Here is a 57,671-nt window from a genome sequence, read left to right on the forward strand (position 1 = left end):
CCAGGGTTCCGCTCAGGCGACCGCCTTGAAACAAGGGCAGGTACAGGCTCGGGCCATAGGACCAGTCGCGGGCGCCCCAGCTGTCCAGCTGGCTACCTTCCAGCGCCTCGACACCGAAGCGGGCGCCGAGGGTCACTCGGGGGTAAAAGTCAGCCTGGGCTACCCCGACCGCTGCGGTGGAGCGGTGCAGGGCCGCCTCGCTGCGTAGGATGTCGGGGCGCCGCCGCGCCAGCTCTGACGGCAGGCCCAATGGAGCGTCGTCCTCGGTTCGAGGCAGCGGCCGCGCAGCGATAAGCTCCTTGTGCAAGGCCCGAGGCGCCAGGCCAAGCAGCGCGCTCAAGGCATTGATCAGGCGGGCCTGCTCGGCCTCGAGCACGGGCAGGCGAGCGCTTACCGTGGCCACTTGGGCGGCGGCATTGGCCACATCTAGCTGAGTGGTTACCCCATTGTCGAAGCGCGCCTGGGTCAATTGCTGGCTTTGCCGCGCGATTTCCAGATTTTTCCGGGTTACCGCCAGTTGCGCCTGTACCCCGCGCAGTTGCAGATAGTCGCTGGCAGTCTCGGCAGCGAGGCTGAGCAGCATGCCATCGCGCTCGGCGCGGCTGATCTGCACTTGGGCATCGGCAGCCTCTACCTCACGGCGTACGCGACCCCACAGATCCAGTTCCCAACTGGCGTCCGCGGCCAGGCTCCACATTTCGAACGGCGCCTTGCCTTCACGCCCGGAAGGGTCACTCAGGCCTTTGCCACTGTTGCGCTCGCGGGCATAACTTCCAGTGGCCGCCAGGGATGGAAGCTGATCAGCTCTGCTGATAGCCAGTAGCAGACGGCTCTGTTCTAGGCGATTGGCGGCGATCCGGGCATCCAGGTTGGCGCCGGCGGCGCGTTCTACCAGGCTCGCCAGTTGCGGATCGCCCAGACGCTGCCACCATTGGCTGTCCAGCGTACCCTGGCGGGTACCGGCTTCCCATTGCTCGGGCAACTCGGGTTGCGGCGGATGAAAGTCTGGCCCGACGCTGCAGCCCGCCAGCATGGCGGCCAATAGCAGGAAAGCCGGGATGTGCCGGTTCATTGGCCACCTCCGCTGACATCCACGTCCACCACCGCCGACATGCCCACCCGCAGATGCTGCAGAGCGTCCTGGTTATCATTGAAACGAATCTTGACAGGGATACGCTGCACCACCTTGGTGAAATTGCCAGTGGCATTGTCCGGAACGATAGCGGAGAAGCTCAGCCCGGTAGCCGGTGCCAGGCTTTCCAGATGGCCACGGAAGGGCACATCCGGATGGCTGTCTACCCGGATGCTCACAGGCTGGTTGGCGGTCATGCGGGCCAGCTGGGTTTCCCGGAAGTTGGCGATGACGTAGAGATCATCCACGGGTACCACAGCCATTAGCGGCGTACCCAGCGCCACGTAGGCGCCGACCCGGGCCGAACGCTGGCCGATCATGCCGTCCTGAGGCGCGACTATGCGTGTCCAGGAGAGGTTCAGGTCGGCCTGACGCAGCTCGGCACGGGCGCTGTCCAGGGTCGCCTGGGCCATTTCCCGCTGCGCCTTGAGCACGTCCAGGCTACGCGCAGCCGCGACCTGAGCGGCTGCGTCGCGCTCCCGGGCGGCCTGGGCCCCAAGCAGCTCAGCCTCCGAGCGCTGACGCTCCTGTTGGGTGCCCGCGCCGCTGTTGGACAGGTTCAGGTAACGCTGGGCATTGGCCTGGGCGTATTTCAGGGACGCCTCGGTCGCACGCAGGGTAGCGCCAGCTTGAGTAATGATAGCGGCCTGGCGCTGGATGCCCGCTTCCAGGTTTTTCAACTCGGCCAGCGCCCCGGCGACCTTGGCCTGGGCCGCGGCCTGGGCGGCGAGGAACTCGCTGTCGTCTAGCCGAGCCAGGAGCTGGCCTGCCTTGACTTTCTGGTTGTCCTGCACGGCCACTTCGACGATCTGCCCAGCCAGGCGCGGCGCCACCAGCACCGAGTCGGCACGGATGTAGGCGTCGTCGGTGCGTTCCAGGTCACCGGTGGCAGTCAGGCGCCAGCCAGCGTAGGCGACACAGGCTACGATGGCCAGAAAAGCGAGGAGCAGGGCGGTTCTATGTTTCATGGCGTTACCGGGGGTTGCGGTGGATAGGCGCGCACGGGCAGCAGCCATAGGATCAGCGCCAGCCCAAGGGCAATGGCGACCAGGGCGAGCCAGGCATCGGCGAAGGTTAAGGTGAAAGCTTGCTGGCGTACGCGTTCAGCCAATCCGGCCAGGTCCGCCTGGGGTAGCTGGGGCGCGCGCAGGGCCACCTGGTCGAGCAGGTGATTGGAATGCATGTGCTCGCGGTGGGTGACGAAGTTCTCCAGGGCCACGCCGGCCAGCACCGAGGCCAGCCCGCGCAGGCTGTTCACCATGGCGGAAGCGAAGGGCCCCTCCAGGGGGTGGATCACGCCGGTGGCCAGCATCAGCAGGGGCACGACCACCATGGGTTGGCCGAAGGTATGCAGCAACTGTAGGGCGTAGAAATCGTCGCGGATCCAGACACTGGTGACCTGTGAGGCCAACACGGTTGCGATGGCCAGCAGGGCCAGACCCAGGGCGATGACGTAGCGGGCATCGACCCAGTTGCGATTGATGACGAAGGCTACCAGCGGGGCGACCAGCAGTTGGGGCAGCGCGATGGTCATTGCCAGGGGCATGGTCTGCAGCGGTCGATAACCCTGGACCGTGGCCAGGTAGGCTGAAGGGAGGGCGCTACCGGCCAGGCCGAGGAACATGAACAGCATCAGCGTGGCGATGCCGAACGCGAAATTGCGCCGGGCGAGCAACTGCAGCTTGAACAAAGGCAAAGGGTGAAACCACTCGTTGAGCACGAACAGCGGCAAGCACAGCGCGGCGCTCAGCAGCAGGCCGGCCACTAGCGGAGAGGCGAACCAGTCCAGCCGTTCGCCCTGGGTCAGGCCAATGACCAGCGAACCCAAGCCCGCGACGCCCAACAGGGCGCCACGCCAGTCGAACTGGCGCAAGCGCTCCAGGCGCAGCGGGTCTTGTGGCAGCCCATAGGCGATGAGCGCGCCACCGACCAGACAGGACGGGATGATCTGCCACATCAATAATCGCCAGTCAGCGTTCTCGCTCCACAGCGCCGCCAGGGGCAGCGCCAGGTTTGGCCCGAAGGTGGCGGTCAGCGCATAGGCGGAGAGGCCATACAGTTTGATGTGCCAAGGGAGAAAACGCAGGGCCGCGGTCATCAGCAAGGGTGGCAACGCGCCGCCCGCCACACCCTGGAGCACCCGCAGCAGTAACAGGCTGGACAGGTCCGGGGCCAGCGGCACAAGCATCCCCAGCAAGCCGAAAGCCAAGGTGGCTGCCACGGCGAAGCGGCGCAGGGAGAATGTTACCGCGAACCAGGGCGCCAGGAGCATGGCGCACACCTCGGCGGCGGCATACAGCGACGTGAACCAGCTTCCTTCATCATGACCGAAGCCGTAGGCTCCGAGCAGGTCCGCCAGGGCGATATCGGTGACACGGTCATTGATGCCCGAGGTCAGGGCGGCGATCAGGACGCCCACCAGGCCCAGGGCGAGTCGCCCGCCAAAGGGGGCGGCGGCCGGGGCGGGCTGGAGGGTGGGGCTTGCAGTCACGGAACATCCTTTACAAATGAAACCGGCTTTGCAAAGAAACCGGCAGGTAGGATCGAATTTCGGTACAGTGTACCGGTGAGCAATACAGGGAGCAAATAGCGATGAGTCTTTCCGACGCAGAGCGCGGCGGTATTCAGGTGATTTCCCGGGCAGCGGCCATTCTGCGCTGCCTGGAAGCCGAGCCTCAGGGCCTGAGCCTTGGCGCCATCGCCAAGCGAATCGAGCTGCCTCGCTCGACGGTGCAGCGACTGGTCGACGCTTTGGCGATGGAACAGCTGGTGGAAACCGGCGCCGGCGCGGGGGTTCGCCTGGGCCCGGCGTTGATGCGCCTGGCCACGCGCAGCCATTTCGACCTGACGGCCCGGGCCCGCCCGCACCTTGAGGCCCTGTCTCAGCGCACCGGGGAGACGGCCGTGCTGGCCCATGCCAGTGGCCTGGAACTCATGATCCTGCACTGTGTGGTCTCGAGTCAGGAGCTGCGGGTGGCACCTGGGGTCAACAGCCTGTTGAGCATTTATGCCACCTCCTGCGGCAAGGTCATCCTGGCGCAGATGCCCGAGCGCAGCGTGCGCGAGTTGCTGGAAGGCAAGATGCGTCAGCTCACCCCCAATACCCGGACCCTGGAACAGTTGCTCGAAGAACTCAAGGACGTCCGCGCTCAGGGTTTTTCCTGTGACTATGAGGAGCACATGCCTGGGGTAGGGGCCATGGCGGTAGCACTTGCCACGGCCCAAGGGGTGTATGGACTGAGCCTGGTGGGCCCCGCGGCCCGCATCCGCGCTCAGGAAGCGGCACACAAGGTGGCCTTGCTCGCCTGCCAGGCTGCGATCACGCAAGGGTTGTAGAAACCCGCGAAGCGGGTGGCAGTTTCTTCGCGCAGATGGCACAGGCGCCGCCGAATGCGCCTCGGCTCGGCCAAGTGCAGGCATGGCGAAGCTGGGCGCCCGCCAGGGAAGGCGGGCGAGCGGCGCCAGGCCTGTCGATGAGTCCTACCCCAAGCTACTGCGACAAATCACCACTCATTCCGCCCTTTTCACCAGCGACAGCTAAGCTGACCCGGACAATTCCTGTGCAGGGGGTCGCCATGACTACCGCGAAGAAAATGGGCGTGGTGCAGCTTACGCTCTTGACGGCCGTGAACATGCTGGGCTCGGGCATCGTCATGTTGCCTTCCAAGCTGGCCGAAGTGGGCGCTATATCGATTCTGTCCTGGCTGGTAACGGCCACCGGGTCGCTGGCCCTGGCCTATGCCTTCGCCCGCTGCGGCATGCTCAGCCGCAAGACCGGTGGCATGGGTGGCTATGCCGAATATGCGTTCGGCAAAAGCGGCAATTACCTGACCAACTACACCTATGGCCTGTCGCTGCTGATCGCCAATGTGGCGATCGCGATCACGGCGGTGGGGTATATCCAGGTATTGCTGGACGTCGAGCTCAGCGCTCTGGAAATCACCGGCAGCACCATCGGGCTGCTCTGGCTGACCACCTTCGCCAATTTCGGCGGACCGAAGATCACCGGTCGCATCGGCGCGGTGACCGTATGGGGGGTCATCGCGCCGGTGGTGGTCATCTCGACCCTAGGCTGGTTCTGGTTCAGCCGTGAGGTGTACAGCGCGGGCTGGAATCCCCACGCGCTGTCCTGGTACGAGGCCGCCGGCGCTTCGGTGTCGATCACGCTCTGGGCCTTTCTAGGCCTGGAGTCGGCCTGCGCCAACACCGAGGCGGTGGAGAATCCGGAACGCAATGTCCCCATCGCCGTGCTCGGCGGTACCCTGGGGGCCGCAGTGATCTACATCGTATCCACCAACGTGATCGCCGGCATCGTGGACAACCCGGCACTGGCGGCCTCGACCGCGCCCTTCGGCCTGGCGTTCGCCAAGATGTTTTCTCCCATGGTGGGCGATGTGGTGATGGCCGCCATGGTGATCGCTTGCATCGGCTCGCTGCTGGGTTGGCAGTTCACCATCGCCCAAGTGTTCAAGAGCTCGGCGGACACCGGCTACTTCCTGCCCATATTCGCCAAGGTGAACAAGGCCGGCACGCCCATCGTCAGCATGCTGATCCTGCTGGCCGCGCAAACCGGCCTGGCGCTATTGACCATCAGCCCGGACCTTTCCAAACAGTTCGATGTGCTGGTGAACCTGGCGGTGGTCACCAACCTGGTGCCTTATGTGTTGTCCATGGCCGCGCTGATGACCTTGCAGCAAGTATGCAAGGTACCTGCGCGCAAGGCGTTGGTCACCAATGTCATCGCCTGGCTGGCGACAGCCTACAGTTACCTGGCCCTTTATAGCGCCGGCGAGCAGGCCTTGATGATGGGCGGGCTGGCGACACTCTTGGGCTACACCCTGTTCGGTTTCGTCAATAACCGGCTGATGCGCCTTGAAGCGGCGGGCCAAGTCGCGGTCCCGGTACAGCGTACCAGCGCGCAACACGAACCCACGCGGGTGGCGGCCGCTCCCGTGCCTGGGGCCGCCTCGGCGGAGCAAGGCGCGCCGACGCTCCCGACCCATCCTGTCGCCAGAACCTAAGGAGCTTCGCCATGTACGAAAGCAAACACAAATTGGGGATGCTGGCCCTGCTGGTAAGCAGCGCGCCGGACAAGCGCACCGTGTTCGGTCGCGCCTTGAATCAACTGATCGCGGGGGTGGAGGAGCGCAGTATCAGTGTCCTGCTGTCGGAGGTATTGGAGGACGCCCAGGCGATCATCCGCACCGACCCCGCCATCCAGTGCCTGCTGCTCAACTGGGGCATCGACGACAGCGAAGGCAACCAACGCTGTATCGAGCTACTCAAGGACCTGAGGGAGCGCAATACCCGCGTGCCGGTTTTCCTGATCAGCGATCGCAGCACCGCGACCAACATTCCGCTGATCGTGATGCAGCACGCCGACGATTTCATCTGGTTGCCCGAAGACACCAGTGCCTTCCTCAGCGGGCGCATACTGGCGGCCATCGAGCGCTATCGGCAAGCCGTGCTGCCGCCGATGTTCAGCGCATTGCTGCGCTTCTCCCGTGAATACGAATACTCCTGGCATACCCCAGGCCATGCCGGCGGCACGGCGTTCCTCAAGAGCACGGCCGGGCGCGCTTTCTACGAATATTTCGGGGAAAACCTGCTGCGCTCGGACCTGTCGATTTCCGTCGGCGAGCTCGGCTCGCTGCTGGACCACAGCGGGCCGATCGGGCAGGGGGAGCGTTACGCGGCCAAGGTGTTCGGGGCCCACCGGACCTATTACGTGACCAACGGGTCGTCCATGTCCAACCGGGTAATCCTCATGGCCAGCGTGACCCGGGATCAGGTCGCTTTGTGCGATCGTAACTGCCACAAGTCGGCCGAGCATGCCATGACCCTGTCGGGGGCGATCCCCACCTACCTCCTGCCCACCCGCAACCGCTACGGCATCATAGGGCCCATTCCCGCCGCGGCGCTGACGCCGGAGGCGGTCGAGGCCTCCATCGCCAACAACCCGCTGGTATGCGAGGGGCTGGACCCGACCCCCGTGCACGCGATCATCACCAATTCAACCTACGACGGGCTGTGCTACAACGTTGCCCGGGTCGAGGACCTGCTCGGTCGCAGCGTAGACCGACTGCATTTCGACGAAGCCTGGTACGGCTACGCGCGCTTCAACCCGCTGTACCGAGAGCGCTTCGCCATGCATGGCGAGCCGGGCCCGGCGGACGAGAGCCGGCCCACGGTATTCGCTACCCAGTCCACCCACAAATTGCTCGCCGCGTTGTCCCAGGCATCGATGATCCATGTCCGCGACGGTCGCAACGCCATCAGTCATGGGCGCTTCAACGAATCCTTCATGATGCATGCGTCCACCTCGCCCAACTATGCGGTGCTGGCCTCCTGTGATGTGAGCGCGGCCATGATGGAGGCGCCAAGCGGGCAGATCCTCACCAACGAGTCCATCGAGGAGGCGATCGCGTTCCGTCAGGTGATCAGCCGGATGCACGCTGATTTCACCAGCCGAGGGGAGTGGTTCTTCAGTTGCTGGCAGCCCGAGCAGGTAGAGGTGGAGGGCGGCCCGGTGCCCTTCTACGCGGCCGAGCCGGCCCAGCTCAAGAGCGACCCTCGACATTGGGTGTTGCGACCCAACGAGGCCTGGCACGGCTTCGGAGATCTTGAAGATGGCTATTGCATGCTGGACCCGATCAAGGTCTCAGTGCTGACCCCGGGCATGAGCGAGGCGGGGACCCTGGAAGCGTTCGGTATACCGGCCTATGTCCTGACCGCCTACCTGGGCCAGCAGGGCATAGTGGTGGAAAAAACCACGGACTTTACCTTGCTGTTCCTGTTCTCCATCGGTATCACGAAGGGCAAATGGGGCACGCTGGTCAACGCTCTGCTCGACTTCAAGAAGGATTTCGACCAGAACATGGCCCTGGAGAGCTGCCTGCCGGAATTCGTCCAGAGCGCTAAGCGCTACCGCAGCATGGGTTTGCGGGATTTGTGCGAGGAGATCTTCGCGGCCATGACCGGCTTCGGCACCACCGCCGCCATGGCCAGGGCCTTCAGCCAGCTGCCCCGGGCCGAGCATAGCCCCGTGGAAGCCTACGAGAAGCTTGTGCGCAATGAAGTCGAGTCGCTGACGCTGGAAGAGGCAGCAGGCCGTACGGCGGCCACCGGGATCGTGCCCTATCCGCCTGGCATTCCTCTGATCATGCCAGGGGAGAATCTGGGAGCGCTGGACGGGCCTTTCCTTGAATACCTGATGGCCCTGCAAGCCTTCGACCGAGCGTTTCCCGCGTTCGCTCACGACACCCATGGCATCGAAGTCCAGGAGGGGGTCTACCGCTTGCTGTGCCTCAAGTGAGCGTCAGGCTTAGAGTCCGCCGCCCCCGCCGGGGCGGCGGAGGGCCGATCAGAGCCCGTTGCGCACCAGCTCCCTGGCAATCAGCATGCGCTGGATCTCGCTGGAGCCCTCGTAGATCTGTGTGATGCGGGCATCGCGGTAGTATTTCTCTACCGGGTAGTCTTCCAGGTAACCGTAGCCGCCGTGTACCTGTATGGCCTTGGAGCAGACCCACTCGGCCATCTCGGAGGCGAACAGCTTGGCCTGGGAGGCTTCGGATAGACAGGGCAACCCGGCGCTGCGCAGGCGGGCGGCATGCAGCACCAGCAGCCGCGCGGCGTTGACCCGGGTGTGCATGTCCGCCAGCAGGTTGGCCACGCTCTGGTGCTCGGCGATAGGCTGGCCGAATTGCACCCGTTCACGGGCGTAATCCAGCGCGGCTTCCAAGGCAGCCCGGGCTACGCCCACTGCCTGGGCGGCGATGCCGATTCTTCCGCCTTCCAGGTTCGACAAAGCGATGCTCAGCCCCTTGCCTTGCTCGCCCAGCAGGTTCGCCGCCGGCACCCGGCAATCGCTCAAGGTAATGGCGCAAGTATCGGAGGCGCGGATACCCAGCTTGTGTTCGCTGCGATCCACCACGAAACCGGGCGTGGAGGTTGGCACCAGGAAGGCGGAAAGGCCTTTCTTGCCCAACTGCGGGTCGGTGACGGCGAAGACGATGGCCAGTTCGGCCCTGCGCCCGTTGGTGACGAACTGCTTGGCACCGTTGAGTACCCACTCGTCACCCTGGCGTTCGGCGCGAGTGCGCAGGTTATGGGCTTCGGAACCGGCATGGGGCTCGGTCAGGCAGAAACAGCCGATGGCCTGGCCGCTGGCCAGGCGAGGCAGCCAGGCATCCTGCTGGGCCGCCGTGCCGAACTTGAGGATCGGGCCGCAACCTACCGAATTGTGCACGCTCATCATGGCGCCCACGGCGGCGTCGGCGGCGGAGATCTCTTCGACGGCCAGCGCGTAGGCGACGTAGTCCAGGTAGCTGCCGCCCCATTGTTCAGGCACCACCATGCCGAGCAGGCCCAGCTCGCCCATCTGGGCCACCACGCTGTCGTCGATCCAGCCGGCCTTTTCCCAGGCCTGGGCATGAGGCGCGATCTGCCCCAGGGCAAACTGCCGCGCCATGTCCCGGAACATTACCTGCTCTTCGCTCAGCTCGAGGTCTTGCATCGTCCACTCCTTTGAAGACCTCAGCGCCGGAGGCGACGAGGCTAGAGGCCTTCGAACAGTTCTTGTAATTGTCGTGGGCCGGGGGCGGGTTTCCACCGCGGCCGTTTGTCCTTGTCTACCAGCATGGCGCGTACCCCTTCGAGCAGGTCGCCACGCTCGAACCACTGGTTGGCCAGGTGCAGCTCCATCTGGAAGCAGCGCTCCAGATTCAACTGCCGACCGAACAGGATGATCTCGCGGGTGACCGCCATCGCCAAGGGCGAACGCGAAGCCATTTCATCGGCGGTGCGCAAGGCCCAGTCGCGGCTGTCGGCCACGTTCACCTGACGTAGCTGCTCAATAGTGCTGGATACCTCCGGTTGGTTGAAGAAGTGGTCGATGGCCGGCCGCAGTCGGTCCAGGGGTGGCTCGGGCAGCACCTGGGCACCCAGCTTGGCAAGGATGTTCTGAATGTCCTTGAGGGGCATGGGTGACCAGTCGGTGCGGTCCAGTCGCTCCTCGAACTGGGCCAGGCGGTCGTGTTCCACGTACCAGTCCGCCAAGCCGCAATACAGGGCGTCGGCAGCCTGCAGCCGCGCGCCGGTGATCCCCAGGTAGAGTCCGATAGCGCCAGGCAGCCGGGAAAGAAAATAAGTCGCGCCCACATCCGGGAAGAACCCGATGGCCGTTTCAGGCATGCCCAGCCAACTGCGCTCGGTGACCACGCGCAGCTCCGCCGCTTGCGCCAGGCCCATGCCACCGCCAAGGGTGAAGCCGTCCATCAAGGCCACCACCGGCTTGCGGTAAAGGTGCAACAGCAGGTCAAGCTGGTACTGCTCCCTGAAGAAGTTCTTGTGCACGGTGTCGTGGCGTTTGTAGCTATCACAAAGGGCCCGGACATCGCCGCCGGCGCAGAAGCCTTTTTCACCCGCTCCGCGTAATACCACCGCAAGCACTTCGGGGTCGTCAGCCCACTCGGTCAGGCACCGGTGCAGCTCGCGCACCATGCTCAAGGTCAATGCGTTGACCCCGGCGGGACGGTTCAGCGTGAGGTAACCCACGCGGTTGCGTACCTGGCTCAATATCAGGTCATTGAACAGTTCGGCTTCCTGGCCGCGTGCGGAAATAGCCTGTGCAGACATTCGCATAGTCCCTGCTTATTGTTGATGCGGGCCCGCAAAGCACGCCATGGCTGGGATGAGGGCATCCTGACAGCCACGACCCTGGGCTTCAACGGGCATCCATGCAGCCTTGGCCTGCGTTTTTGCCAAGGCTGGGCCAAACAGTTGGTCAACCTTATCAGACAGGATCCAACTGCCTTGGTTCGGCTTGTCTTCATGCCCAGCATAGGCGGCATGCGACGGCTACGCTTTTTCCGCTGGCGCTTCGCTGGGTGGGTCGCCAATGGCGGGGGCCTGGCCAGGCAGTCCAGGGCTGGGCGTGGGGTCTTGGGACGGCGTTTCCGGCAGTGCCGGATCGTCGATGTTCGGGTCCGGGATATCCATTGGTTCAGGCACTGGCAAAGACATGGCGACGCTCCTATGGCATGGGTAAGGTACATAGAAGACCCTGGCATCGCTCAAAGGCTCCAATCGGTTCAACGGCGTTGCCTACGACACCTGCGCGCCGTCCGGGGCCGGCAGGAGCGTCCAGGGGGCCTCCTTCACAACTTGAACTTTCATTTGGCGCCAGCCTCCGAATTCAAAGGTCGCGGTCAGCGAGTGTCAGCAGCCGCGTCTAGACTGCACATCCTCCACACGGCGCCCACCGGGGCGCCCCCCAAGGTAGGGAGCGAAGCTCGATGACGGTGGAACAAACCTTTGAAACAGGACCAGGCGCCCTCCAGGCCGAACATGCGGAACATCGTTTGAATGTCGCCGAGGCACTTCTGCTACCTCGCATCGCGATCGAAGACGTGTCGCCGATACTCGACGGCGGCGCCTGGGCGATCAAGTCTCTGCCAGGGCGTACGCTGACTGTCGATGCCAAGGTGTTCACCGATGGCCACGATAAACTGGCAGTGCTGTTGCGCTGGCATCGGGTCGGCAGTGAAGACTGGCAGAGCCAGGACATGCGCGAGCTTGGCAACGACAGCTGGCAAGCGGAGGTTACCTTCGACGAGGTCGGTCGGCATGCGTTCGTCATCGAGGCCTGGCGAGACGAATACGCCAGCTATCGCTATGAGCTGGAAAAAAAATACGCGGCCGGGGTGAACATCGATCTGGAACTGGAAGAGGGCCGTTTGCACCTGGCCCACGCCGTGGGCCGCAGCGAGGGTGAGCTGCGCCAGCGCTTGCAGCAGGTACATGACCAACTGGCCGGGCTGGATCGCGACGCCCGGGTGCGGCTGCTGCTTGAACCCGCTACCGCCCGCGACATGCGCGAGGCGGACAACCGCCCGTTCCTCAGTCGCAGCCCGGAATACCCTGTAGAGGTGGAGCGCAAGCTGGCCGAATTCGCCAGCTGGTACGAGCTGTTCCCCAGGTCGATCACCGATGACCCGAAACGCCATGGCACCTTCAATGATGTGCACAGTCGGCTGCCGATGATCCGCGACATGGGCTTCGACGTTCTCTATTTCACGCCCATTCACCCTATTGGCCGGGCCCACCGCAAGGGCCGCAACAATTCACTGGAAGCCGGCCCAGACGACGTCGGCAGCCCCTATGCCATCGGCAGCCCGGACGGTGGCCATGACGCCCTCCACCCGCAACTGGGCACCCGTGAGGATTTCCGCCGTCTGGTGAAGGCCGCCGCGGACCACGGCCTGGAGATCGCCCTGGACTTCGCCGTCCAGTGCTCCCAGGACCACCCCTGGCTCAAGCAGCATCCGGGCTGGTTCTCCTGGCGCCCGGACGGCACCATCCGCTACGCGGAAAACCCGCCGAAGAAATACCAGGACATCGTCAATGTGGACTTCTATGCCGCCGAGGCCGTGCCATCGCTTTGGCTGGAGCTGTGCGAGGTTGTCTGGGGCTGGGTCCAGGAAGGCGTGAAGATCTTCCGGGTGGACAACCCCCATACCAAGCCCTTGCCGTTCTGGCAGTGGCTGATCGAGGAAATACGCAGTCGAGACCCGGACGTGATGTTCCTCGCCGAGGCCTTTACCAAGCCGGCCATGATGGCCCGCCTGGGCAAGGTAGGCTACAGCCAGAGCTATACTTATTTCACCTGGCGCAATACCAAGGCCGAGCTGGCGAAGTATTTCACCGAATTGAACCAGCCGCCGTGGTCCCTCTGCTACCGGCCGAACTTTTTCGTCAACACGCCGGACATCAACCCATTCTTCCTGCATGAAAGCGGCCGTCCCGGCTTCCTGATTCGCGCTGCCCTGGCCACCATGGGGTCCGGCCTGTGGGGCATGTACTCAGGCTTCGAGCTCTGCGAATCGGCGCCCATCCCTGGCAAGGAAGAATACCTGGACTCCGAAAAGTACGAGATTCGGGTGCGGGACTTCACCCAGCCAGGGAACATCATCGCCGAGATTGCCCAGCTCAACCGCATCCGGCGCCAGAACCCGGCCTTGCAAACCCATCTGGGCGTACAGTTCTACAACGCCTGGAACGACAACATCCTGTACTTCGGCAAGCGCACCCCCGACAAGAGCAATTTCATCCTGGTCGCTGTGAACCTGGACCCGCATAACGCCCAGGAAGCGCATTTCGAACTGCCGTTGTGGGAGCTGGGGCTGGATGACAATGCAGCGGTCATGGGCGAAGACCTGATGACCGGGCACCACTGGACCTGGTACGGGAAAAACCAATTCACTCGCCTGGAGCCGCATATGCCGTTCGGGATCTGGCGCTTGAAAAAAGCAAACTGACGGACGCATTCAATGGCCAAGAGATCGCGCGAAGCCTTTCTGAACGACCCGCTCTGGTACAAGGACGCGGTGATTTACCAGGTGCACGTCAAGTCGTTCCATGATTCCAACAACGATGGCATCGGAGATTTTCCAGGGCTGATCGCCAAGCTCGACTACATTGCCGAGCTTGGGGTGAACACCATCTGGCTATTGCCGTTCTACCCGTCGCCTCGGCGGGATGACGGCTACGATATTTCCGAATACAAGGCGGTGCACCCGGACTACGGCACCCTGGCCGACGTGCGCCGCTTCATCGCCGAGGCACACAAGCGCAACCTGCGGATCATCACCGAACTGGTCATCAACCATACGTCTGACCAGCACCCCTGGTTCCAGCGAGCCCGCCGGGCCAAGAAAGGCTCGCGCGCCCGTGATTTCTATGTGTGGTCCGATGACGACAAGAAATACGACGGCACGCGGATCATCTTCCTGGACACCGAGAAGTCCAACTGGACCTGGGACCCGGTCGCCGGGCAATACTTCTGGCACCGGTTCTATTCCCATCAGCCCGACCTCAACTTCGACAACCCCCAGGTCATGAAGGCGGTGCTTGGGGTGATGCGCTTCTGGCTGGACCTGGGCATCGATGGTCTGCGGCTGGATGCCATCCCCTATCTCATCGAGCGCGACGGCACCAACAACGAGAACCTGGCCGAAACCCATCAGGTGCTCAAGGCCATCCGCGCCGAGATCGACGCCAACTATCCTGACCGCATGTTGTTGGCCGAGGCCAACCAGTGGCCAGAAGATACCCAGATGTATTTTGGCGAGCGCAAGGGCGACCATGGCGATGAATGCCACATGGCCTTTCACTTCCCCCTGATGCCGCGCATGTACATGGCCTTGGCCCAGGAGGATCGCTTTCCGATCACCGACATCCTACGGCAGACGCCGGAGATCCCGCCCAATTGCCAGTGGGCGATCTTCCTGCGCAACCATGATGAACTGACCCTGGAAATGGTCACCGACCGCGAGCGGGACTACCTCTGGAACCACTACGCCGCGGATCGCCGGGCACGTATCAATCTGGGCATCCGGCGTCGTCTTGCGCCTTTGCTCGAGCGCGACCGGCGCCGTATCGAACTGTTGACCAGCCTCCTGCTGTCCATGCCAGGAACGCCAACGCTTTACTACGGCGACGAAATCGGCATGGGTGACAACATCTATCTCGGCGACCGTGACGGCGTGCGTACACCCATGCAATGGTCGGTGGACCGCAACGGCGGTTTCTCTCGAGCCAACCCCGCCAGTCTGGTGCTGCCGCCCATTCAGGACCCGCTGTACGGCTACCAGGCGGTGAACGTGGAAACCCAGGCTGGCGACCCCCATTCGCTGCTCAACTGGACCCGTCGCTTGCTGGCAGTGCGCAAGCAGCAGCAGGCCTTCGGCCGCGGCACCCTGAAGATGCTCACCCCAAGCAACCGGCGGATCCTGGCCTACCTGCGCGAATATACCGATGCCACGGGCCGGGTCGAGCAGGTGCTGTGCGTGGCCAACGTTTCCCGGGCTGCCCAGGCCGCGGAACTGGACCTTTCCTTGTATGCCGGGATGGTGCCGGTGGAGATGCTCGGCGGCAGTGCTTTCCCACCTATCGGCCAACTGCCGTTCCTACTGACCCTACCGCCCTATGGTTTCTACTGGTTCCTACTGGCTCCGGAAAACCAAATGCCCAGCTGGCACGTGGAGGCCGCGCAACCCATGCCCGATTACGAAACCCTGGTGGTCAAACAAAGGATGCAGGACCTGCTCGACGCTCCGGCGCGCGACGCCCTGGAGCAGCGCATCCTGCCTCAGTATCTGCCCAAGCGGCGCTGGTTTGCCGGCAAGGGCAGCAGCATTGACAACATCCGCCTGGCGTACGGGGTCCGCTTCAGCGACCTGCCCAATCCGGTGCTGCTCAGCGAAATAGAAGTCAGCAGCGGTGGGGCGGTCAGTCGCTACCAGTTCCCCTTCGGCTTCCTGTCGGAAGACCAGAGCGCGAATTCCGGCGCGTTGCCTTCGCAACTGGCGCTATCCAAGGTGCGCCGCAACAATCGAGTAGGCCTGCTTACCGACGCCTTTGTCCTGGAAAGCTTTATTCGCGCTGTAGTGAGGGGGCTTAAGGCCGACACGGTGCTGCCGTGCGCTGAAGGCGAGCTTCGCTTCACCCACACGGTGCAGATGGAAGCCCTCAACCTGCCGGATGAGCCCGAAATCCGTTACCTGTCCGCCGAACAGTCGAACAGTTCGGTAGTGGTTGGCGGCAATATGGTTCTGAAGATGATCCGCCGAGTCAACGGTGGCATCCATCCGGAACTGGAGATGGGCGCGTTCCTGACCAATGCCGGATACCAGAACATTTCACCGCTGATGGGCGCCGTGCAGCGCGTCGATGAAAGCGGGACCGCGCATTTGCTGATGATCGCTCAGGGCTACCTGAACAACCAGGGCGATGCCTGGGAATGGACCCAGAACAGCCTGGAAAGGGCTGTGCGTGATGAACTGGACGCCGCACAGTCCCAGCAGGCGCAGCACTATAACGCTCTCGAGGAACTCAAGGCCTTCGCCGGCATGCTCGGCCAGCGCCTGGGCGAGATGCATGTGGCCCTGGCCGGTGAAACGCAGAACCAGGATTTCCAGGCTCGGGTCAGCGACGAAAAAGATGTCCAGGCATGGAGCAAAAGCATTACCGCACAGGTCGAACACGCGCTGCATCTGCTTGAACAACACAAGGACAGCTTCACGGATGACACTCGACCCAAGGTGGATGAGCTTCTGGCCCAGCGGGAAACCTTGCTGGCCCATGTGGCCAGGCTGGCCCAGGCGGCCAAGGGCGGACTGGTGATGAGAGTCCATGGCGACCTTCACCTTGGCCAGGTGCTGGTGGTACAGGGCGATGCCTACCTGATCGACTTCGAGGGCGAGCCTGCCCGTCCGCTGGACGAACGCCGAGGCAAGTACAGCCCCTATAAGGATGTCAGCGGGGTGATGCGCTCGTTCGACTATGCCGCCGCCATGGCGGTGCGCAACGCACAGGCAGTGGACACCTCCAGCGAAGCCGGAGCCGCTCGCGAGCGCGTGGCCGAGCGTTATCTGAGCGAAGCGCGTCAGGCCTTCATCGAAGCTTATGGCCTGGCCAGTGCCACACTGGCCCACGCGTGGGAAGACCCTGATGGGGAACGCGCCGCGCTTGAACTGTTCAGCCTGGAAAAGGCTGCCTACGAAATTGCATACGAAGCCGAAAACCGACCAGCCTGGCTGGCCGTGCCTTTGCATGGGCTGGTGGGGCTTTTGGCGACCAATGGAGAGCATTCATGAGTGCGCAACAAGGAGAGGCCCGCGCCCAGGGCGTGTTTCCGCCTGACGCGGATATACAGGCATTGGTGCAAGCCGTGCACGGTGACCCCTTCGCGGTATTGGGGCCGCACTCCGACGGTGCAGGCGGCCGCCAGGTGCGCGCCTATCTGCCCCATGCCATGAGAGTGGAACTACTGGGCTATCATCATGATGACAGCCTGGGCCAGCTTGAAGAGCACCCAAGCGTGCCGGGCATGTTCGCCGGTCGTCTCGACGCGGACCAAGGCTATCGCTTGAAGATCCACTGGGCCACCGGAGTGCAGGTGACCCACGACCCCTATAGCTTCGGCGAGCAACTGGGGGAAATGGATATCTATCTGTTCTCCGAGGGCAACCACCGCAACCTGAGCGATGCCATGGGCTCCCAGGTGATCAATGTGGGCGGGGTGGAAGGCGTCCGCTTCTCGGTATGGGCGCCCAATGCCCGCCGCGTCTCGGTGGTGGGCCACTTCAACGGCTGGGATGGCCGCCGGCACCCGATGCGGCTGCGCAAGCCCAGCGGTGTGTGGGAGATCTTCATCCCCGGCCTGCAGGCGGGAGAGGTGTACAAATACGAAGTACTCGGCCATCACGGCGTGCTGCCGCTCAAGGCCGACCCCTTGGCCCGCTGGACAGAGCTGCCGCCGGCGACCGGCTCCCGGGTGGCGACTCGTCTGCGCCATCAATGGGCGGACCAGGACTGGATGGAACACCGGGCGCAGCGCACCGGCCTCGACAAGCCGCTATCGATCTACGAGCTGCACGCTGGTTCCTGGCAAGTGGAAACCGACGAAGCAGGGGAATTCAGCCGTCACTACAACTGGAGCGAACTGGCCGATCGGCTCATTCCCTATGTCCAGGAACTGGGCTTCACCCATATCGAACTGATGCCGGTGATGGAACACCCCTTCGGTGGCTCCTGGGGCTATCAGCCGCTATCCCAGTTCGCCCCCTCGGCCCGGTATGGCGAGCCTGACGAATTCGCCGCCTTCATCGACCGCTGCCACCAGGCAGGAATCGGCGTGATCCTGGACTGGGTACCGGCGCACTTCCCCACGGACACCCACGGCCTGGCTCGCTTCGATGGCACCGCCCTGTACGAGTACGACAACCCTCTGGAAGGCTTCCACCAGGACTGGAACACACTGATCTACAACCTGGGGCGCACCGAAGTCCATGGCTTCATGATCGCGTCGGCCCTGCACTGGCTCAAGCACTACCATATCGATGGCCTACGGGTAGATGCCGTGGCGTCCATGCTTTACCGGGACTATTCACGCAAGCACGGCGAGTGGATCCCCAACCGCTACGGTGGCCGCGAGAACCTGGAAGCCATCGACTTCCTGCGTCACCTCAATGATGTGGTCAGTCAGGAAACCCCCGGCGCCATGGTGATCGCCGAGGAGTCCACCGCCTGGCCAGGCGTGAGCCAGGGTACTCAGGCAGGCGGCCTGGGCTTCTCCTACAAGTGGAACATGGGCTGGATGCACGACACCCTGCACTACGTGCAGAATGACCCCATCCACCGCCAGCATCATCACAACGAACTCAGCTTCGGCCTGGTGTATGCCTATTCCGAAAAATTCGTGTTGCCGATTTCCCATGACGAGGTGGTGCATGGCAAGAAGTCGCTGATCGACAAGATGCCAGGGGACCGTTGGCAGAAGTTCGCCAACCTGCGTGCCTATCTGGCGTTCATGTGGACTCACCCGGGCAAGAAACTGTTGTTCATGGGGTGCGAGTTCGGTCAGTGGCGGGAATGGAACCATGATCATCAACTGGACTGGTACCTGACCCAGTACTCCGAGCACAAGGGCGTGCAGCAGGTCGTCAGCGACCTGAACCGCCTCTACCGCAACGAGCCAGCCCTGCATGAGCAGGATTGCGTGCCCATGGGCTTCCAGTGGGTGATCGGTGACGATGCCGTCAACAGCGTGTTCGCCTGGTTGCGCTGGAGTCGCCAGGGCGAGCCATTGCTGGTGGTCGCCAACTTCACGCCAGTCCCGCGAGAGGAGTACCGCATCGGTGTGCCAGTGCCGGGGCTATGGCACGAGGTCTTCAACAGTGACTCGGAAACCTATGCCGGCTCCAATGTCGGTAATGGCGGTGGGGTGGCGGCCGAGGAGATTCCAGGCCACGGACAGCACTTCTCGGTCAACCTCAAGTTGCCGCCGCTGGGTGTGCTCATTCTGAAGCCGGAAAGCCTGCCGCGTCCTGCGCTGGGGCAGGACGAGCATACCGGCCAGGGTTAGCGCTCGAGTGTGTCGGCAACGCCTGGCGGTGTCGCCGACACTCAAGTCCACAACCGACTGCTTATCGGTTTGCCTACCGGTTTATCTAAAGGTGGATTTCCACCGCCAGGGGCAGGTGATCCGACAGATGCGTCCAGGGCCGCGTCCCCAGAATACGGGGATCGTGGCTGCTCGCGTTGCGTAGATAAATGCGATCCAGGCGCAGCAGCGGGAAGCGCGCCGGGTAGGTCTTGGGCAGGCTGCCCAGGTTGTGCTCGAAGGCTTCGTGAAGGTCGCCGTAGCGGGCGAGGGTAGCGTTGCCCTTGAGCTGCCAGTCGTTGAAATCCCCGGCGATGATGACTGGAGCATGGGCGGGCAGCGAATCCAGCAATTGCCTGAGCAATACCAGCTGCTGTTGCCGATGGTGTTCCATCAGGGACAAGTGCACGCAGATGGCATGCACGCCATCGTCATGCCCCGGCACTTGAAGCACGCAGTGCAGAAAACCCCGGCGCTCGGGCCCAGTGATGGACACATCCAGGTTGCGGTAGTGCATGATCGGATATTTCGACAGCAAGGCATTGCCGTGATGGCCATCAGGGTAGACGGCGTTGCGGCCGTAGGCGAACTCCGGCCACATGCTGTCGGCGAGGAACTCATATTGAGACATCTGTGGCCAATTGGCGAAGCGGGTAGCGTGGCGGTCGTGCCCGCCCAGGACTTCTTGAAGGAAAACGATGTCAGCGCTGGTGCTGCGGACGGCCTCGCGAAGCTCTGGAAGGATGAAGCGGCGATTGAAAGCGGTGAAGCCCTTGTGGGTGTTGACCGTCAGTACCCGGATTCGGTGCACGTCACGGTCACGTTTAGCGTCCCCATGGGGCTGGCTGGCACCCTCGGCTGGATCGGCGTACACGGCGGCTCCTCAAAACTAATGCAGTCCTGATTTAAGACTGGCCGTCTGGGGGGCAGTTCCGAGCGGGGTGAATGCGGGTGTCGCGTCTGGGAATTCGCTTGCTTCGCAAGCTCCCACAGGTAGCGGCCGAAGGTTGCTCGGTTTGCCTGTGGGAGCTGGCGGAAGCGGGCTTAGTCTTCTTTTTCGCGATGAGCCTCGAACAACAGGAACGACCGGCCGGTAACCATGAATTCGCTACCGAAGGCGATCGCCTCGTGTTCGTTGAGGTCAGGGCGATTGGTATCTACCAGGCAAACCCAGTGCTTGCCTTGGGGTACTTCCGGCAGGCGGAAGTTGACCACGTCATGGTGCGCGTTGACGATGATCAGCAGGGTAGCGTCGTCGCCGCGCTTGCGGATACCGGTGGGCTGCGCGCGGCCGTCCAGCAGCATGGCCAGGGCACGGCCGTGGGGCTCTTCCCACTGCTGAGGGCTCATCTCGTTACCCTGGGGGTCGAGCCAGGTGACGTCCTTGACGCCGAGCTCCTCATTGTAGGTGCCCACAAGGAAGCGATTGCGCCGCAGCATCGGGTAGGTCAGGCGCAATCTGGTCAGCCGGCGGACGAACTTGAGCAACTGCTTGCCGTCTTCGTCCAGGTCCCAGTTCACCCAGCCGATCTCGCTGTCCTGGCAATAAGCATTGTTATTGCCGTTCTGAGTGCGGGCGAACTCATCGCCGGCCACCACCATCGGTGTGCCTTGGGAGAAGAGCAGGGTGGAGAAGAAGTTGCGCATCTGCCGCAGGCGCAGCTCGATGATGTTGCGATCGTCCGTCGGGCCTTCCACCCCATGGTTCCAGGACATGTTGTTGCTGGTGCCGTCCTGGTTGTTCTCGTCATTCTCTTCGTTGTGCTTCTCGTTGTAGGACACCAGGTCCTTCATGGTGAAGCCGTCATGTGCGGTGATGAAATTCACCGAGCTGAAAGGGCGACGACCGCGCTGGTTGAACAGCTCCCCGGAGCCAGTCATGCGCGCGGCGAAGTCCGCCAACTTGCCGTCATCGCCTTTCCAGAACGATCGCACGGTGTCGCGGAAGCGATCGTTCCACTCAGCCCAGCCTGGAGCGAAGCCACCGACCTGGTAGCCACCCGGGCCGCAGTCCCAGGGTTCGGCGATCAGCTTCACGGAGCGCAGCACCGGGTCTTGGCGACAGGCGACGAGGAAGCTGTGGCGTTCGCTGAAACCCTCGTGGTAACGGCCGAGAATGGTAGCAAGGTCGAAGCGGAAGCCGTCCACATGCATTTCGCTGGCCCAGTACCGCAGCGAGTCGGTCACCATCTGCAACACACAGGGATGGCTGAGGTCCAGGGTGTTGCCGGTGCCGGAGTCGTTGATGTAGTAACGCTTGTTATCCGGCATGAGGCGGTAGTAGGACGCGTTGTCGATACCCCGCATGGACAGGGTAGGGCCTCGTTCATTGCCTTCGGCGGTGTGGTTGTAGACCACGTCGAGGATCACTTCGAGGCCGGCATCGTGCAGGTGTGCGACCATTTCCTTGAACTCGGCGATCTTGCCGCTGGCCAAGTAGCGGGCATGGGGCGCGAAGAACGCGATGGTGTTATAGCCCCAATAGTTGTTCAGGCCCTTCTGCAGCAGGTGCTGGTCATTGACGAAACCGTGGATGGGCAGCAACTCGATGGATGAAACGCCCAGTTTCTTCAAATGGTCGATGACATCAGGGTTGCTCAGCCCGGCAAAGGTTCCTCGTACAGGTTCCGGCACCGAAGGGTGACGCATGGTCAAGCCGCGCACATGGGCTTCATAGATGATTGTCTTGTCCCACGGTACCCGCACGGGCTGGTCCTGGCCCCAGGTATAGGCCGGGTCAACCACTTTGCATTTGGGCACGAAAGGCGCGCTGTCGCGCTCGTCGAAGCTGAGGTCGTCGTCCGGATGGCCGATGGTGTAGCCGAACAGGGCTTCAGACCATTTCAGCTCGCCTACCAATTGCTTGGCGTAAGGGTCGATCAACAGCTTGTTATGGTTGAAGCGATGGCCATTCTGCGGATCGTAAGGGCCGTAGACCCGATAACCGTAGATCAGGCCGGGGTGAGCGTCAGGCAGGTAGCCGTGGAAAATCTCATCCGTATACTCGGGTAGTTCGATCCGGGCAATTTCCTGTTCACCCGCCGAATCGAAGATACAAAGTTCGACCTTGGTGGCGTTGGCGGAGAACAGGGCAAAGTTCACCCCTAAACCATCCCAGGTCGCTCCCAGGGGAAAAGGCAGGCCTTCCCGGATGCGAGTCGGGTCGATCAAGGCGGTAGTGGCGGATGCTTCGGGTGCTTGAGCTTTCTTTTGCCGGCTCATGGGGAGTCCTTCACGTAGGTACGCTAGAGTAAAGTTGGGTCAGAGATCGAAGGGGAGGTACCGCGAAGAGGGCAAACCCTGAACTGCCACGCGGCCGGCCGGGCTCGCGCTATTGGCCCGACGGAAACCGACCGGGCCATGAGCGCTGCAGCTGCGTTCAGCTGGCGGCGGGCTTGCTGCGGCTAGCGCGGGGCTTCTTCTCGGCGGTGGCCGCCTTCGGTGCCGCTTTGCTTGTGGAAGCCGGCTCCGGCGCGGCCTTGCCCGCGGCTGCCTTTGGCGCAGGCTTGGCGGCCTTGGCCCGAGGCGCCGCGGGCTCCTTGGCGGCAGCGGCTGGCGCTTCGTCCTTCGGCTTTTTCGGAGCCTTGCGGGGCAGGCGCGCCGGGGCCTGGTCCTCAGCCTCCGCCAGCTTGCGCGCCTTTTCCCAGTGTTCCTTGTCCTTGCCATCGGGGCGCCCTTCGGATTCCCACAGATAGTAGGCAAATTCCTCGATGCGCTTATCGCTTACGCTCATATCCATTGCTCCTGATCACGAGTCACTTTGTAGATAGAGATTGACGGGAAACTCCTGTAGCGCCGCGCTCATCCGCAAGTCCTTGTCCAATGTGACTGCCTGAGCTGAAAAAAGTCCCTTAAATCTGTGCTGCGCAAGATGTTCAGGCAACGAAACAGTGGTATCGCCCCATTTATGCGCGGGGACCAGCAGCTCGCCACCTTCGAGCAACTCGCTGCACACCCTCGGCACCACCACTATGGCATGGCGGCCTTCGTGCTGGCGGGCGAATGCCAGCACCCGGTGCGCCTGTTCACCCTGAACCTGCAGCGGCAGGTACTCTCCCTGCAGGAACAGTGCCGGTTCGCTGGCCCGGGCCTGGAGCAGGGCCGCAATCAAAGCTTGCTTGACGCGACCATCGCGCCAGTCCGCCAGCAGGGCGGCAGGTGAATCCAGATGGGCCAGCGCTTCGCTTCGGGCAGTGTAGTCCACCGGGCGACGGTTATCCGGATCCACCAGGCTGAAGTCCCAGCGGTCTGCGCCCTGATAAAGGTCAGGAATTCCCGGGACTGTGGCCTTGAGGGTGCACTGCCCCAGGCTGTTCAAGGCGCCACCGGGCGCAAGCGTCTGTACGGCCGAGACGATGGATTGGCGCAACGCCAGGGCCGAGTCGTCTGTAAGCAGACCCTGCAGGAAGTCGCGACAGGCGCTTTCGTAGGCCTCGTTTGGCGCGCTCCAGCTGCTGACCAGCTTCGCTTCACGCAGGGCCTTCTGTTGCCACTGCCACATACGCTCGGCATAGGCCTGTAACCCTGCGCTATCGTCGGCCTCCAATTCGAGTGGCCAGCTGCCGAGCAAGGCCTGGTAGAGCATCGCCTCATCACCACCCGTAGGCGCGGGGCCGTCACCGAAGGTGCCGCGCAGCGGGCTGGCCAGGGCCTGCCAATGGGCGACGAGGGCACCATACCAGGTACTGCGCTCACTGATCACCGCCAGCCGCGCCCGGGTGTCCTCGCCGCGTTTATGGTCATGGGTGGCCGTGGCGAGCAGGTTGCGTGGGAACGCCTGGGCCCTGACCCGGCAGGCTTCATGGAAGGCCTCCACCGAAGCACTGAACACCTCAGGGTCGAAGCCAACGTCGTTACGCGACAACAGCACCGCGCTGCGGTAGAAGGCGGTGTCCTCCATGGCCTTGGCGGCGGTAGGGGAGGTCAGTTGCTGGAAGCGTATGCAGGCCCGCCGCAGGTTCTGGCGTCGACGGCCGACTGGCAGGCTACGCCATGGCTCCCCACCTAGCCAACGGACCAGGAAGTCCAGTACCGGCCAGTCTCCCTCGCTCAGGTCTGCGCGCGCGCCTGCCACGGCCTGGGTGAAGAACGGCTCATCCTCGGCGGGCCGCCCACACGGAGTGATGTAGGTACGGTAGACGGTGTAATGCACGATCAAGGCTTCCAGGGCCCGGCGAATGGCGCCGAGGGTGAAATCCCGGCTCATGAGGTCGCCACGAGCCACCTGCAACAGCGCTTGAGCCACCGATTCGAAGTCGCCGGCCAGGGTGCCGTGCAGCACGAAGCGACGCCCGGCGCGAACCTCTTCCATGAAATCCGAAGTGCGTCCGCTCAAGCGCACCCACAGGTCGGTCAGTGATTGCTGGCCACGTCCGTCGTGCTGTAGCAGCGATACCTGGTTCATGAATTCGTAGCCGGTGGTGCCGTCCACCTGCCAGTCACGGTGCAACTGTTCGCCGTTGCCCAGGATCTTCTCGACATAGATCGGGAAATGATCCAGCTCAGTGGCCGCTGGCCGCTGCGCCAGCAGGCCCTGCACACGACGACGCAGGCGGCGGCAATAGGCCCTTGGGTTGGCCAGGCCGTCGACGTGGTCTATGCGCAGGCCGTCGACCAGTCCCTCGGCTACCAGCTGGAAGATCTTGGCATGGGTGGCTTCGAACACGTCGCCGCGTTCTACACGCAAGCCGCCCAGTTCGTTGATGTCGAAGAAGCGCCGCCAGTTGATGTCGTCCGCCGCGGTGCGCCAGCTAGCCAGGCGATAATGCTGGCGCTCGAGCAGGCGGTGCAGCCGTTCGAAGCCCTCCGGTGTAGTGGAGTCATACAACTTGAGGACGGTCTCCAGCGCGCGGAATGCCGGGCCCTCGGCCGCTACGTTGGCCAGCTCGCCGCGCAGCCCTTGCGCCACGCTGTAGGCGTCTGGACCATGGGACAGCTTGCCGAAACGCTCGCCCAATGCCTCGAGACGGTTGTCCACTGCAATGCTGAGAATGCTGGCGTAGTCCGGCGGGCTGATAGGGAAGCGGTGCTCGTAGTGCTCGACGTAGAAACTGCCCGTCTCGGCGTCGAAGCGCAGCGGGATCTCACCCTTCTGCAGCGCACTGCCATAATCGCTGCCCAGGAAAGGAATCAACAGTTGCCCTTCGAGCAGCGGGTCGGGAGAGTTCCACTGAATATCGAAGAAGTTGGCATAAGGGCTGCGCCGTCCCCACTCGAGCAGGTCCAGCCACCAGGGGTTGCTGGCCCCGCCCACCGCCATATGATTGGAGACGATATCCAGGATCAGCCCCATGCCGTGCTCGCGCAGGGCGGCGACCAGTCGCCGCAGGGCCGGCTCGCCACCCAGTTCCGGATTGATCCGGGTAGGGTCGACCACGTCGTAGCCGTGCATGGAGCCGGCCCGAGCGGTCAACAGCGGCGAGGCATACACATGGCTGATCCCCATTTTCTCGAAATAGGGAACCAGGGCCACGGCATGGTCCAGGGTAAAGTCCTTGTGAAACTGCAGGCGAATACTGGCGGTAAATGGCTTCATCGGTCGCGCTCGTGGGCTTGTCGGCGGGCTACGGCAAGGAGTTCCAGACGCCGCGCCGGGTCGGGCTGGTCCAGCAGGTCGGCAGCGTCGGGGCTCAGACGGCGCCGCCAGTTCGGGTGTTCGTCGACGGTGCCAGGCAGGTTCGGCTGCTCGACCACGCCCAGGGCGTCCTCCAACGGCAGCAGCACCAAAGGTGCCCGGGTATGCCCGAGGAAGCGGACGCTGGCGTCGATCACCCGGTCCGCCAGGTCTTCGGCCCGCTGCTCGTCGCTGAAGTTCTCGGGATCCTGACGCAGGATGTGCTCAAGACCGTTCTTCTCATGCACACGGGTCTGCCGCCATTGCTCTTCGGTCTGCGCGTCGATCAACTCCAGCCGTCGCGTCCAGTCGATCTCGTTGGCGCGCCACCAACCCTTCAGCGGCGGCAGGTCATGAGTGCTGGTCGTGGCCAGGGCATTGTCCGGATAGTCGAGCAAGGGCTTGAAGGCACCGGTATGATGCTGCTCGAACAGCAGCACTCGCATGCCAAGGATGTCCCGGGCAGCCAGCTTCTCGCGCAGGCCGTCGGGCACCGTGCCCAGGTCCTCGCCCAGCACGATCGCCTTGTGCCGATGGGACTCGAGCGCCAACAGGCGCAGCAGGTCGTCCAGAGGGAACTGCAGGTAGGCCCCATGGGTAGGTTTTTCGCCTTGAGGGATGACCCACAACCGGTTCAGCCCGAGCACATGATCGATGCGCAGTCCACCGGCATGGGCGAAATTGGCCCTGAGCATCTCTATGAAGGCGCGGAAACCGTTGCGCTTGAGCCCTTCGGGTGAAAATGCCGAAATGCCCCAGCTTTGCCCGGAGCGGTTGAGGATATCGGGCGGGGCGCCGACCGTGACTGCGGCCAGCAACTCGTCCTGGCGGCTCCAGGCCTGGCTGCCAGCGCCGTCGGCACCCACAGCCAGGTCAGCGATCACGCCAATGGCCATGCCCGCGTCACGGGCGGCCTGCTGGACACGGTCGAGGCTGCGCGCGATCAGCCATTGGCCGAAGGCATAGAATTCGATTTCCTCACGGTGGGCCTCGGCGAATCGCGCGACCTCAGGGCTGCGCGGGTGACGCAGGGCCTCCGGCCACTGGCGCCAATCCTGAGACTCCCCCAGGCGCGCGCGTTCGGCCTGCAGGGCTTCGAAGCAGCAATGATCGGCCAGCGCTTCCCCACCGGCATGGCGGAAGTCGCGGAAATTGCCCGCCAGGGGATGGTCGCCGCGGCTGAAGGCCGAATGAAGCTGACGAATGAGCTTGAGCTTGGCTTCGGCGGCACGAGGCCAATCCACCAGCTCCAGGTGGGCGAGCTCTTGCAGGCTGTGCTTGAGGTTGGCCGCTTCGATGGCCGTGTCCACTGCGTTGACACCCAGCACCTGGGCTGGAGAGGCGTAAAGCACATTGAAGAACAGCCGGCTGGACGGCGAATAAGGACTGTAGCGTGAAGCATCACTGCTGAACATGGCATGCATCGGGCTGATGGCCACGGCATCGGCGCCTCGCTCCCCGGCTGCCTTGACGAAACTCTCCAGGGCCTGGGTATCGCCGAAGCCTTCGTCTTGTGGCCGCCGCAGGGAGTACAACTGCACGCCCAGGCCCCAGGCGCGAGCCGCCGGGGTGCCAAGCGCGTCGGCCACGTTGTAGCAGCGGGCAGGCGCCACCGCCACGGTGAAATGACGGTCGCCGATCTGCAACTGCTGATAGCCTACCGGTAGCAGGCCCGGCAGCGCGCCATCCGCATCCAGCCTAAGCTCCATTCGCTCGCCGCTTTCCAGCGAGGCCACACAGGGGGAACCCGGACTGAACCAGGCCTTGAGCGCGAGTGACTTCCCGTGGTCGACCGTCAACAGGGGCGGCAGGGCTTCGCCACCTTCTTGCTGGAGGGCTGCCAGGCTTCGCTCTGCCTGGGCCTGATCGTCGGCGGGGTGGCCCAGGGCGCTCAATACCTTGCGCAGAACGTCTTCTGATACCCGCTGTGGGCGGTTGTTGGCATCGTTCCACTTGATGGCGATGCCGACGTGCCGGGCAAGCGCCTCCAGGGTTTGATCCAGTTTCTCGGTCATACCCCTGCCTCCGTCGCGTCAGCCGGGATCAGGCTCACCAGCGCGGTATAGCCAGGCAGCTCCCCGACACGTTCGAAGCGCGCGTTCGGGCCACGACTATCGAACAGCCAGTGGCGCTCGAAGGGCAATTGCGCCGCAACGGGCTGCTCGGCCAGGTTCAGGTCGATCTGCCAGATGCTGCCGTCGCCGAGTCTCCAGCGAGCTGATACGGCCTTGTCCCCCAGAACAGTCACGCCCTTGGCCACGCTCCCCGGAAGCCTGGGCCAGAGGTCACGCCGACGCATGCTCAACAGATGCACATAGAGTTCGACCCAGGGCCCATGCTGGTGCGCCTCGAAATGGTCGAAGGCAGGGCGAGAGGCATTGAAAGTGGATTCGGCGTTAGGGTCGGGAATCCTTTCGCGTCGCTCAGGGTCCTGGAAGGCGCTGAATGCCTTGAATTCGGCGCGGCGGCCTTTGCGAACAGCCTCGGCCAGTTCGCCATGGAAGCTGGTGAAGAACTGGAAGGGCTCGGCTGCGGCCCATTCGTCCCCCATGAACATCAGGGGGATCATCGGCGAGGCCAGCAACAGCGTAGTCGCGGCCCGCAGGGCCGGTTCGGGGGCGAGCTGGCTCAGGCGCTCGCCGAAGGCGCGGTTGCCGATCTGGTCGTGGTTCTGCAGGAAGAGCACGAAAGACGTCGGGTTCAAGTGGCCGCTGGGCTCGCCGCGGGCTACTCCATGGCGGTTGGTATGCCCCTGATAGACGAAGCCCTCGCCGAGGCAACGGGCAAACTTGCTCGTCGTGTCTTCGGCATAGTCCTGATAGTAGGCCTCGGTTTCGCCAGTGAGCAGCACATGCAGGGCGTTATGGCCGTCGTCGTTCCATTGCGCGTCATAGCCTTTCTGCAGCAGATGCGCTTCGTTATGCTCGTTTTCCAGATTCAGCCAAACGTGGCGGCCGGCTGGAATGGCCTTGCGGATACGCCGCGCCATTTCTTCGAGGAAGTCGGGATCTTCGATGGCATGGACCGCGTCGAAGCGCAGGCCGTCGAACCGGTAGTCCAGCAGCCACATCAGGGCATTGCCAATGAAGAACTCACGTACCTGCGGGCGGCGAAAATCGATGGCCGCGCCCCAGGGCGTATGCTTGTCTTCACGGAAGAAGCTCTTCGCATAGCTGTTGAGGAAATTGCCGTCCGGCCCGAAGTGGTTGTAGACCACGTCCAGGATGACCATCAGCCCATGCTCATGGGCGGTGTCGATCAGCGCCTTGAGCTGGTCGGGGCTGCCATAGCTGTGTTCGGGCGCATAGGGCAGCACGCCGTCGTAGCCCCAGTTACGGTCGCCAGGGAACTCGGCGATGGGCATCAATTCGATGGCGGTAATGCCCAGGGCCGCCAGGCGTGGCAGGTGCTTGGCCACTCCCTCGAAACCACCCATCAGGCCTACATGCACTTCGTAGATCACCGCTTCGTGCCAGGGCCGACCCTGCCATTGACGGCGCCATTCATAGGCAGCGGGGTCAACCACTACACTGGCTGAATGAACATCGCTTTGCTGGGCTCGGGAAGCCGGATCCGGGACTTCCATTTCACCGTCGATTCGATAGCGATAGGCTGTGCCCGCCGCGCAACTGGCCTGGATCACGAACCAGCCATCTTCTTCGGAGGTCATCGACAGGGACTCGCCATCGTCGAACACCACCTCGACGGCGTTCGCATCAGGCGCCCAGAGGGAAAAGCGAGTCAGGTCGTCGCCCACGAGGACAGCCCCGTGGGCCCTGGTAACAGGTTGCAGGTCAGCCATTGCGGCGCTCCTTGATGATCAGTAGTGCCGCCCGGCACGTCCATGTGAGCGGTTCACCAGCTTGGTGTACAGCTCGGCATAGGGTTCCACCGCTTGCGACCAGTTGAAGGGCTGCGTCATGGCCCGGCAGCGCATGGCATTGAGTAGTTCCGGCTTGCTGAAGGCGTAGAAGGCTCGCTGCAGAGCCGCTTCGTAGGCTGCGACCGAAGGCTCGTCGAACAGGAAACCCGTCACGCCGTCCTCGATGGTATCGGCCAGGCCGCCCGTACGCCGTGCCACCGGCAGGGAGCCAACGCGTTGCGCGTACATCTGGCTCAGGCCGCACGGTTCATAGCGCGAAGGCATCAGCAGGAAGTCACTGCCGGCGAACATGCGGCGGGCGTCGGTCTCGTTGAAGCCGATGCGGGCTGACACCTGCCCGGGGTAGCGCTTGGCCAGGTCGCGCATGGCCTGTTCTTCTTCCGGCTCGCCACGGCCGATGATCGCGATCTGGCCGCCGTTGCGGACGATGTAGTCGGTGACGCCTTCGGTGAGGTCCAATCCTTTCTGGTAGACCAGGCGCGACACCACGGCGAACAGAGGTCCCTGTGAGGGCGCCAGCTCGAAGAGCTTGCGCACATGGTCGGCGTTCACTGTCTTGCCTTCCCAGTCGTTGAGGCTGAACGGGCATACCAGGTGGGCGTCGGTGGCCGAGTCCCAGCTTTCATCGATGCCGTTGGGTATGCCGCTGAGCAGGCCCTGCTGCGCCTTGCTGCTGAGGAAACCATCCAGGCCACAGCCAAAATCAGGGGTGGTGATTTCCTGGGCGTAGGTCGCGCTCACGGTGGTGATATGGCTGGCGTAGGCCATGCCGGCCTTCAGGAAGGACAGCTTGCCGTAGAATTCCATGCCTTCCTGCTGAAGTGCATGTTCCGGAATGCCCAGCTCGGGGCAGCACGCCAGGCTGACCACACCTTGGTAGGCCAGGTTGTGGATGGTGAACAGGGTCGGTACCTTTACACCGCGCCAGTGCATGTACGCGGGGGCCAGGCCGCTGGGCCAGTCATGGGCATGGACCAGGTCCGGCTTCCAGTGAACCATGCCGTGGCCGGCAGCGATATCGCAGGCGGCCATGCCAAGGCGGGCGAAACGGATATGGTTGTCCGGCCAGTCACGGCCGTTGATGGCGCCATAGGGGTTGCCATCGCGCTCATAGAGCTCAGGGCAGATCAAAACGTAGATCACCAGGCCGTCGGCGGTATCCATGCGGCCGACCTTGCAGGGGGGCAGCGCCGCGTAGCCGCTGAGCTCCCCTACAATGTGAATGGGGTTGTCGCTTTCCAATACCTGGGGGTAGCCTGGAATCAGGATACGTACGTCATGCAGATGGCGCATGGCGCGGGGCAGGGCGGCGGACACGTCACCCAGGCCACCGGCCTTGATCAGGTCAGCCATTTCCGAAGTGACGAACAGTACTTTCTTGCGATTGGGATTCGCAATATGTTCCGGCTGCAGCACCTTGCTGGTCGAAGTAATGGCTGGCAGCGAGGTCACCTCGCTGACTTGCTGGTTGAAACGCTCTCCGTGGGTTTCGACAGCGGCACTGATCATCAAACTCTCTCCCGTCGCGTAAAGGACTACTGGCAGACTTCTAATGTTTTCTAATCCATTCCCCAGGCCGACATCCGTCGGCCAACCGGTATGAAAACCGGGGTATCACACGCTCCTGGAGGGGTGGGCGAGGGTCGCTGTGAATAGGCGCGCCGCTCACTGTTAAGCTGACCCGGTGGTGCGGTAGAAGTTTCGGATTTCTTTGCCAAACCAGCGGCTCGCGCATCAAGAAGTGTAGGAAGCTTTCCGGACTTCGCTACGCGCAAGCGAAGCGGTACAGGATTACCGCATCGCGAGGAAGGTCAGGCGTTGACATAGACGCTTTCCACCACCGCGGAGCGCGCTTCATGTCGCAACCTTCCAGCCTGTTTCAAATGCTCAGTGATCACGCCTCCCTTACCGGTGAGGCCATGCAGCGATTCAAGGACCAGCCAACCCTGGAGGATACCGCCGCGCAGCTGGTTGCTCAGGTGCTGAGCCGGCTTACGCCGCCCATCGAGCGAGGTCCCTGGGACATTGCGCTTGGCTGGCCCATCGAGACCTCTACCACCGGCGAACCTGAGCACCTGCGCCTCCCCAGGCTGCTCATCCAGCTGTTTATCAGCCAGACGCCTTTGACCGTGGTTCCAGGTTACCAAATGGCGCTACAGAAGCAGGGTGACCGGTGGGTGCCTTTGTCCATGAACCTGCAACGCTTCGCCGAGGAGCTGGATGCTGTACGGCCTTGGCTCATGCAGGCGCATTGGGATGCCTTGTGCCGATACTGGAGCGAATTCGACGGGCATGGCGCCACGCCCTGGCAGTGGATGGCCGATTACCTGCGCCTGGCTTACCGGAGGGAGCTGGACCTGGCTCATGCGCAGCACCGTATCACCCATGAGGCCATCGAGGTGGCGCTGAGCCTGGTGGACGATGTCGAAGGTGACCTGCCACCGGGCGCGGCTCCGGCGCGCGGGTTACTCATGCACATCATGAATGGCTCGCAGGCGATGCCTTACGATGTGCGCCTGGACCCCCACCTGTTGGTCATCCTGCCAATGTCGGCCAGCAGGGAAAGCTATCTGCTGTTTTCGCCAAACGCTGGCCTTCGTTATTTCTTGCAGGCCCATGGCCTGAAAGCCTTTCTCGACGCGCGCCTGGCGGAGGATGGGATACTGGAGCGCGCCCGCTTTCAAGTGCTGGAGCCCGAAGGCGACCTGTTCGTCGCCCTGGCCAGAACGCTACTTCAGACCCAACTGTTGCAACTCGACAGCGTGACCGAACGGGTGCGCGCCAGCGTATCGTCCGGGGCTCCGGAGTGGCTTGAGTGGAGCAGTGATGCGCTTACCGGTTTTTTCCAACTCGATGGCCATGCCCAGGCCGCGCAGGTTCGTCGCTTGCAAGCAATGCTGCCCGACTGGCTGCGGCGGGCTCGGCTGGCCGATCGTTGGCGTTACGGCAAAGCGTTGCTGCAACTGACCCAAGCGGACATTCTCAGCGGACACGCCTGGTTCCTTGAAGGCATACCGACGCTCGAAGCCTACGCGCTCGATCGGCTGCGTACCGTCGCTGCCAGGGCGTATCCAGGACAGCCATCGCTCGAGCCGGAAAACATTCGGCTGAGCCTGGAGCATGTGGTGCCAGACCCGACTGCCGTCGCGGGAGGACCAGCTCGCACGGAAATCATTACAGAGCCTCTGGCGCTCACCGCGCTGCTGATCGACAACCTGGCTGCGCACAGTGGCGCATGGTTACAGGTCAGCGCCAAGCCAGGCACCACCTTGCCTGGCTGGCTGGATGGCGACGTGCTGCGCGACCTGGTACAGCAGGCTGATGTCGGCGGCCAATATCCTAAGTTGCTACGTGAAAGCCTGCTCGAGGGGCCGGGAGCGGCGAACCGGAAAGCCGCATTCGTGGACCAGATCAGATTGCAGTTACCCTTACTGGCCCAGGAACTTGTCTTGCGTCAGGCCTGTGACATGGACAACGATGGCGCTCACTTGGTGTTTTCCGGCCTGGATATGGATCCAGCCAGCAACCCCGGACGCATGATGAGCCTGGGCGTTACCGCGGGCGACGCTTATGGCGTGGATGCCATCGCGGTTACCTATGTGTTCGTAGCGACTGAACAGAGCGGTGGGCCTTGCGTGCTGTATAGGCCCTTGCATGCTCAGCCGCTACGTCAATTCTGTTCGCTGGATGCCTTGCTGGAAGACCTTGCCGCCCCCGGCGAGGTTCAGGATGACGCGTTGCGCTGGATGACTGACCTGGGACGTGCCCGATACAGCCATGGGGGGTTCCGCGAGCCCCGGGTAGCGCGCTTCGGCCAGGGCAGTGAATTCGCTCCCGTGGAAACCGGCGCGCCGGCGCGCCTGGTTCTGACCCCCATGGCGCCTCCTGTCCTGGACTCGCTCTATGCGCAGGTGGTAGAGGCGCTGATCAGCGTGGCGGAGCAGCGATCGGTTTCCAATGCCGAGAATTTCTGGATCTCGCTTTCCCAATTGGGCTGGACCCTTTTCAATGGACTGTTGCCCATTATGAGCGGCCCCTTGGCCACGGCCGGTTGGCTGTTCCAGCTCAGTGAAGCCTTCGTCCGCTTTCTGGAGGCCGAAGACAAGCCTACCTCGGAGCGCGACGGCGCGCGACGCGACCTGCTGCTCACGGTCGTCATGCTTTTGCTCAGCGAAGCCATTCGCTGGCCCGGGGACGAAGAGCTCGGCGCGGTCGGTGACGAGCCGGGGACCTGGGCGCCTCGGGAGGAAGCCGATGACACTCAAGAGGTACCGGGCCTACAAGAGGTGCCGGCTCTGAGCGTGGAGCAGACGTTCTTCGAGCCGGGACCGTTGCCGCGGCTGAGTGAGCTTGCCGTGTCCGAAGCGGTGGGTGTGCCGACGGCCATGGGCTTCGAGCTGGGCTGGGCGTCTCCTGAGCTGAGCTTGAGCGCGACCCAGCGGCAGGCATTGCGCCGACTGAGGGTAACCGCGTCCATTGGTACGCCTGCCCTGGTGCCCCACGGGCCGACCAAGGACCTCTACCTGTCTTCCGATCGGCTCCTGGTGAAATGGGGGCAGGATTTCTTTACGGTCAACTTCGACCCTGAACCCCGAATCATTGGACCACAAGGTGAGCCTGGGCCTTACCTGCGGCGCGACGAGGCGGGGCGCTGGATATTGGATACGCGCCTGCGTCTACGGGGCGGCGGCCCGAAAAGACGGATCGAGGCCCGCCGCCAGCAGAACATGCAGGTCCGTCTCGCGGGCGAACGACTGTATCATCAGGTCGTGGAGGAGTTCGACAGCTTGCTGGAGGTGACCAATCCGCTGGCCAACGAGCTGGATAACCGTACTGAGGCAGGAGAAGCTTTGGTAGAAGAGCGGGAAAAGCTTCATGCTCTCTTCGACGAAGGTTATCGCCGCATGGAGGCCCGCCTCAAGGAATACAAGGGGCTTCAGGAACAGACCCCATTGCCAGACTTCGCTGACCGCGTATGTGGGCTGCTTGGAAGGCTACTGAGTACATCCAAGGCCATTACCAACAACCTTTCCGAGCTAAACCGCGCCTATGTTTTCAGCTCTCCTTTCATGCGTGCCCAAGGGGAGGAGGCATTGAACCGTGTTATCGACGAGGACCTTCCGGCCTGGCAGCAATTTCTTGAGCGCCAGGCTGAAAACAGTCAACGTGAACTGGACTATGTCCTGGCTCATCAGGAAACCATCGCTGAAATAAAAACGTTTCCGGGCCTTGGGGCCAGAGCGCTCAAGCAAAACGAGAGCATAGTGCCGCTGGAACATTCGGCGCTCGACCTCTACGCCAGCCAGGTCTATTGCCAGATCGGGATCATTATCGAACCTGTGCGTGGATTGCCTGATCTTTCCAGGCAGATGCAGGAGGCCTTGGAACCTGCCCTCATTTGCGCCGAATCCCATTCGCAGGTCGTCGACAGCCCTGATGTCAGCCGGCAGGAAAGCATCCAGGTATTCGACACCGCGATCAGCGAGTATCAGCGCGCGGAGGACGCACTTGCGCTCTTCGAGCAAACGCTGGACCCTCAATTCCAATCCCCAGCCATGGGCAAGCTCAGGAACACCCTTGCCGCGTTGGTGAGCGATGCGGAAAGCCGACTGAGCGACTTGTTGCGCGAAACCATGGTGGACATGCCCCAAGGGAATGACAGTCATCCCAGGGGCGCCACCAAGGGTACGCAGGCCATCAGGCCCACTTCCTCCAGGCGCAGGAAGGGAAAACAGCCGGTACGCTCATCGAAAGGGGCCGGAAAGAGCAAGGGCCAGGCCGGTTCTACTGCCACGCAGTTGCAAGTGATACATACCGTGGACGGCCAGGCCTTGATGGCTGAAGTGCGTACCGATACGCAAAGCGGCACGCGCACCGCCAGCGTCACGTCGAATAATCAGGTAGTCGCCACCTGGCACCCTGATCCGCAGACCGGGCTTTGGGCCAAGCCCGTGCGGCAAAAGCCGGTCGCACCGGAGCGCGTCGAGCAGCTCAGCACCTATATGCGCGAGGCCGAGCGTGCTCTAGCGGCGGCTCGTAAAGAAACCGATCAGCTCAACCGTCTCAAGAGAGTCACTCGCATACCTGCTGACCTGGAAGACCAGTTCCACAACCGTGCCCGCCAGCTTGAAGAAGCGGCCGAACATATCGACCGGGCCTTGACCCGGTTGAATGAGACCGATGCCGCGATCGACAGGCAATCGGCTGAACTGAAGGCACGTCAGTTGCGGGAAAAGGCCGAGCGCGCTCGCAGCCTTGGCACCGAAGCAAGAATCGAGCTGACCCTGAGCCTTCCGCCAACCCCCGGAAGGCTGCAGTTCCTGGTAAGCCAAGGGCGTGCGACCATCCATCGCCTCGGTGATCGGGTGCCGCTGAGGCGAGCGGGGCGCAGGGACTTCGTTCAGGAATACGAGATTCGCGACAGTACAGGGCACCCATTGTGGTATGCGCATTTTCATTACGACACCATGACGGCTTCGGCCGACCGTTACACGGCGGCGCACTTGAAGACCCCCACCCAGCGTTTCGATGGCTACCACAAGCAACTTGAACAAGCGAGAAACGATCAGGAGGTGGTCAGCATCTATCGCAGTCGAATCGAGCCCAACCTGGCCCGGACGCTGTTTTTATCGCTATCATGAGGACCACCAGGCCAACCCTGGCGTAGTACAGGGTTACCGCCCCTGGCTCGTATCGCAGGGCAATGATGAAGGCTCCTTATCACAGGAGCCTTCGCCTTGACTCTCTCCCACACGTCATCGCAGCAACAAGTTCCGCCAGGCCAGGTAAGCCAGCGCCTGGCGAAGCGGCCGCGTATCGCCAGCGTCGCCCTCGAGCTCTTGCATGGCCCGCTGGCGGCCATTCGCTTGCCTGCGTTATCCAGCGCCAGCCTGGCCACCGGCATTTGGCGCCGGGTCGATCAGCAGTTCGGTTTCACCGGTTATGCACTGCGCCCGCTGGCCTATGCCGTTTACCAGCGGTATCTGACGGATAAGCCCGTTGATCTTGCCGAAGAGTTCAGCTTCCTGACGCTTCATCCCGGCAGTGAATATCCGCAGCGGGCACAGGTTGACCAGTCCGCCCTGGCGAGCGAAATCGATCTGGCTGGCGCGGGCCTGATCGATGCCTGGTGTGAGCGCTTGACCCGCTATTGGTCAGAGCCCCAGGAAGACGGAACGAGCTTCTGGGCTTGGCTGGCCCAGTACTTGCGGCAACAGATCACGCGAGCGCGCCAAGGCGCCCTGACCCAGGGTCTAATAGGCCTGCGAGAAGCAGAGTGGGTCGCTAGCGCTTTAGCGCTCGCTGCGTCAGAGACTTCCGTTCCTGGTGTCGGTCGACAGGCGACTGCTCGGGTCTTGCTTGAAGATGCCATTCCTGTCCCGCGCTTGGCGATCAGCGTCGGGCGGCCGGACAGCGGTTGGCTGCTGTATTCGCCCTTTGACGGGTTTTCTCGTTTCGACAGTCTGGCTGACCTGGAAGCACATCTTGTCCGGCCTTTGGGGAGTGCCGAGCGCGAGCCGGTGACAGACGCTCATGAAGTATTCCACCGCTGGGCTTATAGCATTCTAGATCGGCATCTGAGCCACTTGCGGGCGCTGGCCGTCACCCTGCGCCAGCAACATGCCGAGCCCGCACTGTTCGAGTCGCGGATGAACGAAATGCCGGCGGCTACGCTGTTGGACCACGCCGATCAAGTCCGGCGCAGCGAGGCCGTTCGTCAACATCTGCCGGATTGGCTTCGCCAGGCCAGCGAAGCTCAGCGCTTATGCTACGCCGATGGGCTCAAGGCACTCATCGATGCCCAGGCCAGCCGCCGCGATGCCCCCTTGCTTGGTGACATTCCTACCGCCAGCCAATTCGCCAGTGAGCGTTTGATCGCGCAAGCGGCGCGGATGCATCCCGAAGCCCCTTTGAGCGACCCTGAGGACGTGGTCATTCATATCCATAGTCGCGACGACGATGCCCTGCTTTCCATCGCAGGTGGCGGGGCCACGATCACTTTCACTGAGCAACGAATCAGCCTGGTAGACCTCAGTCTGGTCAATCTGGCCGGCCGCCCCCGTGGGTGGATGAGCGTTGGGCCCAGACCAGGCAAGACGCTGCCCAGTTGGCTGGACGAAGACGCAGCCACAGCCCTGGTCGTCCAGAGTAACGTGGGCGCAACCTACCTGTCTTTTCTCAGGGAACATCTGGCGGGGGGCGGTGACGCTGACAAGCGTCGCCAAACTTACCGTACGCTGGCGGCTGCCCAATTGCCGCTGCTTGCCCTTGAGCTCCGCTTGCGCAGGCAAAACGATTTCGACGAGCAAGGCGTAGACCTGGTGCGACGCCTATTCGGCCGAAGCGAGCTGGCGGGAACTGCGACTGTTACTCAGTTGGCCTTGCGGGCGGCGGCTGATCTGCCACCCGATCCTATCGCCGGCGTCTTCATTCTTTCCGACCGGCCTGTCAGCGATGTCCTGGTGCTCTATTCGCCGCTGGGCCTGGAACCCTTGCGGCAATTTTCCAGCCGCAGGGTATTACGCGATTGCATCCTTTCCGAACCGCCCTTGCGGCAGGCAGTGCTCAATGGGTTGAGCGATACCGCCAGGGACCGCTACACCCATGGCGGCCTGGAAGCTCCACGTTGGGCGCGCTTCGGGATTGGCGACGAATTCGCGCCGTTGCCTGCGCCGCGCCCGGCGCAGCTCGCGGAGCTTTCCATCAGCAGCGCACCGCTGGATGCTTTTTATGACAGCGTGGTGGAAGTCATCACACGCACCGCTGATCGCCAGACCGTATCAAACTGGGAAAGCTTCTGGATGTCGGCGCAACAGGTCAGCTGGCTAGCGTTCAACCAGCTGTTACCGCTGTTCAGTGGCGTAGGCGCTACAGCGGCCTGGCTGATCCAGTTGAGCTACGAGATCCAGGCACATGGCAACGATGCGCAAGCGCAGGCTCTACAGCCCACGGACGAGATCGATGATGGGCAGGTGCTGCTAGACCTGATGCTTGCTTTGCTCAGCGAAGGCTTTCATCTGGCTCTAAGCAAGAGCGCTGCGCTCGGGGGTTCCAAAGCGCCGAAGGACCCTTCTTGGCAAGCTAACGCCTGGCCTCTCTCGGACTGGCGCTGGTCGACGCCGGAGGCCGAGCCTACGCCTGCCATGCGTGAGCAATTGAACGAGCTGGCCGTATCCGCGCCTGCGCATCCGCCCATTGCAGCGACTGAAGGCGCGCACCGAGGGCTATATCTCGTCGATGGCGAGTGGCTGGCGCCCGTCGGCGACCACTGGTTCCGCGTACAGGCGATCAATGGTGACATCCAGGTGATCGACCCGACCGGAGCTGAGCGACCGGGTCCCTGGCTGCGCCCGGTGAGCGGTGGCCAGTGGCGCCTGGATCTGCGCTTGCGTCTGCGTGGTGGCGGGCCGAAGCGACGCATTGACCAGCAACGTCAGGAAAACCAGCGCTTGCGCGCCGAAGCCGATCAGCACCTGGCCGAGATCGAAAGTGTATATCGGGGCCTTCAGGAGGTTGGAGGCTCGGTCGAGGCGCGGATAAAGGCCGGCCTCGACGCAGGCAACGGAGCCGCGGCCAAAGCTTTACACCAGACGGAACTGAACCGCGTGACGCAGGCCTATAGGGTTCTGCAACAGGCCCGCGAGAGCTACGAGGCCATACATGCCAAGGTTGCCCTGGCCGACTACCACGAACGGCTCGCCATGGCCATCGCTGCACAGGTCAACACCTGTGGGTACTACCTGAGCCTTAACCGCCAGGCACTCAACTTCTTTCTCGTCGAGCATCCAGCGTTCTCGGAAATCCTGCGAGAGGGGTTGCCCATGAGCCTGCAACAGAGAACGACCTGGTTCGATTTTCTTCGGGACTATGTCAATACAGCGGAAGCGGGAGTGTCCTGGCGCAGCCGCCTGGAAGAACATGTGCGTAGACTGGAGGAGGTCCCGATCCATGGCGCGCGCTGGCTCGAACGGTTGAGGCCGAAATTCGCGAGCTATCGTCCGTTGATCGAATACCAGGCCTTGCGCTTGTATACCCAGCTGAGCATCCTGGACGCTCCCATGGTGGAGGACGAGGCAAACCTTCAGCTTTTCCATCAAGCCATGAAGCCCTTGGTATTGGCGCTCAACACCCATAAGCAAATGATTCTGGACCCCGATCTCGGGGCGGTGGCCGCAAAGGAACTGCTCGATGGGGTGGTCAATGCCTATCAAGGCGCGGAGGAAATGGTACAGGTGCTCAAGCACTCCCTGCGCCCTGAATATGTTACACCGGGTATGGACCGCCTGCGGGAGATCATCAGTGAGCAACGAATGGCAGCCGAAGACTGGCTTGGCCGATTGTTAGTGGACGCTCAAGCCCAGGCCCTGGAAGTCGTGAAGGTCGCGCCTAGCAAAGACCCGAGGCAAAGAGTGATTCGAACCCGTAACCGGGGCCCCCTGGTTGCGCGGGTACGTAAGAAGCCGGGGCACCCCGGCACGGAGATCGCTGAGGTCATTTCTCCCCTGGACGATAGGGTGGTTGCCAGGTTCGAGCCAGACGAAGCAGGGGGCGATTGGGTTGAGCGCGCGGTCCCGGCGCCGCCGCGCAAAACTGAACATGGCGACATCAACCGGCTTGCCCAAGAGGCTGACCGCCGCCTGGCCGATGCCGCTCGCCAACTGGCCCAGGCGCCGCGCCTGGCACAAGCCACCCATATTCCCATCGAGCTTGAGGAGCTGCTCCTGGATACGGCTCATGACCTGAACAGCCTCGCGGAAAAGATCGAGCGCAGCCTGACGCGGATGAATGAGACAGATGTCGTGGTGGAGCGGGTTCAGAGCGCCGAAAGCAAGGTGCGTGCTCTCAGAACCATGGCCGCTGACATCAAGCGGGAGGGGCACGCGCTGCGTATTCGCCTGACCAAGATGGCGCTCCCCACGGTTGCGCGGGTCCGCTATCTGGTCGACGAGGGCGAGGCCCATGTCCGTCGCCTTGGTGACCGAGTGACGCTCAAGGGACGGGGCAAACGCAAGGATCTGGTGCAGGAGTATGTGGTGGAAGAGCCCAATGGCACGCCCCTATGGTACGCCCACTTTCATTACGCCAACGCAGGCGCCGCGGATCAGGACTACCTGGCTGCCCATTTGAAGACGGTAAGCCAACGATTCGTAGGCTTGAGCCAGCAAATGGCCCAGGCGGCCGACAATGCCGAGGTGGTCAAGGTCTATCGCAGCCGGATCGACTTGCAGAGCGCGCGGGCGCTGTTCCTGAACCAGCCCTAGACGCAAAAAAGCCAGGCATGGGGACATGCCTGGCTTTTCACGTGTTCGATGGGCCGATCAGGCGAGGCGAGCGACCGGTGCGAAGTCCAGGGCGCCGTGGGTAGCCTGGCTCAGCATGGCGGATAGTTGGGCAACCTTGCGCTTGAGCTGGTCGCGCTCTGCCTTGATGTCGTGCAGTTCGTCACGGCGGATGGTGACATACAGCGTTTGCGGTTGTTTTGCGACGACTACGTTGCCCATGGCGCACCTCGAGATGGTGGATCACTACGTTAAGGATGTACCGTAAGGGCTGTTCCCCGCCGGGTTACTTCCTTGATCGGCTCCGATTCTGAATTCTTTAGAGCGATTTGGGAACTTTTTTATTTGAGGTTGTCGCCGCCGTCGGCAGGTAAATGGCGCCAAACCCCCGTCGCACGTGGCTTTGAGCCACCTTGCCGCTGGTCGGGAACTTTTAGCGGGGAACTGGAAACCTTCCCATTGCGCTTCGGACTAACCTTCAGCGGCGGCCTGCTATAAGCTGTAACGGCTTTTCTTACATTTTTTGGAGTTACCGGCATGCAATTGGGAATCGTGGGACTGGGTCGCATGGGTGGAAATATTTCTAGACGCCTCATGCGCAACGGCCATGACACGGTGGTATATGACCGTAACGAGCAGGCAGTGCAGGCGCTGGTGCCGGAAGGCGCAAAGGGCGCTGAGAGCCTGGCCGACCTCGTCGCCTCACTCGATCGCCCACGGGCGGTATGGGTCATGCTACCCGCCGGAGCGCCCACTGAAGATACCATCAACGAGCTCGCTGCCTTGCTCGAGCCGGATGATGTGATCATCGATGGCGGTAACACGTTCTACAAGGACGACGCCCGCCGCGCCAAGGCATTGCTGGACAAGCAACTACATTACGTGGACGTAGGTACTTCCGGAGGCGTCTGGGGTCTGGACCGCGGGTACTGCATGATGATCGGCGCGGAGACGTCCATCTTCGAGCGCCTGGAGCCTTTATTCGAAACCCTGGCACCAGGTGTGGGAGAAATCCCTCGCACCAAGGGACGCGAAGCCGAGTACAGCCGCGCCGAGAAGGGCTATATCCACGCTGGTCCGGCTGGCGCCGGCCATTTCGTGAAGATGATTCACAACGGTATCGAATACGGGATGATGCAAGCCTTCGCGGAAGGTTTCGACATTCTCAAGACCAAGAACTCGGCTCAGTTGCCAGAGGATCAGCGGTACGATCTGAACCTGGCGGATATCGCCGAGGTGTGGCGTCGTGGCAGCGTGGTCTCCTCCTGGCTGCTGGACCTGACCGCCGACGCCCTCGCCGCCGACCCTGACCTGGCCGGTTATTCCGGTTCGGTTTCCGACAGTGGTGAAGGCCGCTGGACCATCGACGCCGCAGTTGAGCAGGCGGTTCCGGTGCCGGTGCTGGCCAGCTCGCTGTTCGCCCGATTCCGTTCGCGTCAGGAGGCCACCTATGGTGACAAGATGCTGTCGGCCATGCGCTTCGGCTTCGGTGGTCACGTGGAAGTGAAGAAGTAAGCCCTGCCACCGCGGCCCTGGCGGCGCGCCGGGGCCGTGGTGTAATGACGTTGCCCGCGCCATCCGGCCGCGCAGCGCCTGCCCATGACTGGAGACAGCTGCATGAAGCGAGGCAAGACCAAGGCCGAGCCGGCTTCGCCGGCAACCCTCTTTCTGTTCGGCGCCCATGGCGATCTCGTCAAGCGACTGCTGATGCCGGCGGTGTACAATCTGGCCCGTGACGGCTTGCTCGACCCGAACCTGCATATCGTGGGCGTCGACCATAATGAGGTGGGCGATGCCGAGTTCGCCCAGCGGCTGAGGGCATTCATCCTCGACCAGGCCCGCGCCAAGCAGCCGGACCATATTCTGGACGAAGCCAGCGTGATCGATCCCACGGTATGGGGCCCCCTGGCTGAACGGATCAGCTACGTGACCGGGGATTTCACCAACGACGATACCTACCAAGCCATCGCCCGCACGCTGCAGGCCAATGGCACCGGTAATGCTGTGTTCTACCTGGCCACGTCGCCTCGTTTCTTTACCGAAGTGGCCTTGCGGCTCAATCGTGCCGGCTTGCTGACCGAGCATGCCAACGGGTTTCGTCGAGTGGTCGTGGAAAAACCGTTCGGCTCCGACCTGGCCAGCGCCGAAGCCTTGAATCATCAGCTCCTGGAATTGATGAGCGAACGGCAGATCTACCGCATCGACCACTACCTGGGCAAGGAGACGGTCCAGAACATTCTGGTCAACCGGTTCTCCAATGGAATCTTCGAAGCCTTCTGGAACAACCATTACATCGACCATGTGCAGATCACGGCCGCCGAAGCCGTGGGCGTGGAAACCCGTGGCAATTTCTATGACCAGGTAGGCGCGTTGCGCGACATGGTTCCCAATCATCTCTTCCAACTGCTGGCCATGGTTGCCATGGAACCGCCCGCGGCCTTCGGCGCCGACGCCGTGCGAAGCGAGAAGGCCAAGGTGGTCGGCGCAATCCGGCCCTGGACACCAGAAGAGGCGATGGCCAACTCGGTGCGTGCTCAATACGTGGCGAATTCCGAGGGCACCAAGGGCTATCGGGAAGAGGACCGGGTAGACCCGGACAGTGAAACGGAAACCTACGTAGCCCTTAAGGTGATGATCGACAATTGGCGCTGGATGGGCGTGCCGTTCTACCTGCGTACCGGCAAGCGGCTGACGGTGCGTGACACCCAGATCGCCATTTGCTTCAAGCCGGCGCCCTATGCCCAGTTCCGTGACACCAGCGTGGACGACATCAAGCCCAATTTCCTCAACATCCAGATCCAGCCGGACGAAGGCATGTGGTTCGACCTGCAGGCCAAGCGTCCCGGGCCTGCCTTGGTCATCGATAACGTAAAGCTTGGCTTCGCCTATAAGGATTTCTTCCAGATGCAGCCCTCCACCGGCTACGAGACGCTGCTCTACGACTGCTTCATCGGCGACCAGACCCTGTTCCAGCGCGCCGACAATATCGAGAACGGCTGGCGCGCGGTGCAACCTTTCCTGGATGCCTGGAGAGAGCAGAGGGCGTCGCTGGCCCAATACTCGGCCGGGAGCGACGGCCCGGCTGAGGCCGATGAACTGCTTACGCGTGATGGCCGCGCCTGGCATACCCTGGGATGAGCGCGCCCATCAGGTTTGCCTTGAGCGACATGGACGGCACCTTGCTGCGGCCAGACCACCAGTTGGCGGGGCCAGTCATCGAGGCGGTCCAGCGGCTGCAGGCTAGGGGCGTACGTTTCAGCCTCGCCAGTAGTCGGCCGCCCCGTGCCATGCTGGAGCAAGCGCGCTTGCTCGGCATCAACGCGCCTATCGCGGGCTTCAACGGCGGGCGGCTGGTATATCCGGATGGTCGCCTGCTGGAGGCCTACCCCCTGGCCCCGGCGGCAGCCAGGGCGGCATTGACCTTCCTGGCCAGGTACCCGGTCGATATCTGGGTGTTCGCTGACGAGCAATGGCTACTCAAGGACTTCTCGGCGGCCCACGTGCCGACCGAGCGACATGCCTTGGGTTTCGACGCTACCTTGGTGCTCGACTTCGCCCCCTATCTTGACCGGGTGGACAAGATAGTCGCTACCACTGACGATCATGCCTTGCTCGCCCGCCTCGAGGACGAGTTGCAGCCTCGGCTCGCCGATCAGGCCCATGCCGCGCGATCCCAACCGTATTACCTGGATATCACCTCCATCGAAGCTGACAAGGGCAAGGCCTTGACCCGTCTGGCCCGACATCTAGATGTGCCGTTGAGCCAGACTGCCGCACTGGGCGACGGCCATAACGACATGGCGATGTTCGCGGTGGCGGGCCTGGCCATAGCCATGGGCCAGGCCAGCGCCGAGGTCAAGGCGGCGGCCGACGTGGTCACCGGCAGCAATGCCGAGGATGGCGTCGCTTTCGCCATCGAGCGATATCTGCTTTCCTGTGACGCGCTATGACCGCACCAGCGCCGGTTGCTATAGTCCTGGTTCATAACGACAGAGAGCAGGCGATGAGTTCATACAGCGCGTTTCTCATGGAGCGGCGGGGCAGCGTGGCCCATGTGCAGATCAACTGGCCGGAAAAGCGCAACGCCATGAACGCGGCCTTCTGGCTCGAGGTTCAGGCCCTCTTCACTGAGCTGGATGCTGACGAGAGTGTGCGCGCGATCGTGCTCAGCGGTGCCGGCGCCCACTTCAGCGCCGGTATCGATCTGGCGATGCTCGCCCAGGTAGCCAGCGAGCTGGGACCGGACGTGGGTCGTAATGCCCGCTTGCTGCGCCGCAAGATACTGGCTCTGCAAGAGGCGCTGACCTGTATCGAACGCTGCGCCAAGCCGGTGCTGGTGGCGGTGCAGGGCCATTGCATCGGAGGCGCGGTGGACTTGATCGCCACTTGCGATATGCGCTATTGCAATGCCGATGCCAGGTTTTCCATCAAGGAAGTAGACATGGGCATGGCCGCCGACGTGGGCACCTTGCAACGACTGCCTCGGCTGATCGGCGATGGCTTGCTTCGTGAGCTGGCTTACACAGGGCGGGAAATGGATGCGACCGAAGCGCTGCGCGTGGGCCTGGTCAACCGGGTATTCGACAGTCCGGAGGCACTGCTGGAGGGTGTGTTCGAACTGGCTACCCAGATCGCTGACAAATCCCCGCTGGCAGTGAGCGGCACCAAGCGCATGCTCGGCTATATGCGTGATCATTCGGTGGCCGACGGCCTGGAATACATTGCTACCTGGAACGCGGCCATGCTGCAGGCGCCGGACCTGCGCATCGCCCTGGCGGCCGCCATGAGCAAACAGACGCCGCGTTTCGAAGACTGAACGCGGCCTTGCCAAGCAGGGATCGAAAAATGCCTCACCAGTGGATCACCGCCGTACTGGATACCGCGCCAACCGGGGGCTGGGCGATCGCCCACAGCCCGCAAGGCTTCATGTTCGACAGCCAGGGCGTGCTCTTCGCCCGGGATTGGCTCAAGGGCCTGGGCTTGCCCATCCTGTTCGAACATGGCATTGGTCGGCTTGACGGACAGCCGGTCTACCTGATCGAGTTCGAAGGGCCAGTGACCCTTGAAAACTGTCAATGGCAGGGGCTGCGCCAGTTCATGCTACAGGCCGACTTCGAGCATTACCGGGTGTTGGCCTACGCCGCGCAGATCGGCACCTGGGCGCGGGAGCACCGATTCTGTGGGAGCTGTGGCAAAGCCATGGTGCAAGTGCCGGGGGAGCGGGCGATGCACTGCGACCGCTGCGACCTGCGCAACTACCCGCGGATTTCGCCGAGCATGATTGTGCTTATCACCCGCGGTGACGAGGTATTGCTGGCGCGCTCGCCACGCTTCGTCAGCGGCATGTATAGCACCCTGGCCGGTTTTGCCGAGCCAGGCGAGTCCGCTGAAGAGTGCGTGGTCCGGGAAGTCCGTGAGGAAGTAAGCCTGGAAGTGCGCAACATCCAGTACAGAGGTAGCCAATGCTGGCCGTTTCCCCATTCCATGATGCTGGGCTTTCATGCTGAGTACGCCAGCGGCGAGATCGTCCCCCAGGCCGACGAGATCGAAGACGCTCGTTGGTTCTCAGTCCACGCGCTGCCGCCGCTGCCCGCGCCGCGCTCGATCGCTCGCTACCTGATCGATCTTTATGTAGCCCGGCGCCTAGGCCTGCCCGAACCAGTGCTGCCAGGCTAGGCGGACCGTCAGCGCCAGGACGACGCAAATGAAGACTGGACGGATAAAGCCCGCGCCGCCGTTGATGGCGGTGCGCGCGCCAAGGAAGGCGCCCACCATCAGGCTGCTGCCCATCGTCAGGCCGATGATCCAGTCCACTTGCCCGGAGAGAATGAAGACGACCAGTGCGGCGGCGTTGCTGACGAAGTTCATGCTGCGCGCCACGCCGCTGGCCTTGACCAGGTCGATAGGGTAGAGCAGCAGACTGCTGACGGTCCAGAACGCCCCCGTGCCCGGCCCGGCCACGCCATCGTAGAAGCCCAGGGTAAGCCCCTGAGGGGCCTGCCAGCGGCGGGGGATCGGCGCGTTGCTATCCAGAGGCGCCTTGGGCGTGCCGCCGAACAGCAGGTAGAGGCCACAGGCAAACACGATTACCGGCAGCATCTTGTTGAGCCACTCGGCGGGCAGGTAATGCGCCACCACCGCGCCGATGAGCGAGCCGGCCCCGGTACATATCAGGGCGTGGCGCCATTGGCTCGGATTGAAGAGCTTGCGCCGGTAATAAGTGAAGCTGGCCGTGGCCGAGCCGAAGGTAGAGCTGAGCTTGTTCGTGCCCAGCACCAGGTGCGGCGGCAAGCCTGCGGTGAGCAGGGCCGGGGTGGTGAGCAAGCCGCCTCCGCCGGCGATGGCGTCGATGAAACCGGCCAGGAATGCGACCGCGGCGAGGATGGCCAGGGTGGTTGGGGCAACGCTGAGATCGAAGGGCATGGCACACGAGCGAGGCTGGAAAGAGAGGCGCATTCTAACTGGCCTCGCCCTTGGCTGCTCGTTCGCCGTTACGCCTGAACGAGCGGTGAGCCAAAGCCTTCTTCAGGCGAGATAGCCGCCATCGACGTTCAACGCTGTTCCGGTGGTATAGCTCGAGGCCGCGCTGGCCAGGTAGAGCACGGCCCCGGCCATCTCGCTCGGTTCGGCGACCCGGCCCAAAGGGATTTGCCGCAGGGCCTGAGCCAGGATCTTCTCGTTGTTCACCAGAGCCGAAGCGAATCGGGTGTCCGTCAGGCCCGGCAGCAACGCATTGCAGCGGATGCCAAGGGCCGCGCATTCCTTGGCGAAGACCTTGGTCATGCTGATTACCGCGGCCTTGGTCATGGAGTACACGCCCTGAAGGGCGCCGGGGGACACCCCGTTGATGGATGCTACGTTGATGATGCTGCCGCCGCCTTGTTCGCGCATGAGCCTGCCGGCTTCCACGGACATGAAGAAGTAGCCGCGTATGTTGACATCCACGGTCTTCTGGAACGCGGCTGAGTCCGTGTCCAGCACGTGGCCGAACTGGGGGTTGGTGGCGGCGTTGTTCACCAGGATGTCGAGGCGGCCGAACCGCTCGCGCAGCGCCGCGAAGGTAGCCTGGATCTGTTCAGGCTCGCCGATATGGCAGGCCATGGCGGTGGCTTGCCCGCCACTGGCAAGGATGCTGTCGGCCACGGCCTGGCAGCCTTCGAGCTTGCGGCTGGAGACGATCACATGGGCGCCTTGCTGGGCGAGCAAGCGTGCAATGGCTTCACCGATTCCACGGCTGGCCCCGGAAACGAAGGCGATTTTATCGGTCAGGTCGAACAGATCAGTGGACATGTAACCTCCTGTCAAAGGGTAGAGCGATCCAGGACACGTAGGCTCATCTGCTCGAGCAGCGCGTTCATGGCGGCGAATTGGGCGAAGCGTGGATCGCGAGTCTGCCCGTGGTAGAAGCGGTAGTAGATCTGCTGGATGATCCCGGCCAGGCGGAACAGGCCTTGCACATAGTAGAAATCGAAGTTGGCGACTGCGATGCCCGAACGCTCTGCGTAATAGGCCACCATCTCGGCCCGGGTCAACATGCCTGGCGCGTTGCTCGGCTGGCGCCGGGTCAGTTGTACAGGCGCGGGGTCCGTGGCTTCTACCCAGTACGCCAGGCAGTTGCCCAGGTCCATCAGTGGGTCGCCAAGGGTGGCCAGCTCCCAGTCCAGCACGCCACTGATCCGAGTAGGCGCCGCTGGGTCAAGAATGACGTTGTCAAGCCGGTAGTCGTTGTGGATGAGGCTGGCCCGACCGCTGTCTTCAGGCAGCTTTTCACGCAGCCAGGCGATGACGCGTTCCCATGTCGGTACATCAGGGGTAAGGGCGTTGGCGTAGCGCTCGCTCCAGCCCTCGACTTGTCGGCGCGCGTAGCCTTCGGGGCGGCCCAGATCCTCGAGGCCGCAGGCTTGGTAGTCCACCTGGTGCAGCTCTACCAGCCGGTCCACGAAGCTGAGGCAGAGTTCGCGGGTTTGTGCCGGCCCCAGGTCAAGCGCGGCGGGGATATCCTTGCGCAGGATCACGCCTCGCAAACGTTCCATGACATAGAACTGGGCGCCGATGATGCTTTGGTCGGTACACAGCAGCACGGGGCGTGGGCAATAGGGGAAGTGTCGGCTAAGTTTGTCCAGGATGCGATACTCGCGAGCCATGTCATGGGCCGAGCGTGCCTTTTGCCCGAAGGGGGGGCGGCGCAGTACCAGTTCTCGATCCGGATAGGCCAGCAGGTAGGTCAGGTTGGAGGCCCCGCCCGGGAACTGCTCGATGGCAAGGCTGCCGCTGAGGCTCGGCAGGTGCGCTTTCAGGCAAGCGTCTACCGCCTGGGCGTCAAGTTCTTCACCTTCACGCAAACGAATGGTCTGGTCGCTGATCGTCATCGCGTCCCCCGCGCTGGTAGCTCTTGGCTGGGCAGCCTAATGGCATGGTCAATGAGGGGCAAGGTTAGCAGGGACGTTATCAGTGGGGGTGTTGGCGGGGTATAGGCATAACCTTGGCGCGAGTTCGACAACGTCTCCGAGTAGCTGGCGTGGCCAGGCGAGATCCAGGCTTTCAGGAATGCTCGCAAGGAGGCGAGCGTGCTCGGTAATGTCTTGCCGCCAGGGCATACGTCGGCCGTCTGGCTTTGAATTGAGCCCTTCCTATTGCTGCTTCCCCGTCGCGCCCGTAGACTGCCGCCCCTCATTTGACTTCACCCGCCGCCTAGCGTAACCACGCGGCCGGCCCGATCCGTCTCATCAGGTTTATCGAGATATCAATGACGAAGGAAAAGTTGCTGGCCATGCCGGCCGATGACTACATGAATGCCGAACAGCACGCTTATTTCACCAAGCTGCTCCAGGCCATGAAGGTCGAAACCCAGGCGCGCATCGACGAAAGCCGGTCAGCCATTGAAAGCCTGGATTCCCCGGCCGACCCGGCTGACGCCGCCTCCGTGGAAGAGGAGCGCCACTGGCTGGTCAACGCCATCGAGCGCGATCAGCGTTTGCTGCCTCAATTGGAGCAGGCCCTGGGGCGTATCGCCGAAGACACTTTCGGCTGGTGCGAAGACAGCGGCGAGCCCATCGGCTTGAAGCGCTTGCTGATCAGCCCCACGACCAAATACTGCATCGAGGCCCAGGAGCGGCACGAGCAGATCGACCGCCATCAGCGTCAGGCCTGAGGTCGCCTGGCACAGGGCGGCTCGACGATGCGAAGCCGCCCCGGGCCAGTTGCCGTCACGCTGTCGTCCGGGGAGCATCCCCTTGGAGGCAGCCCTCGGCGTCAACTGGCTTGCTGGTTGGCATCATGGTGCAAACGGGTATTGAGTTCATCGACCCAGGGCGCTTCCTCGCCGTCCGCCATGATGGCCTCCTTCAGGAAGCTGGCCTGGGCCTGGCTCCAGAAGGGCGCTTCGGACACTTTCACATCGCCTGGCAGTTGATGCTCGTCGATGAACCGGTCGATTTCCTCGGCGCTTGTGTCAAGGCCCAGTTGAGCGAACAGGCTTTCCAGGTCGTGATGCACATCTTCCATTTCAGGCTCCCATTAAAAGCTTGGTGATCATTGTGGTGTCGCTGGATTGGAACCCATCTCCCGGAAGGGAGTTCGCGCGGGGGGCTGTGATTTGTCCAGATTTTCCAAAAGGGCTTTTCTTCGCCGGGCCTTTTGGATGAGAATCGACGTTACCGGCTGTAATGTTTTTCAGAGGCAATCCGCTCGTGGTTGCGCTCCGTATGCCGGATCATTTCATTCAGACCAGCGCTTGTCCCGCTCCTTGTGCTTCAGGCCATAGGCCCTGCTGGGACCGGGGCGACCGGTTCTTTCATCTGGTTGAGGATCTTTCGTTGGCCGTCAGCAATCTGGATATGCATGCGCTCTTTGTACTGGGCGACTTGCGCGCTAAGTTAGTCAAGTTATTTCAATCACGCTTCGTGTATATCACCGAACAATCCGCGGACAGTCTGTACATGGCGGAAATCGACACCGAAGTAGCCCTGGTGGTAGATGACAAGCCGGGGTTGCAGTTAAAGGTGGGTGACCATTTCCGCGCCGCGGTATTGCCCAGTCGCGAAGGCGGGAAATTCGAAATCAAGTTTCGTGACCTGAAGTTCACCATCTACGGCCTGGGGGAGTATGCCTTCGTGGATACTCCCTCTGGCAGTGGCGTTGTCTTTCGCCAAGGGCAAAGTGTCATGCTGGTTTTCGCGGCCAACGAGCAACTGGTGGGCGGATTGACCCGGCCGTTGAAGGCTGCGGTCGCCAAGGCAGCCAAATGGCGTGCCGGCGAACTGCAGTTCAAGGCCAGCGAACAGTAGCGCCGATTGGCGGCGCTTCGACTAGGCTTGAGGCTCCAATCCGCGGAAGCGACGAGGTGCTCAATGACTAAACGATGTTCATGGTGGCTTGGCCTCTGGGCGGCACTGGGCCTCAATGCTCTGGCCAGCGCCGCCGAACCGGTCCGCTTCGCTGACCTCAATTGGGAAAGCGGCAGCTTGATCACCGAACTGCTTAGGTACGTGGTGGAAAAAGGCTACGGCCTGCCCACTGAAACCGCACCGGGTACGACGGTGACGTTGGAAGCCGCGCTCGCTCGCAATGATATCCAGGTCATTGGCGAAGAATGGGCCGGTCGCAGTCCAGTCTGGAACAAGGCCGAAGCCGCTGGTCAGGTGCAAGGGCTGGGCGACATCGTAAAGGGGGCGACCGAGGGCTGGTGGGTGCCTGACTATGTGATCAAGGGCGACCCTAAGCGTGGCATCGAAGCCAAGGCGCCTGGCCTGAAAAGCGTCGCTGACCTGCCGCGTTACAAAGATGTTTTCCGCGATCCGGAAAGCCCGGACAAGGGGCGCTTCCTCAACAGCCCTATCGGCTGGACGTCCGAGGTGGTCAATGGACAGAAGCTCAAGGCCTACGGTCTGGTTGACAGTTTCAGCAATTTCCGGGCGGGATCGGGCGCCGCTCTTGACGCGGAAATCACTTCGGCAGTGAAGCGGGGCGAGCCGGTGCTTTTCTACTACTGGAGCCCGACGCCCTTGCTGGGCCGCTATGATTTCATCCAGCTTCAGGAGCCGCCTTTCGACGCCGAGGCCTGGAAGACACTGACCGATCCTGATAATCCCGCCCCTCGACCCACCCGTTCTCTCGCATCCAGGCTTTCCATCGGCGTATCCAGCGCCTTCGCCCGTGAACATGCCGAGGTCGCTGGCTTCTTTGCGAAGGTCGAACTGCCCATCGAGCCGCTCAACCAGGCCCTTGCACGCATGAGCGAAAAGCGTCTGGAGCCACGGGACGTGGCGTTGGGGCTATTGCGCGAGCATCCTGAATGGCTTCGCGCCTGGCTACCAGCACCGGTAGCCGAGAAGGTTCAGGCCAGTCTCTGAACGGACACGCGCCAGGGCGAAGGGTATCCCCCATGCCCTACTGGCCGGCGGGCCTTGGCTGCCTCCCGTCGACCGGCCGAGACCGCCCTCGGGTAGCAGGCACCAGGGCGGGCGGACGGCAGTGAGGTCAGGAATAGACCGCTGAGTGGTGCGGGTAGTTCTCCAGGCGCGAACCCACGATCATTTCGCTGACCCAGCCACCCAGAAGGGTGCTGTATGCCTTTTGCCAGGCCTCCTGGGTCAGGCCATGGTCAGCACCGTCGATGATCCGATGGGTCAGCGAGTGAGCGCCAACGAACGCCGACCGGTAGCTCATCACGGTTTCATGGGGTACATAGTCATCGTGTTGGGACTCGACCAAGAGCACATCGCCTGCGAATTCCGCGCAGGCGGCCAGGGCGCGGTTGTCGGCTGGGGTATGAAGGGTGCGGCGATAGTGTGCCAGGCCTTCTCGATTCAACGCCGCCTTGGGCAGCTCCCAGTCCTTGTCCCAGTACAGCGCCGGAACCCGCAGGGCCAGCCAGCGCACTCGACGTTGCGCGGTGAGCAGTGCAGCGAGGTATCCCCCATAGCTGCTACCGACCACCGCGATGGACTCGGGGTCTACATCGGGATGGCTGACGAGCCGGTCATAGGCAGTCAGCACATCGGTCAGGCTTTGCTCACGGTTGACCGTCTGGCGTTGATCCTCTGTCCTGGCGTGACCGCGCAGGTCGAAGGTGAGGCAGACGCAGCCCAGCCCTGTGATGCTTTTCGCGCGCCCGAGGTCGCGTTGCTGGCTGCCGCCCCAGCCATGGACGAACAGCACGCCTGGCAATTTCGGGCTGGGGCTGAGCAGGGTGCCGGCAATGGTCTGGCCTTGCACTGGCAGTTCGATGGGTTCACTGACTATCGCCATGGGTCTTTATCCGTGCGTATTTAAGAAGGCGGCCCACCTCGGGGTCATCGCCCTGGAAGAACAGCTCGGCATCCGTCGGGCAATGGGTGCCGCAGAATACCTCGTAAGTGCTGGCGTGTACCTGACGCAACTCAGGGTCACGATGAAATGCCCTCAGGGCTAGCAATTCGGCGCTGCTGGCACCACCCACGCGCCAGGATTGTTCGAGCACGCCGGTAAGCCGCTTGCCGTCATGGGCAAGCCCGGTGGCGATATCGTAGTTCCGACGAGACGCCATGAAACCCGGATAATGCTGTAGCACAGCGCCCTCATAGATACGTGCGCAGCACACGGCCTGTTTCTGTAATGGCTGCAACGGTAGGCTAAGGAGTGCCTCATAATCCCCCTTGTGAACGTTGAGGTCCGACCCGCCATAGACCCAGGCGCCGCCATGGTCCTGGGTCAGGCGCTGAGTGCCGACGTAGCTGGCTACCAACCCTGCGACCCGGACCTGACCCACACTGTAGGTTTCCACCTGGTCGAGGTTCTCTTCCAGAACCAGCCCCCATTCGGCCAATTCATCGTCAGCCATGGCCTCCAGCGCTATTTCCAGCGCGCCGCGGCTATCTATGACTTGTTGTCCCCGCCCGCCAGTGGCCCTTACCGGTTTGAGCCGCACTGGCCTGGCTACCAGGAACTGCTCCGCGGCTCGACGCGCGTCGGCTTTGCTGAATACCGTCCAGCCGGGGAGCAGGGCAGCGCCCGCTGTGTCAGCGAATCCGTGGGCCCAGGACGCCGGTGCCTGGCTACCTGGGAAAAGCGGGTGCGAGATGGCCTTCGTGGCGATGAAGGGGGTACTGACCCAGCCGCCGAAGAAGTCGGTTTCCGATGTGATGCCGAGGTCTTCGGCCATCGGCCCGGTCAGCGTGCGCGCTGGCAGGTAATAGGAATGCCGGCCAGCCATGGCATCCGCGGGCAATACCTGTGAAGGGGTTATGCCAAGGAGCTCGCAGAGTATGATGCCGAGTTTCTCATGGACTTGGCGCTCGTGCTCTGAAGTGGCGCGCTCTGAGGCGTGAAGTTGCACACAATCGAAGGGATGGGACGTGCTCATTCGCGCGGCCTCAGAAGGTTTTGCCCAAGGCTGGGGTCAGTGATTGTCTGTCCTCGGTAAACCGGGCGGGCATGTGCCTGGCCTGAGCTTTTCTCTCTGTGCCCGGTATGTCTTTGCCTGCATATCGGGCTTTGCTGGCTGCAGCCTGGTCCTTCTGCTTTTCGCCGTATTTCTCCTTGCTTGCGCTCGCCATGCTGTACCTCCTGCCACCTGGTTGAGATCAAGCTTCGGATGCCTGCCGTGAGCGGGCCTCTTTTTGTATGAAGAAGCCTTCGCCTGTTAGTTCAGCGCGATGTCGTCCCCGGCTTGCCCGAGTACGCGGGCTGCCGCATTATGATTCTTTGAGTGTCTAGTGGAGCTGCAATGACGCCTTCTTCCGTTTCTACGACCACCGTGCCTGCTCGCGTCGAGGCTGTTCGTGCTCTGCTGGAGCGCGAGCAGCTGGACGCGCTACTGGTCCCTTCGGCGGATCCTCATCTATCGGAATATCTGCCTCGCCATTGGCAAGTCCGCCGTTGGCTTTCCGGCTTCAACGGCTCGGTAGGAACGCTAGTGATCACCCCGACGTTCGCCGGCTTGTGGGCCGACAGTCGCTATTGGGAGCAGGCGGAGAAAGAACTCAATGGTACGGGCATCGTGCTGATGAAGCTTCAGCCCGGCGCGCCCGGGCCGCTGGACTGGCTGGCCGCACAGGTGCGCGAAGGCGGCGCCGTGGCGGTGGATGCTCGGGTCTTGGCGTTGCAGAGCGAGCGCACCCTCAAACAGAAACTGGCTGCCCGAGGCATCGCCCTGCGCGGGGAGCGAGACTGGATCGCTACCTTGTGGAGTGACCGTCCAGGCCTGCCCGGAGAGCCGGTGGTGGCTCACGAGCCTCCTTTCGCTACCGAGTCAGTGGCTGAAAAGCTGAGCCGGGTGCGCCAGGCCATGGCCGAGGCCGAGGCTGATGCCCACTTCATCGCCACGGTGGACGATATCGCCTGGCTATTCAACCTGCGCGGCAGCGACGTTAATTACAACCCGGTGTTTCTTTCCTACGCCTTGGTGACCGCCGAGCAAGTGGTGCTGTGGATAGGGGAAAACAAGGTACCGGCTTCATTGCAGGAGCAACTGCAGGCTCAGGGCGTGCAAGTCCGCCCTTATGAAGAGGTGCTGTCGGACCTTGCCAGGCTGCCGCCGACGACGCGTTTGCTACTGGACCCGGCACGGGTGACCGCTGGTGTGGTGGCCAGCGTTCCAGCGTCGGTGCGCTTCATCGAGCAGGTGAATCCCACTACGCTCTTCAAGGCTTGCAAGAGGGAAGCCGAACTTGACCATGTGCGTCGCGCAATGGAGCGAGATGGCGCGGCCTTGTGTGAGTTCTTCGCCTGGCTTGACTCGGCGCTGGGCCGGGAGCCTGTGACCGAAGTGACTATCGACGAGCGCCTGCTCGAGGCTCGCGCTCGGCAACCCGATTTCGTTTGCCCCAGTTTCGCTACCATCGCCGCTTTCGCGGCCAACGGCGCGCTGCCTCACTATCGGGCAACCGCCAAGGCTCACGCCGTGATCGAGGGCGATGGCCTGCTCTTGATCGACTCTGGCGGGCAATACCTGGGTGGTACCACTGACATCACCCGCATGGTTGCAGTAGGTAAGCTGAGTGAAGAACAAAAAGCTGACTGTACGCGGGTGCTGCAGGGCATGATTGCGCTCTCCCGGGCGCGCTTCCCCTCGGGCATCCTTTCGCCGTTGCTGGATGCTATCGCCCGGGCGCCCTTGTGGGCGGACAACATTGACTACGGTCACGGGACTGGCCATGGGGTGGGCTATTTCCTCAACGTACACGAAGGGCCTCAGGTTATCGCCTACCAGGCAGCGCCCGCACCGCAAACGGCCATGCGCGAAGGCATGATCACCTCCATCGAGCCCGGTACTTACCGTCCGGGTCGCTGGGGCGTGCGAATCGAGAATCTGGTTGCCACCACGGCAGCGGGGGAGGGGGAGTTCGGCAGCTTCCTGAAGTTCGAAACCCTTACCTTATGCCCCATAGATACGCGCTGCCTGCTGCTCCAGCGGCTGACCCAGGAGGAGCGAGCCTGGCTGAATGCTTATCACGCCGAGGTCAGGGCACGCCTGTCTCCCTTGGTTGACGGAAAAGTGCTGGACTGGCTGCATCACCGCACGCAAGCCGTGTAGCCGACTTCAATCCGCGGCCGCCGTCGCCGCGGGTTGCCGGGGTAAAGTGAGCGTAGCACCGGCGGATGCCGTGATGATCGCAGCGATGGCCATCCACTGGTTGAGTGCCAGCTTCTCGCCAAGGAAAAGCAAGCCGCTGAGCGCGCCTATGGCTGGCTCCAGGCTCATGAGAATACCGAACGTGCGTGCCGGCATGCGGGTGAGTGCCACCATCTCCAGGCTGTAGGGCAGGGCGGTGGACAGTATGGCCACTCCCAGGGCGGCCGGCAGGATGCCGGGATGCAGGAGCTCGCTTCCGGCGCTGTATATACCAAAGGGGGCAATGCAGATCGCTGCAATCGCAACACCCAGCGCGGCGGTCTGTATCCCGTGTGCTTCGCCTGCCTTCTGGCCGAAAAGAATATAGAGGGCCCAGCAGACGCCGGCGCCGAGTGCATACAGCGCCCCGGTAACATCTATGCCACCTGCTGAATGCACACCAGGCACCAGCAACACCATGCCGGCGATCGCCAGGCCGACCCAGCAGAAATCCACCTTGCGTCTGGAGGAAAACACCGCCACCGCCAGCGGGCCGGTGAACTCCAGTGCCACTGCGATTCCCAGCGGGACGGTGCGCAATGACATATAGAAGAGGAAGTTCATCAGCCCCAGGGAGATGCCATAGACCAGTACATGCCGAAGGTTGCGCAGCGTGATCCTGGTCTGCCATGGACGCAAGACCGCCAGCAGGATGAGCGCGGCGAAGATCAGGCGAACGGCGGTAGTGCCTGGCGCGCCAATGACCGGAAACAAGGACTTGGCCAAGGAAGCGCCAGATTGAATGGACGCCATGGCGATCAGCAGCAGGCCAATGGGGAACAGCAGGCCGCGCAGGGAAGTGGTGGACGTGGACATTATCGAACCAGAGGGTGGACGGCCTGCCATGATCACCGCTGATAACGTGGCGATCAATGAGGGTTTTCAACACGGCCTAAAATAAGTGTTGACGGCCTTCCGAAACCCCTTATAATGCGCCCCACTTCCAGCGACAACGGAACGGCAAACTCCTTGATAATCAACGAGTTAGCGGTTCAGGTAAGCAGGAAGTGGCTTCGATCTCCGGATCGAACGCGGTGAAAAAGGTGGTTGACAGCAGGTTGTAGTGCTGTAGAATTCGCCTCCCGCTTCGAGAGGTAAGTGAAGCGGTCAAGTGTTTGAAGTTGAACGAGAAATTCTGAAAACTTCCGAAATAAACGCTTGACACGATGCAGGGTTAGCGTAGAATGCGCGCCTCGGTTGAAGCGAACGGCTCAACCAACCGCTCTTT

The 57,671-nt window shown here is 62.6% G+C and carries 39 protein-coding genes (1 of these 39 cut by a window edge); 17 read left to right on the forward strand and 22 right to left on the reverse strand.

Annotated features, from left to right (window positions below; genetic code table 11):
- The 3 genes in view from ACP691_RS12410 to ACP691_RS12420 are tightly spaced (each overlapping or abutting the next) and all read right to left on the reverse strand, a layout consistent with a single transcriptional unit that may run on beyond the window.
- A protein-coding gene (locus ACP691_RS12410) for an efflux transporter outer membrane subunit (RefSeq protein WP_426153929.1) crosses the window boundary here: on the reverse strand, nucleotides 1–1,072 show its 5' portion. 338 nt of this gene lie to the left of the window's left edge; the window shows 1,072 of its 1,410 coding nt (coding positions 1–1,072); the start codon lies at nucleotides 1,070–1,072; its stop codon lies beyond the left edge, outside the window.
- Complete coding sequence (locus ACP691_RS12415) at nucleotides 1,069–2,100, reverse strand: HlyD family secretion protein (protein WP_426153931.1); 1,032 nt, start codon at nucleotides 2,098–2,100, stop codon at nucleotides 1,069–1,071. The genes ACP691_RS12410 and ACP691_RS12415 overlap by 4 nt, the downstream gene beginning before the upstream one ends.
- Nucleotides 2,097–3,623, reverse strand: a complete 1,527-nt coding sequence (locus tag ACP691_RS12420; protein ID WP_426153933.1) for an MFS transporter — start codon at nucleotides 3,621–3,623, stop codon at nucleotides 2,097–2,099. Before ACP691_RS12420 ends, ACP691_RS12415 begins: the two co-directional genes overlap by 4 nt.
- 101 nt (nucleotides 3,624–3,724) lie before the next feature.
- Here ACP691_RS12420 and ACP691_RS12425 point away from each other — a divergent pair, with 101 nt between their 5' ends.
- The 3 genes from ACP691_RS12425 to ACP691_RS12435 all read left to right on the forward strand — a co-directional run bounded on the left by ACP691_RS12425 (nucleotide 3,725) and on the right by ACP691_RS12435 (nucleotide 8,447).
- Nucleotides 3,725–4,468, forward strand: coding sequence for an IclR family transcriptional regulator (locus ACP691_RS12425; RefSeq protein ID WP_426153935.1), 744 nt, complete (start codon nucleotides 3,725–3,727; stop codon nucleotides 4,466–4,468).
- A 239-nt stretch (nucleotides 4,469–4,707) separates the two neighbouring features.
- A complete protein-coding gene (gene potE, locus ACP691_RS12430) occupies nucleotides 4,708–6,153 on the forward strand; it encodes a putrescine-ornithine antiporter (protein ID WP_426153937.1) in 1,446 nt (481 codons plus the stop codon).
- A gap of 11 nt (nucleotides 6,154–6,164) precedes the next feature.
- Nucleotides 6,165–8,447, forward strand: a complete 2,283-nt coding sequence (locus ACP691_RS12435; protein ID WP_426153939.1) for an Orn/Lys/Arg decarboxylase N-terminal domain-containing protein — start codon at nucleotides 6,165–6,167, stop codon at nucleotides 8,445–8,447.
- Nucleotides 8,448–8,495: 48 nt separating this feature from the next.
- On the opposite strand, the gene ACP691_RS12440 is transcribed toward ACP691_RS12435, so the two are convergent.
- The 3 genes from ACP691_RS12440 to ACP691_RS12450 all read right to left on the reverse strand — a co-directional run bounded on the left by ACP691_RS12440 (nucleotide 8,496) and on the right by ACP691_RS12450 (nucleotide 11,155).
- Complete coding sequence (locus tag ACP691_RS12440) at nucleotides 8,496–9,647, reverse strand: acyl-CoA dehydrogenase family protein (RefSeq protein ID WP_426153941.1); 1,152 nt, start codon at nucleotides 9,645–9,647, stop codon at nucleotides 8,496–8,498.
- A 41-nt stretch (nucleotides 9,648–9,688) separates the two neighbouring features.
- Entirely contained in the window at nucleotides 9,689–10,768 is a 1,080-nt protein-coding gene (locus ACP691_RS12445; protein ID WP_426153943.1) for an enoyl-CoA hydratase/isomerase family protein, read from the reverse strand.
- Between the two features lie 222 nt (nucleotides 10,769–10,990).
- Nucleotides 10,991–11,155 carry a hypothetical protein gene (locus ACP691_RS12450; protein ID WP_426153945.1) on the reverse strand — a complete coding sequence of 55 codons (165 nt, stop codon included), beginning with the start codon at nucleotides 11,153–11,155 and terminating at the stop codon, nucleotides 10,991–10,993.
- Between the two features lie 272 nt (nucleotides 11,156–11,427).
- Between ACP691_RS12450 and ACP691_RS12455 the strand changes: the two genes are divergently transcribed.
- Genes ACP691_RS12455 through glgB form a run of 3 tightly spaced genes read left to right on the forward strand, consistent with a single transcriptional unit; the run spans nucleotide 11,428 to nucleotide 19,058 of the window.
- The gene (locus ACP691_RS12455) at nucleotides 11,428–13,449 is read left to right on the forward strand and encodes an alpha-1,4-glucan--maltose-1-phosphate maltosyltransferase (RefSeq protein ID WP_426153947.1); all 2,022 of its coding nucleotides are present in this window, start codon (nucleotides 11,428–11,430) and stop codon (nucleotides 13,447–13,449) included.
- A gap of 12 nt (nucleotides 13,450–13,461) precedes the next feature.
- A complete protein-coding gene (treS, locus tag ACP691_RS12460) occupies nucleotides 13,462–16,788 on the forward strand; it encodes a maltose alpha-D-glucosyltransferase (protein WP_426153949.1) in 3,327 nt (1,108 codons plus the stop codon).
- Entirely contained in the window at nucleotides 16,785–19,058 is a 2,274-nt protein-coding gene (glgB, locus tag ACP691_RS12465; protein WP_426153953.1) for a 1,4-alpha-glucan branching protein GlgB, read from the forward strand. Before treS ends, glgB begins: the two co-directional genes overlap by 4 nt.
- A gap of 85 nt (nucleotides 19,059–19,143) precedes the next feature.
- Here glgB and ACP691_RS12470 read toward each other — a convergent pair whose 3' ends face one another.
- The 7 genes from ACP691_RS12470 to glgA all read right to left on the reverse strand — a co-directional run bounded on the left by ACP691_RS12470 (nucleotide 19,144) and on the right by glgA (nucleotide 31,081).
- Nucleotides 19,144–19,887 carry an endonuclease/exonuclease/phosphatase family protein gene (locus ACP691_RS12470; RefSeq protein WP_426154002.1) on the reverse strand — a complete coding sequence of 248 codons (744 nt, stop codon included), beginning with the start codon at nucleotides 19,885–19,887 and terminating at the stop codon, nucleotides 19,144–19,146.
- 233 nt (nucleotides 19,888–20,120) lie between these two features.
- Nucleotides 20,121–22,298 carry a glycogen debranching protein GlgX gene (glgX, locus tag ACP691_RS12475; RefSeq protein ID WP_426153955.1) on the reverse strand — a complete coding sequence of 726 codons (2,178 nt, stop codon included), beginning with the start codon at nucleotides 22,296–22,298 and terminating at the stop codon, nucleotides 20,121–20,123.
- A 157-nt stretch (nucleotides 22,299–22,455) separates the two neighbouring features.
- Nucleotides 22,456–22,809 carry a DUF2934 domain-containing protein gene (locus tag ACP691_RS12480; protein ID WP_426153957.1) on the reverse strand — a complete coding sequence of 118 codons (354 nt, stop codon included), beginning with the start codon at nucleotides 22,807–22,809 and terminating at the stop codon, nucleotides 22,456–22,458.
- Nucleotides 22,810–22,824: 15 nt separating this feature from the next.
- Nucleotides 22,825–25,611: a malto-oligosyltrehalose synthase gene (locus ACP691_RS12485; RefSeq protein ID WP_426153959.1), complete on the reverse strand. Its 2,787-nt coding sequence runs from the start codon at nucleotides 25,609–25,611 to the stop codon at nucleotides 22,825–22,827.
- Nucleotides 25,608–27,704 carry a 4-alpha-glucanotransferase gene (gene malQ, locus ACP691_RS12490; protein WP_426153961.1) on the reverse strand — a complete coding sequence of 699 codons (2,097 nt, stop codon included), beginning with the start codon at nucleotides 27,702–27,704 and terminating at the stop codon, nucleotides 25,608–25,610. Before malQ ends, ACP691_RS12485 begins: the two co-directional genes overlap by 4 nt.
- Nucleotides 27,701–29,491, reverse strand: a complete 1,791-nt coding sequence (gene treZ / locus ACP691_RS12495; RefSeq protein WP_426153963.1) for a malto-oligosyltrehalose trehalohydrolase — start codon at nucleotides 29,489–29,491, stop codon at nucleotides 27,701–27,703. The genes malQ and treZ overlap by 4 nt, the downstream gene beginning before the upstream one ends.
- Before the next feature lie 18 nt (nucleotides 29,492–29,509).
- Nucleotides 29,510–31,081 (reverse strand): glycogen synthase GlgA, encoded by a 1,572-nt coding sequence (gene glgA, locus ACP691_RS12500; protein ID WP_426153965.1) that lies wholly within the window; start codon nucleotides 31,079–31,081, stop codon nucleotides 29,510–29,512.
- A gap of 347 nt (nucleotides 31,082–31,428) precedes the next feature.
- Between glgA and ACP691_RS12505 the strand changes: the two genes are divergently transcribed.
- Together ACP691_RS12505 and ACP691_RS12510 are read left to right on the forward strand one after the other, a co-directional pair.
- Entirely contained in the window at nucleotides 31,429–36,213 is a 4,785-nt protein-coding gene (locus ACP691_RS12505) for a dermonecrotic toxin domain-containing protein (RefSeq protein WP_426153966.1), read from the forward strand.
- 96 nt (nucleotides 36,214–36,309) lie between these two features.
- Nucleotides 36,310–40,833, forward strand: coding sequence for a hypothetical protein (locus ACP691_RS12510; protein WP_426153968.1), 4,524 nt, complete (start codon nucleotides 36,310–36,312; stop codon nucleotides 40,831–40,833).
- A 57-nt stretch (nucleotides 40,834–40,890) separates the two neighbouring features.
- Here the strand turns inward: ACP691_RS12510 and ACP691_RS12515 are convergent, their stop codons facing one another.
- Nucleotides 40,891–41,073 carry a DUF6026 family protein gene (locus tag ACP691_RS12515; RefSeq protein WP_040260597.1) on the reverse strand — a complete coding sequence of 61 codons (183 nt, stop codon included), beginning with the start codon at nucleotides 41,071–41,073 and terminating at the stop codon, nucleotides 40,891–40,893.
- Nucleotides 41,074–41,388: 315 nt separating this feature from the next.
- On the opposite strand from ACP691_RS12515, the gene gnd reads away from it, so the two are divergent.
- From gnd to nudC, 5 genes are all read left to right on the forward strand, one after another.
- Nucleotides 41,389–42,366 carry a phosphogluconate dehydrogenase (NAD(+)-dependent, decarboxylating) gene (gnd, locus tag ACP691_RS12520; protein WP_426153970.1) on the forward strand — a complete coding sequence of 326 codons (978 nt, stop codon included), beginning with the start codon at nucleotides 41,389–41,391 and terminating at the stop codon, nucleotides 42,364–42,366.
- 102 nt (nucleotides 42,367–42,468) lie between these two features.
- Nucleotides 42,469–43,989, forward strand: a complete 1,521-nt coding sequence (gene zwf / locus ACP691_RS12525; protein ID WP_426153972.1) for a glucose-6-phosphate dehydrogenase — start codon at nucleotides 42,469–42,471, stop codon at nucleotides 43,987–43,989.
- Nucleotides 43,986–44,801 carry a Cof-type HAD-IIB family hydrolase gene (locus tag ACP691_RS12530; RefSeq protein ID WP_426153974.1) on the forward strand — a complete coding sequence of 272 codons (816 nt, stop codon included), beginning with the start codon at nucleotides 43,986–43,988 and terminating at the stop codon, nucleotides 44,799–44,801. Before zwf ends, ACP691_RS12530 begins: the two co-directional genes overlap by 4 nt.
- A 53-nt stretch (nucleotides 44,802–44,854) precedes the next feature.
- Nucleotides 44,855–45,667, forward strand: coding sequence for a crotonase/enoyl-CoA hydratase family protein (locus ACP691_RS12535; RefSeq protein WP_426153976.1), 813 nt, complete (start codon nucleotides 44,855–44,857; stop codon nucleotides 45,665–45,667).
- Between the two features lie 29 nt (nucleotides 45,668–45,696).
- On the forward strand, nucleotides 45,697–46,527 hold the full coding sequence (nudC, locus tag ACP691_RS12540) for an NAD(+) diphosphatase (RefSeq protein WP_426153978.1): 831 nt from the start codon (nucleotides 45,697–45,699) through the stop codon (nucleotides 46,525–46,527).
- Here nudC and ACP691_RS12545 read toward each other — a convergent pair.
- The 3 genes from ACP691_RS12545 to ACP691_RS12555 form a co-directional block, all read right to left on the reverse strand.
- Nucleotides 46,495–47,274 (reverse strand): TSUP family transporter, encoded by a 780-nt coding sequence (locus tag ACP691_RS12545; protein ID WP_426154004.1) that lies wholly within the window; start codon nucleotides 47,272–47,274, stop codon nucleotides 46,495–46,497. The two genes, nudC and ACP691_RS12545, sit on opposite strands and share 33 nt — an antisense overlap.
- 102 nt (nucleotides 47,275–47,376) lie before the next feature.
- Nucleotides 47,377–48,141, reverse strand: a complete 765-nt coding sequence (locus tag ACP691_RS12550) for an SDR family oxidoreductase (protein WP_426153980.1) — start codon at nucleotides 48,139–48,141, stop codon at nucleotides 47,377–47,379.
- Nucleotides 48,142–48,152: 11 nt separating this feature from the next.
- Entirely contained in the window at nucleotides 48,153–49,220 is a 1,068-nt protein-coding gene (locus ACP691_RS12555) for a phosphotransferase family protein (RefSeq protein ID WP_426153982.1), read from the reverse strand.
- A 377-nt stretch (nucleotides 49,221–49,597) separates the two neighbouring features.
- Between ACP691_RS12555 and ACP691_RS12560 the strand changes: the two genes are divergently transcribed.
- A complete protein-coding gene (locus ACP691_RS12560; protein WP_040260588.1) occupies nucleotides 49,598–50,002 on the forward strand; it encodes a TraR/DksA family transcriptional regulator in 405 nt (134 codons plus the stop codon).
- 101 nt (nucleotides 50,003–50,103) lie between these two features.
- Here ACP691_RS12560 and ACP691_RS12565 read toward each other — a convergent pair whose 3' ends face one another.
- Complete coding sequence (locus ACP691_RS12565; protein WP_426153984.1) at nucleotides 50,104–50,355, reverse strand: DUF2789 family protein; 252 nt, start codon at nucleotides 50,353–50,355, stop codon at nucleotides 50,104–50,106.
- A gap of 311 nt (nucleotides 50,356–50,666) precedes the next feature.
- On the opposite strand from ACP691_RS12565, the gene ACP691_RS12570 reads away from it, so the two are divergent.
- Together ACP691_RS12570 and ACP691_RS12575 are read left to right on the forward strand one after the other, a co-directional pair.
- Nucleotides 50,667–51,137, forward strand: a complete 471-nt coding sequence (locus ACP691_RS12570; RefSeq protein ID WP_426153986.1) for a hypothetical protein — start codon at nucleotides 50,667–50,669, stop codon at nucleotides 51,135–51,137.
- A gap of 63 nt (nucleotides 51,138–51,200) precedes the next feature.
- A complete protein-coding gene (locus tag ACP691_RS12575) occupies nucleotides 51,201–52,202 on the forward strand; it encodes an ABC transporter substrate-binding protein (protein WP_426153988.1) in 1,002 nt (333 codons plus the stop codon).
- A 127-nt stretch (nucleotides 52,203–52,329) separates the two neighbouring features.
- On the opposite strand, the gene ACP691_RS12580 is transcribed toward ACP691_RS12575, so the two are convergent.
- The 3 genes from ACP691_RS12580 to ACP691_RS12590 are packed head-to-tail and all read right to left on the reverse strand — an operon-like array spanning nucleotide 52,330 to nucleotide 54,386.
- Nucleotides 52,330–53,100, reverse strand: coding sequence for an alpha/beta hydrolase family protein (locus tag ACP691_RS12580; protein ID WP_426153990.1), 771 nt, complete (start codon nucleotides 53,098–53,100; stop codon nucleotides 52,330–52,332).
- On the reverse strand, nucleotides 53,084–54,193 hold the full coding sequence (locus ACP691_RS12585) for a DUF3182 family protein (RefSeq protein ID WP_426153992.1): 1,110 nt from the start codon (nucleotides 54,191–54,193) through the stop codon (nucleotides 53,084–53,086). The genes ACP691_RS12580 and ACP691_RS12585 overlap by 17 nt, the downstream gene beginning before the upstream one ends.
- Before the next feature lie 10 nt (nucleotides 54,194–54,203).
- Nucleotides 54,204–54,386, reverse strand: a complete 183-nt coding sequence (locus ACP691_RS12590; protein ID WP_426153994.1) for a hypothetical protein — start codon at nucleotides 54,384–54,386, stop codon at nucleotides 54,204–54,206.
- Between the two features lie 170 nt (nucleotides 54,387–54,556).
- On the opposite strand from ACP691_RS12590, the gene ACP691_RS12595 reads away from it, so the two are divergent.
- Nucleotides 54,557–56,365 carry an aminopeptidase P family protein gene (locus tag ACP691_RS12595; protein ID WP_426153996.1) on the forward strand — a complete coding sequence of 603 codons (1,809 nt, stop codon included), beginning with the start codon at nucleotides 54,557–54,559 and terminating at the stop codon, nucleotides 56,363–56,365.
- Between the two features lie 6 nt (nucleotides 56,366–56,371).
- Here the strand turns inward: ACP691_RS12595 and rhtA are convergent, their stop codons facing one another.
- The gene (gene rhtA / locus ACP691_RS12600; protein ID WP_426153998.1) at nucleotides 56,372–57,259 is read right to left on the reverse strand and encodes a threonine/homoserine exporter RhtA; all 888 of its coding nucleotides are present in this window, start codon (nucleotides 57,257–57,259) and stop codon (nucleotides 56,372–56,374) included.
- Between the last annotated feature and the right edge of the window lie 412 nt (nucleotides 57,260–57,671).

The organism is Pseudomonas sp. DC3200b2, assembly GCF_049895785.1.
Classification (GTDB): Bacteria; Pseudomonadota; Gammaproteobacteria; order Pseudomonadales; family Pseudomonadaceae; genus Aquipseudomonas; species Aquipseudomonas massiliensis.

Excerpts from the sequence above, each read along its gene's own strand:
- ACP691_RS12515 (WP_040260597.1), bottom strand. The coding sequence starts at position 41,073 with ATGGGCAACGTAGTCGTCGCAAAACAACCGCAAACGCTGTATGTCACC.
- ACP691_RS12485 (WP_426153959.1), bottom strand. The coding sequence starts at position 25,611 with ATGAAGCCATTTACCGCCAGTATTCGCCTGCAGTTTCACAAGGACTTT.
- ACP691_RS12555 (WP_426153982.1), bottom strand. The coding sequence starts at position 49,220 with ATGACGATCAGCGACCAGACCATTCGTTTGCGTGAAGGTGAAGAACTT.
- ACP691_RS12445 (WP_426153943.1), bottom strand. The coding sequence starts at position 10,768 with ATGTCTGCACAGGCTATTTCCGCACGCGGCCAGGAAGCCGAACTGTTC.
- ACP691_RS12585 (WP_426153992.1), bottom strand. The coding sequence starts at position 54,193 with ATGAGCACGTCCCATCCCTTCGATTGTGTGCAACTTCACGCCTCAGAG.
- ACP691_RS12450 (WP_426153945.1), bottom strand. The coding sequence starts at position 11,155 with ATGTCTTTGCCAGTGCCTGAACCAATGGATATCCCGGACCCGAACATC.
- ACP691_RS12535 (WP_426153976.1), top strand. The coding sequence starts at position 44,855 with ATGAGTTCATACAGCGCGTTTCTCATGGAGCGGCGGGGCAGCGTGGCC.
- ACP691_RS12530 (WP_426153974.1), top strand. The coding sequence starts at position 43,986 with ATGAGCGCGCCCATCAGGTTTGCCTTGAGCGACATGGACGGCACCTTG.
- ACP691_RS12590 (WP_426153994.1), bottom strand. The coding sequence starts at position 54,386 with ATGGCGAGCGCAAGCAAGGAGAAATACGGCGAAAAGCAGAAGGACCAG.
- glgB (WP_426153953.1), top strand. The coding sequence starts at position 16,785 with ATGAGTGCGCAACAAGGAGAGGCCCGCGCCCAGGGCGTGTTTCCGCCT.
- treZ (WP_426153963.1), bottom strand. The coding sequence starts at position 29,491 with ATGGCTGACCTGCAACCTGTTACCAGGGCCCACGGGGCTGTCCTCGTG.
- gnd (WP_426153970.1), top strand. The coding sequence starts at position 41,389 with ATGCAATTGGGAATCGTGGGACTGGGTCGCATGGGTGGAAATATTTCT.
- ACP691_RS12455 (WP_426153947.1), top strand. The coding sequence starts at position 11,428 with ATGACGGTGGAACAAACCTTTGAAACAGGACCAGGCGCCCTCCAGGCC.
- ACP691_RS12505 (WP_426153966.1), top strand. The coding sequence starts at position 31,429 with ATGTCGCAACCTTCCAGCCTGTTTCAAATGCTCAGTGATCACGCCTCC.
- ACP691_RS12560 (WP_040260588.1), top strand. The coding sequence starts at position 49,598 with ATGACGAAGGAAAAGTTGCTGGCCATGCCGGCCGATGACTACATGAAT.
- ACP691_RS12545 (WP_426154004.1), bottom strand. The coding sequence starts at position 47,274 with ATGCCCTTCGATCTCAGCGTTGCCCCAACCACCCTGGCCATCCTCGCC.
- ACP691_RS12415 (WP_426153931.1), bottom strand. The coding sequence starts at position 2,100 with ATGAAACATAGAACCGCCCTGCTCCTCGCTTTTCTGGCCATCGTAGCC.
- malQ (WP_426153961.1), bottom strand. The coding sequence starts at position 27,704 with ATGACCGAGAAACTGGATCAAACCCTGGAGGCGCTTGCCCGGCACGTC.
- ACP691_RS12440 (WP_426153941.1), bottom strand. The coding sequence starts at position 9,647 with ATGCAAGACCTCGAGCTGAGCGAAGAGCAGGTAATGTTCCGGGACATG.
- zwf (WP_426153972.1), top strand. The coding sequence starts at position 42,469 with ATGAAGCGAGGCAAGACCAAGGCCGAGCCGGCTTCGCCGGCAACCCTC.
- ACP691_RS12425 (WP_426153935.1), top strand. The coding sequence starts at position 3,725 with ATGAGTCTTTCCGACGCAGAGCGCGGCGGTATTCAGGTGATTTCCCGG.
- potE (WP_426153937.1), top strand. The coding sequence starts at position 4,708 with ATGACTACCGCGAAGAAAATGGGCGTGGTGCAGCTTACGCTCTTGACG.
- ACP691_RS12550 (WP_426153980.1), bottom strand. The coding sequence starts at position 48,141 with ATGTCCACTGATCTGTTCGACCTGACCGATAAAATCGCCTTCGTTTCC.
- ACP691_RS12575 (WP_426153988.1), top strand. The coding sequence starts at position 51,201 with ATGACTAAACGATGTTCATGGTGGCTTGGCCTCTGGGCGGCACTGGGC.
- ACP691_RS12435 (WP_426153939.1), top strand. The coding sequence starts at position 6,165 with ATGTACGAAAGCAAACACAAATTGGGGATGCTGGCCCTGCTGGTAAGC.
- rhtA (WP_426153998.1), bottom strand. The coding sequence starts at position 57,259 with ATGTCCACGTCCACCACTTCCCTGCGCGGCCTGCTGTTCCCCATTGGC.
- glgX (WP_426153955.1), bottom strand. The coding sequence starts at position 22,298 with ATGAGCCGGCAAAAGAAAGCTCAAGCACCCGAAGCATCCGCCACTACC.
- treS (WP_426153949.1), top strand. The coding sequence starts at position 13,462 with ATGGCCAAGAGATCGCGCGAAGCCTTTCTGAACGACCCGCTCTGGTAC.
- glgA (WP_426153965.1), bottom strand. The coding sequence starts at position 31,081 with ATGATCAGTGCCGCTGTCGAAACCCACGGAGAGCGTTTCAACCAGCAA.
- ACP691_RS12480 (WP_426153957.1), bottom strand. The coding sequence starts at position 22,809 with ATGAGCGTAAGCGATAAGCGCATCGAGGAATTTGCCTACTATCTGTGG.
- ACP691_RS12565 (WP_426153984.1), bottom strand. The coding sequence starts at position 50,355 with ATGGAAGATGTGCATCACGACCTGGAAAGCCTGTTCGCTCAACTGGGC.
- nudC (WP_426153978.1), top strand. The coding sequence starts at position 45,697 with ATGCCTCACCAGTGGATCACCGCCGTACTGGATACCGCGCCAACCGGG.
- ACP691_RS12580 (WP_426153990.1), bottom strand. The coding sequence starts at position 53,100 with ATGGCGATAGTCAGTGAACCCATCGAACTGCCAGTGCAAGGCCAGACC.
- ACP691_RS12595 (WP_426153996.1), top strand. The coding sequence starts at position 54,557 with ATGACGCCTTCTTCCGTTTCTACGACCACCGTGCCTGCTCGCGTCGAG.